Here is a 46,918-nt window from a genome sequence, read left to right as displayed (position 1 = left end):
CCTCACTCAGATGGGTAACTAAAGGCAAAGACTTCACCTTGTCATTTCGAACGCAGAGAGAAATCTCTAAGTCAAAGTGGTTAGATTTCTCCTCCTAGTTCCTCGTCGTCGAAATGACAAAGACAGGCTTATTTAAGTAGCTGTCCTTTTGCTGGTGGATGGCTTCATATTCAAATTTCTTTGAGAAAAGTTGTCCTCACTCAGATGGGTAACTAAAGGCAAAGACTTCACCTTGTCATTTCGAACGCAGAGAGAAATCTCTAAGTCAAAGTGGTTAGATTTCTCCTCCTCGTTCCTCGTCGTCGAAATGACAAGGACAGGCTTATTTGAGTAGCTGTCCTTTTGCTGGTGGATGGCTTATTGAATAATTTTTGGAAATTGAGGTACCCACTCAAAACATTCTCACCCCAAACCCTGTTTTTATATCGCGTGCGATATAAATTCAACTCCTATGCAAAAATTATTTGAAACAGCCGCCTATGCGGTTGGCGGAAGAAACGGAAAGGTAAAATCCATAGATGGCGTACTGGATCTAGAAATACGGTTGCCCAAAGTATTTGGAGGAGTGGGCGGTGCTTACACCAATCCCGAACAACTGTTTGCTGCAGGATATGCAGCCTGCTTTGACAATGCCCTGAATTACCTCGCCAAGAGCCAAAGATTGGCCATTTCCTCCAAAGTAACTGCCCATGTGGCCTTGATACAGGGAACGCCTACAGCTTGGGACCTGGATGTGACTTTAGATGTGGAGATCAACGGCTTGGAAGAAGCTGAAGCCAAGAAATTGCTTGATCTAGCCCATGAAAGTTGTCCTTACTCAAGGGCCATTAAAGGAAATGTGGATGTTAAAATCAACTTGATCTGATTATGGGAACGACCTTTTATGATTTCAAAGCCAAGAACCTTCAGGGCAAAGAGATATCCATGGAGGAGTTCAAAGGAAAAACCATCCTTGTGGTCAATACGGCCAGCCAATGTGGATTGACTCCCCAATATGAGGGCCTGGAAAAGCTTTACGAAAAATACAAAGACAAAGGGCTGGTGATTTTGGGTTTTCCTTGCAATCAGTTTGGTAATCAGGAACCCGGAGATGAAAAATCCATTTCGGAAGGTTGTGTCCTCAACTATGGCGTGACCTTTCCCATGTTTGCCAAGGTGGATGTAAATGGAGGGACTGCCCATCCCATTTTCAAATACCTGAAAGGTAAGTTGGGAGGTATTTTGGGTTCAAGGATCAAATGGAACTTTACCAAGTTTTTGATCGATGACAAAGGAAGGCCAATCAAGCGTTTCTCCCCGATTACCAAGCCTGAAGCCATTGATGCTTATTTAAGTAAAAAATTAGGCTAAGGGAATGCTTTTTATACATCCCATCTTTCAAAACCATGGATCAGCTCAAGCTTGAAAACCAGATTTGTTTTCCCTTTTATGCCATCTCCAGGTTGATCACCCGGGCGTATCAACCTTATCTGGAAAAATTGGGGATTACCTATCCCCAGTATCTTGTCCTGCTGGTGCTTTGGGAAAAAGATGGATTGGCTGTTCAGGATATTTCCGAAAAGCTCATCCTGAATACCAATACGCTTACGCCATTGTTGAAAAGAATGGAAACCATGGGCCTGATCAAAAGAGAAAAGGCGAAGGATGATGAAAGAAAAGTGATGATCCACCTGACCCTGGAAGGGAAAGCATTACAAGCTGTGGCGGCAACAGTCCCATTAAAACTGCTGGAAAATATGGGAGATATGGCTGTTGATTTGGGTGAATTGGTTGGTATGAGGGATAAAATTCAAGAGTGGATAGGATGTATGGGGAATAAATGAAATACAAGAAACAGTTCTTTGCAATATTCATTTTCTAACTGGGTCTGATATTTATGGATATTGGATATTGTTAGATATTGGAGCCATGTAAAATGGTACGCTAGCTCCTTCCAGACAAAGTTTATTTTAAAGTTTTAATCAAATATCTTTACCTCCAAACCACACAAAATCTATGAATCCTCTGGGTCAATCCCTCACACTTCCCTGCGGCGCGGTCATCAAAAACAGAATTTTCAAATCAGCCATGAGTGAGGGCTTGGGGGAGAAAGGAGGTTCCCCCAAACCTGCCCTCTCCAGACTTTACCGGATCTGGGCGGAAGGAGGGATAGGTTTATCAGTCACCGGCAATGTCATGGTCGATGGCAGGGCCCTTGGGGAACCTGGTAACGTGGTCATTGAGGATGAGCGCAACCTTGAAGCCTTGCGAACTTGGGCAGCAGCCGCCAAGATCAATGGTGCTCATTGTTGGGTGCAATTGAATCATCCCGGAAAGCAGGCACCCAAAGGGCTGAACAAAGAAAATGTGTCACCATCTGCCATTCCCTTTCGCAAGGACATGCAGGCTTTCTTTGATACACCAAGGGAACTGGAAGAAGCCGAAATTTGGGATATTGTACAACGGTTTGGAAGGGCAGCTGGAATTGTTAAAAAAGCGGGCTTTTCAGGTGTACAGATTCATGGGGCACATGGCTATTTGGTCAGTCAGTTTTTATCTCCCAAGCACAACCAAAGATCAGATGATTGGGGTGGGAATCCCGAAAAACGTAGGAAATTTGTCGCCGAGGTTTACAAAGCCATTAGGAAAGCTGTAGGAAAGGATTTTCCAGTGGGAATCAAACTGAACTCTGCTGACTTCCAAAGGGGTGGCTTTACAGAAGAAGAATCCCTAGAGACCATACAGTTGTTGACGGAATTGGGGATTGACCTGATTGAAATTTCGGGAGGAACCTATGAAGCCCCGGCCATGGTGGGCAGTAAGGCCAATAAGAGCACCTTGGAAAGAGAGGCCTACTTCATGGATTTTGCGGTCAAGGTACGCAAAGCAGTCGATGTTCCTTTGGTCCTGACCGGAGGTTTTAAAAGCTATCAGGGGATGAAAGCGGCTATTGAATCTAGGGATGTGGATATGGTGGGTCTGGCCCGCTTATTGGCCATTGAGCCGGATTCGGCACATCAACTATTGGAGGGTAAAGACCCCCTGCATAAGATAGAAAAAGTCAAGACCGGTTTTGCTCCTATTGACCGGATGAGTGTGATGGAGACAGTTTGGTACAGGGAACAATTGGAGCGGATCGGGGAAGGTAAGGGCCCTAAGCCCAATTTATCTGCTTTTTGGGTATTTTTGAAGTATGTGTTCAGGTTTGTGTTTAAAAGGAAAGGGGTTTGGAAGGAGAGGGCTAGTTAGAGTCACTTGTCAAAAAAAATCATACAAAATGTGCTAACTCGGATATTTATAGATATTGAGATATGGATTGATATTAATTGTCCCGGATTCCTAATTGATCATGAATCTTTTTTTGGAGGCGTTGGGCGATCACATGCTTGGGGTCTAGGCTTAGGGTTTTGTCGATGAGCATGGCAGCTACCTCATATTCAGACTTTTCAAATGCAATATACCCATAAATAAAAGGAATGATGGGTAAATCGGGATTGTCGAGGCGTTTTTCCAGTTGAAGGGTAGTTTTGAGGGCTTGTTCAAATTCCTTGGTTTCTGACAATAATTGGGCTTGGTAACTCATAAGAAAAGGTATCAATTCCAGTCCTTCTTTTTGGTGTTTTTCCAAACTGTCCAAGCCTCCTTGAGCGCCGTAAATTCCATGGATCACTTCAATGTATTCTGCATGTACGTACCGTTCATGAGGATAATGCTTGAGGAATTCCGAAAAATGCTGCTCTGAGATCCCGTAAAAACTTTGGACTTTTTCGGGTGTAATCGGAATGCCTCTGTCCTTGGCATCGATAATTTCCAAACTGGTGAGATACACCTCCAACAAAGCTTTTTCCCAGCCCTTCAATTTTTCTTTTTGTTGTTGGAGCTTGGTGAAAATGGCAGCCCTTTCTTCCGGATCATGACTGATCCTGCCCACTTGGCTCCAGCCCAAAAGGAATTCCGGATCTTTGGCTACCGCCGATCTGAATGCATCTTCCGCTTTTTGCCATTCCCCATTGTCCAGAATGTATTCCCAGCCTTTTTCATAATACCTCAAAGCTCCCACATTGCTGGTGCCATAACCGAAACTTTTTTCCTGACTATAGCTGAACTGGATTAGGAAGGTTAATATGAAAAAACTGAATAATCTCTTTGTCATTTCTGGTAAATTTAAACCGAATTCTAAAATTTTTGAAAGCATTAGCATAAGCTTAGTTTAGTTATGGATCTTTATATAGGTATTTATATTTTTTACCACCTAGCGACAAAGAAAACATGGTTTGACGCGCTTTAAAGCAGTTGAGTTTAGTCAAGAGCATTCGCTTGTGCTATTTGTCCTATGATTCTATGTGGAAAATTGAAATTGTTTTCAGTAGATGTTGGAGTTAGTTTTTTAACCACATAGTAACATAGCTAACATAGTTTTTCCATCTCGGATATCGTTTTTGGTTTTGGGCCGGCCTGGTTTTGATGACCGTATTTTATGCTGGGTCCTTGCTATGTGTTCTATGTTTCAATGTGGCAAAATTAATGGCGTTTCGGTGGAATTTTGGGTAAATTTTTGGACCACATAGTAACATAGCTAACATAGTTTGTCTATCGCTGATGTGGTTTTAGGTTTTGTACCGGCCTGGTTTTGATGACCGTATTTTATGCTGGGTTCTTGCATTGAGTTCTATGTTTCTATGTGGCAAAATTAATGGCTTTCCGGTGGAATTTTGGGTAAATTTTTGGACCATATAGTAACATAGCTTGTCTATCGCTGATGTGGTTTTAGGTTTTGGATCGGCCTGGTTTTGATGACCGTATTTGATGTTGGGTTCTTGTTATGTGTTCTATGTTTCTATGTGGCAAAATTAATGGCTTTCCAGTGGAATTTTGGGTAAATTTTAGGACCACATAGTAACATAGCTAACATAGTTTTTCCATCTCGGATATCGTTTTTGGTTTTGTATCGGTCTGGTTTTGATGACCGTATTTGATGTTGGGTTCTTGCTATGTGTTCTATGTTTCTATGTGGCAAAATTAATGGCGTTTCGGTGGAATTTGGGTAAATTTTAGGACCACATAGTAACATAGCTAACATAGTTTTTCCATCTCGGATATCGTTTTTGGTTTTGGGCCGGCCTGGTTTTGATGACCGGATTTGATGCTGGGTTCTTGCAATGTGTTCTATGTTTCAATGTGGCAAAATTAATGGCTTTCCGGTGGAATTTTGGGTAAATTTTTGGACCACATAGTAACATAGCTAACATAGTTTGTCTATCGCTGATGTGGTTTTAGGTTTTGTACCGGCCTGGTTTTATTGACCGTATTTGATGCTGGGTTCTTGCAATGAGTTCTATGTTTCTATGTGGCAAAATTAATGGCGTTCCGGTGGAATTTTGGGTAAATTTTTGGACCATATAGTAACATAGCTAACATAGTTTTCACCTTCGCTTACCTCGACTTAAATTATGGACCGGCCTGGTTTTGATGACCGTATTTGATGCTGGGTTCTTGCTAAGTGTTCTATGTTTCTATGTGGCAAAATTAATGGCGTTTCGGTGGAATTTGGGTAAATTTTAGGACCACATAGTAACATAGCTAACATAGTTTTTCCATCTCGGATATCGTTTTTGGTTTTGGGCCGGCCTGGTTTTGATGACCGGATTTGATGCTGGGTTCTTGCAATGTGTTCTATGTTTCAATGTGGCAAAATTAATGGCTTTCCGGTGGAATTTTGGGTAAATTTTTGGACCACATAGTAACATAGCTAACATAGTTTTTCCATCTCGGATATCGTTTTTGGTTTTGGGCCGGCCTGGTTTTATTGACCGTATTTGATGCTGGGTTCTTGCTATGTGTTCTATGTTTCTATGTGGCAAAATTAATGGCTTTCCGGTGGAATTTTGGGTAAATTTTTGGACCATATAGTAATATAGCTAACATAGTTTTTCCATCTCTGATATCGTTTTTGGTTTTGGACCGGCCTGGTTTTGATGACCGTATTTGATGCTGGGTTCTTGCTATGTGTTCTATGTTTCTATGTGGCAAAATTAATGGCGTTCCGGTGGAATTTTGGGTAAATTTTTGGACCACATAGTAACATAGCTAACATAGTTTGTCTATCGCTGATGTGGTTTTAGGTTTTGGACCGGCCTGGTTTTGATGACCGTATTTTATGCTGGGTCCTTGCTATGTGTTCTATGTTTCAATGTGGCAAAATTAATGGCGTTTCGGTGGAATTTTGGGTAAATTTTTGGACCACATAGTAACATAGCTAACATAGTTTGTCTATCGCTGATGTGGTTTTAGGTTTTGTACCGGCCTGGTTTTGATGACCGTATTTGATGTTGGGTTCTTGCTATGTGTTCTATGTTTCTATGTGGTTTAAATTAATTTGAAAATTAAGCGAGCTCCAATTGACGGGCCTGATCTTCCAGCCTTTTATTCATCACAAAAAACCAAAGCGGAGGTGCCAAGGCCATCAGCATGCTGCCGGGATATCCGGTAGGCAATTGCGGACTTTCCTCCATGTGCCGGAGAATTTGGTATTTTCTGGAGGCCAAATAGTGGTGATCTGAGTGTCTGGTCAGTTCAAAAAGCACAATCCTGCCCATTTCATGGTCAGAATTCCAGGAATGCTTGGGGAGCACCCGTTCAGGCCTTCCGCTGGGCAGCATTTTCCTTCTTAAACCATAGTGCTCGATGTAATTGATGGTTTCCAATAGCAGCACCCCGATCAAGGCAATGGCCAAGGCATAAGGAAGCATAGTCCAACCAAAAAGTATCACCACTGCCGATAAGTACATGGTCTGGTACACAGAGAAGCGGATCATTTCATTTTCCCAGGAAAAAAGAGAAAGCCCTTTTTTGCGCAGGCGATCATTTTCCAATTGCCAGGCGCTGATGTATTGTCCAATAATAGAACGGAAGAAAAAGGCATAAACCCATTCATTTTTTCTGGCGGTGGCTGGGTCCTTATCTGTAGAGACATGTTTGTGGTGACCCCTGTTGTGTTCGATGAAAAAGTGTTGGTAAAGCACGGTCAGTAAACCGGCCTTTGCCAAAAACTGCTCCCATTTATTGGCCCGATGTCCCAATTCGTGGGCCACGTTGATACCCAGTGCGCCTAAGACTACACCTATACTGAAAGTCAGTCCCAACCATTCGTAAGTGGCCAAACCACCGGTTTGTATGGTTTTAAAATAGAAATAAACCAATACAAAGCAGGTAGGTGCACATATGTACAGGAGCATATCGAAAAAGCGGTTAGATAACCTGCTTTTTTCTTCACTTTCGGAGTAGTTGGCCGTGGATGCTGGAAAGATAGCATCGAGTAAAGGGAATATCCCGAAAGCCAAAATCACCGTGGCCCAGGACCACCATCCCTGCCATAGCAGGGCCAGTACTGCAGAGAGCGGTATGGTGTAGGCAAGTAGGTATTTGAGGTCTTTCATTTTGGGTTATTCATCAAATGATCAACGTATTGAAAACTTCAACACAATATACAAAAAACCATTTAGCCGATTAATTAAACGGATAAGTTGGGCCAAAAATTCAGATATTTTTTGTTGTCTCCAAAACCAATAACGATCATTTAAGGATTTATGTGAGGGTATCTGAAAAATGATTTTTTTAAACCGCAAAAGAAACAAAAGGAAACAAAAGTCAATATACCTTTAAACGGCAGACTACCATTCTTTTGTGACTATTGTGTCCTTTTGTGGTTAATTTTTGGCTTATTTTAAATTTAGGATCAGTCTGTATTTCCCTAGGTTTAAAACTAATCCTAGACTTTATAAAAGTAAGGTTAAGTGGCTAACTTAAGGTGAGCAAAAAAAGTTAAAGATAAAAATCGTAATACATTGACAACAGAATCGTCTAAGTAGGGAGGGGAGGAATGAATTTCGTCCGGGCCGGCGTTGGCCTTGCGGGGAGAAGGATTCGAAATTCTTGATTTTTTTGGTTACTTTTTTTATCAAGAAAAAAAGTGACAAGAAGAAAATGTTAAAAATCTACTCAGTCAGGTTAAATCATAATTTATGGTTTGAACTCAATTACGGGTAAGTTAGATGGAAATATCCATTATAATTCTTGTCTAAAGTCGCACAAGTTATAACGAGTCTATCTGTCGCAGCGGACATAATCAATCGTTTCACTGCCTTTAACTCACTCACCATCCCGTAAATCCGGTAAGCTTCATTCGCTAAATGTTTGATTTTTTTGTGTTTTGTACTCTCCCTATATTCACCTGGATAGGCTAAAAACGAACTTTTTTATGAATAATCCGGATTTAATCCTTTCAATTTTTATTACGGTAAAATTTCTTAAGCACCTCGATTTTAGCTGGTTCCTGGGCAATGGACTCCGCAGAAAACATCATGATTCCTAAAGCGGGGCTTTTGGAACCCTCCATTAACACCTGATGGAATTCCTCCGGGCTGACCGTTCCGGGACTGTTATGGGCCTGTACTATGGGCCAGATAAGGGCGGAAGGGAATTGGTTCAAGTCTGTTTGGACGGGCAGGTCTGATGTTTCTTTCAAGGAAAGGGTCCAAGTCTGAAGACTTGAACCACCGACAACAAAATCCCCCAACCAACTCACATATTCCCCCACCCAGGATGATGGCCTTTTCTTCATGCTGTGAAAAAGCATAGGAGATAGCACATCCGCCCTTTGCGCAAAAGCCATAGGGTCAATGCCTAAGGTTTTGTACAAAGCCGAATCATAATCAGCGGGGTACCAAGAACAATAAAAAACACCCAACTTGGCCTGAGGCTGTTCTGCTTTGACAATCTTGCCCATATCTTCCACCCAACCATTTAAAATATCCACCCGCCATTTTCTCCAGGCATTGTCTTCATGGCTAAGGATCCAATCTGCTTTTTCAGTAATATTTTCACCTGGAATTTCCTTGTTGATTTCCTCTCCAAAAATAGCAGTACAGCGATCGCAGAAACAGGTTTCGGGTAAGATCGGGTCCTTGGTTTCAAACTGTGCGTGCCAATGCACATAATCCAGGAAAATACCGTCAACGGCATACTCTTTCAAAATCTCCCGAAGCTGTAGGGAACGGAATTCCCTGAAACCGGGATGGGTGGGGCATACCCCCATAAACCAGTCTGCCGGAGGAGAAGGTTGGCCTTTTTCATCAATGGGCCAGGCATCGGGATGTGCTTCGACATAGCCCTTGCCATTGAGTGTGGGGAATTCCACGTACACCGCTACGCCCTGTTCTTTGGCAGTAGTATAAAAACTGGGGTTGAGTGAAATGCTTCTGACAAAAACCGCATTGACCCCAAGAGAATCAAACCGGTAACCCTTATCCAGTAAGGCGGCTGGATGGCCATATACACCTTTGATAAAGGTTTTTTCAGGTTCATTTTCAGCTTTTTTGGAACAGGAATTAAAAAGGAAGGCAGCTAGTATCAACAGATAGATTCTCATAGTCTTTATGGCAGAGGTGAACATTAAGATAAGACTGTTTTTTCAAAAGCCTGTGCAAAATCATTTGTTATTTATCCGATTAATTAAACGGATAAGTTAAGAGGAAAACTCAGGAATTATTTTGCCCATTTTTATATTTAGCTAAAGTTTAAGTTTGATCTATAATTTTTTATAAGATGAGTGTTAAGATATTTCCTTCTGCCATTACCCAGCAAACTGTCGAGGTATATGATTCCCGGATAAGTGTCAGGTCCAAGGTGATATATCTGATTTTGTTGGGGATGCTAATTGCTGCTGTCGCTGCTTTGCCATTGATCTACGTGGATGTTGCAGTTCAGTCTAGGGGCACTTTTCAATCAGCGCTTCAGCGCAACTCCCTGATGAGTTCTGTTGGAGGGCGCTTAGAAAAATGGAGCCTTGCTGAAAACCAAAAGGTCAAAAAAGGGGATGTTTTAGCCATTGTAAGGGCTGAAGTGGTTCAATTGGAGATAAATGGAGTAGCCGAAAGATTGACGCTTTTGGATGATTTTATTTCCGATTTAGGGAGCTTACTCAATTTGAATTTAGAAGGTCAATTGATTTCTTTATTACCCCTCAAATCCAAATATTATCAGTCATCACTTTTAGAGTTTCAGACCAAAATCCACAATCAGGCCGCTTTGCTGGAAAAGTTGGAACGGGATTTTGATCGGGCTCAATTGCTTTTAGACAGCAAATCCATTGCGTTTGCTGACTATGATAACACCGAGGTCCAGTACAAGCAAGCAATCACTCAGATGGAATTGCTCAAAAAGCAGCAGGTCAACCAATGGGAACAGGAGCTGATCAACCACCAAAACGAGAAAATACGCCTGAAAAATCAGATGGATGTTTACTCCGAACAGATGGACCAATATAAAATCATCGCCGGGACCAATGGTACTTTGATCAATGTTCTCAACTTAAATGTGGGGGATTTTATCCATCCACAGCAGAAGTTGGCTGAACTCTCACCGGATACTACCGTGATAGCTGTCACCTACATTTCGCCAGTGGATATTGCTTTTTTGGAAATTGGGCAGGAAGTGGTTTTTCAAGTGGATGCCTATAACTACAATCAATGGGGAGTGGCCATGGGTAAAGTCATAGACATTGCGGATGACCTCACTTTGATAAACGAAAGGGAGGCAGGTTTTTTGGTCACTTGCGCTTTAGATACTCCTTTTTTGACTTTGTCCAGCGGACAGGAAGGGCATATAAAAAAGGGGATGACTTTCAATGCACGCTTTGTAGTCGCAAGAAGGTCCCTATTCCAGTTGCTTTATGATAAAGTGGACAACTGGCTCAATCCTCAGGTTCAACAACCATCTTAATTTTTATCATCATGGGTATTAAAATCAAACAAAGGGACATTACCGATTGTGGGGCAGCATGCCTGGCCTCGGTGGCTGCACATTACAAATTAGAAATGCCTGTGGCCAAAATCAGGCAAATGGCCTCTACAGATCAAAAAGGAACGAATATTCTGGGGCTTATCGAAGCGGCTACAAAAATGGGTTTTTCTGCAAAAGGGGTCAGGGGGGAGTTTGACGCATTAAAAGAGGTGCCCATGCCGGTAATCGCCCATGTCATTGTGAAGAAGGTACTGCACCACTTTGTGGTACTGTATAAAGTCACAGACAAAGTGGTAGCATACATGGATCCGGGAGATGGGCAAATCCATAAAGTCAGTCCTGATGCATTCAAAGAAATGTGGACGGGTGTATTGGTGCTGTTGATGCCGAATGATGAGTTTAAGGCCATTAACCAAAAAGTGAGTACCTGGAGTAGGTTTTGGTACTTGGTCCGCCCTCACCGAGGCGTCATGTTTCAGTCTTTGATTGGTGCAGTTATCTACACCATTTTGGGTTTATCCACTTCTATTTATGTGCAAAAAATCATCGACCATGTATTTATAGGCAGGAATGTGAACCTCCTTAACCTGCTTTCGGTGGCCATGATCGTTTTGCTGATTTTACAGATTATCATTGGGGTTTTTAAAACCTTGTTTATTATTAAGGTTGGCCAGCGGATCGATGCACGTTTGATTTTGGGCTATTACAAGCACCTACTTACTTTACCCCAGCGCTTCTTTGATACCATGAGGGTGGGTGAAATTATTTCAAGGATCAATGATGCCGTAAAAATCAGGGCATTTATCAATGATGTGTCCATAGGGTTCTTGGTGAATATTTTCATAGTGCTTTTCTCATTTGCTTTGATGTTTACTTTTTATTGGAAACTGGCTCTGGTAATGCTATTGGTAGTCCCTTTATATGCATTGATCTATTGGATCACCAATCGCCTGAATAAAAAGATTGAAAGGAAGTTGATGGAAGAATCTGCCGAATTGGAATCCCAATTGGTGGAATCCATTACCGCAGCAGGTACCATCAAGCGCTTTGGTGCAGAGGATCACGCCAATATCAAAACCGAAATCAGGTTCGTGTCCTTGTTGAGGACAGTTTATCAGTCTGGCATGAATAATATATTTTCAGGAACTTCCTCCGAAACAGTCTCCAGGTTGTTCACTATCATCCTTTTGTGGGTAGGTGCGGGCTACGTATTAAAAAATGAAATCACACCAGGAGAACTGATGTCATTTTATGCTTTAACAGGTTACCTCACGGGGCCGGTTTCCAGCTTGATAGGGATGAACAAAACCATTCAGAATGCCTTGATTGCTGCAGACAGGTTATTTGAGATTATGGATTTGGAAGTGGAAAGTGCGGACGAAACATTTCCTCTGAAGAAGGAGGCTGTGGGTGATGTACAATTCAAAAATGTAAGCTTTCGATATGGTTCCAGGGCAAATGTCTTTGATAACCTGAGTTTGGTTTTCCCAAAAGGGAAGATATCTGGCGTAGTGGGAGAAAGCGGTTCGGGAAAAAGCACCTTGGTCTCTTTGCTTCAAAACTTATATCCCTTGCAGTCTGGGAACATTTACATTGGAGAGCATGATATCAAGTTTATCAACAATGCCAGTTTGAGGCAAATCGTATCGGTAGTTCCCCAGCGCATAGATCTTTTTGCGGGGAATGTATTGGAGAATATTGCTTTGGGGGATTACCAACCGGATATGCAGAAGATTGTAAGTATCTGCAACAAATTGGGCATGATGGGTTTTATTGAAAGCCTTCCCAATGGTTTTGGGACCTACTTGGGAGAAAATGGGGCCTCTCTCTCCGGTGGCCAAAAACAGCGGATAGCCATAGCTAGGGCACTTTACCGTGATCCGGAAATCCTGATTTTGGATGAGGCCACGGCTTCTTTGGATCCTGACTCGGAGCATTTTGTGCAGCAGACCATCAGGATATTGGCGAGCGAAGGAAAAACGATCATTTTTATTACACACAGGTTAGCGGCTGTACAGGATTTTGACAGACTCTATGTTTTGGATAAAGGTAAGCTGATCGAGGAAGGTACCCATGCGGAGTTATTGATGCAGGAAGGAAAATATTTTGAGATGATCAGGAAGCAGTTGGTGGTGCTTTGAAATTGTACCAAGTACCAATTATAAAGTACAATGTACCAAGTACGATGTACCATGTATTTCAGTACAAAGAATGATACATACAACAGCTAACTCAATCAACCAATTACTAATGAACTAATAAACAATCACTAGTAAACTTAATTAACCATTAACTTATAACTAATACTACTATGGAATTTATCAGACAAATTGAAAGGCTACAGTTAATGAACAAACTTATAAGGGAACAAAGGACAGGAAGTCCTGAAGATCTTGCAGAAAGGCTAGGGGTGAGCAGAAGACAATTGTATGTGTATTTGGAGTACCTTAAGGATATGGGGGTAGAAATTCAATTTTCCAGACGATTAAACAGCTTTGTATTTGCTTGTGAAAAGCAGGTATACATTGATTGGAGATTTGAAAATTTTGAACCTGCTGAAATGAGGAAGGCAATGGGAGGGGCTAGGCTTTTGACGGCTATTCCTGTTTTGTTTTTTTCAAAATGCTGATGTTAGATGGGTTTTTACAATGTATCGAATTTTAACTATTATGTATATCCGCAATTAGACCAGTAACCAATTTAAATTGGGTCTTAAATCAACCTGATATTAATAGATATTGGATCCGCCTCGGCGGACTAGTTATTTATTGATATTGGTTTGAATTTTTAGGTTTATTCTATTGTGATTATTCTACTGGCATGAAAGCGGGCAATCATATTAACTATTTTGCTAATACTTAAATTTTAAAACATGAAGACACTTGAAAAACTTTTATCCTTCTTAAAAGCACCTTACCGTGCGAAATCATATACTAATCTGAAGGCCATTGATTTGTTTTATCTTTTAGGCATAAAGGGCCTTCTATAAAAATGAAAAACGAAATTATTTTATACCATCCCAATGAAGTTGCCGAGCATATAGAAGTAAGAATTGATGAAGATAAGGAAACACTTTGGCTAACCCAAGATCAGATTGCTCAACTGTTTGGAAGGGATAGAAGCGTTATCACCAAACACCTAAAAAATATTTTTAAAGAAGAGGAATTGGATGAAAAAGTGGTCAGTGCATTTTTTGCACAAACCACTCAACATGGCGCTATAAAGGGGAAAACGCAGACAAAAAAGGTGAAGTTTTATAATCTTGACGCTATTTTATCTGTTGGCTATCGTGTCAATTCCAAGCAGGGTACCCAGTTCCGAATTTGGGCGACCCGTGTTTTAAATGATTATCTCCTAAAAGGTTATGCCATCAATAACCGGATGAATCGATTAGAGGATAATTTTGAAAACTTGAAAAGCAAGGTTGATCAAATTGAACTTCAAATAAATACCCACCTTATCCCCGCCCAAGGGGTCTTCTTTGACGGACAAATTTTTGATGCCTACGAATTAGCATCCCGAATTATCCGATCAGCAAAGGAAAGCATTGTGCTTATAGATAATTATATAGACGAAACCACCCTGACTCATGTAGCCAAAAAAGGCAGTAAGGTAAAAGCCCTTTTACTTACGAAAACAATTAGTAAACAATTGGAACTGGATTTACGAAAAGCCAACCAGCAATATGGCAATTTTACGGCAAAGGGATTTAACCAAAGCCATGACCGTTTTTTGATCATTGATGAAAAAGATGTGTACCACTTGGGAGCTTCGTTAAAGGACTTAGGTAAAAGGTGGTTCGCGTTTTCTAAATTGGAGAAAACATCGGTACAGAATATTATGGACTCTATTTTAGAATTTATATGAGTTTCGATAAATTCACCTACCACAAAGGCGATGTCCTAAGCCTGTAGAAGGGTTGGAAGATGAAGAAATTTTGGGAGACGTGTCGAACCTAACCAGACTGTTTATAGAATTTCATGAACACCTTTATAGTCAGAAAGTAGCATAAATACAGAGCCTTTGGGATATGTTTTAATTATTTCGAATTTTAACTATTTTGCTAATACTTAAATTTTAAAACATGAGGACACTTGAAAATCTTTTAACCTTCTTAAAAGCACCTTATCGTGCTGAATCTTACAGCAACCTTAAGGTGGGGGATTTGCTTTACCTATTAGTGATCACACTGATTGTGGTGATACCCTATGCTTTTATTTTAGAATGGGCGGGAATGGATCAGTTTGATCATAAATTGATGGAGATTTTGGAAAAGAATAAATGGTTGGTTGCGGTGCTTGCCATATTTTTTGCTCCAATTCTGGAAGAGCCGGTGTACAGGTTACATTTGGATCTGAAAAAATCTTCTATTCTCTGGAGTTTGGGTTTATCGCTTTTGTTGATAAACAGTGTATGGTACCCATTGGCCCTATTTTGGATTTACTTGATTTACCTTTATGTGAAAGTCAATCAAGGACAGACGCCTAATCTTAAGTTTGTGGTGTACTTTTCATCGGCAATGTTTGCCTTGGTCCATATGGCCAATTTCACTGATTTTGATTATGGGAAGTATTTTTACTGGGTGCCTTTGTTGGTGGCCGCACAGTTTGTCATAGGTTTGGTTTTAAGCTACATCCGGTTGAATCATGGTATGAAATGGGCGATTATTTTTCATGCGGTTTACAATGCGGTATTGATTATTCCTGCCATCTATTTCTATGAGCCCGAAAAATATCTGTAATTTTTTTCAGCGTGCTGTTTTTATGCACGGAGCGAGGGTAATTTAGGACTATGATCAGTTGACGGGAAGTATGCTAGCTAAGAATCCGGCAGGCTGAGATTGGGAAAACCCAACGCCCGGTAAAGGTTGGGGAAAAAATGAAAATTGTTTAAATTATGGAAAAGTTTGAAGAATTGAGTTTTGAGGAATTGAAAGAAATGAATGGAGGAGGCCTTGTTTTCTGGCTTGTCTGCGCTGTTGTTACTCATGTAATAACAGAAATTGTATTTAACCCAAAAGAACATTTGGAGGCTTTTAAAGAAGGATATAATTCAACTGCCGAAAGACCACTATAACTATATTTATTATGAAAAATTTAAGAATACTTTCAAATAAAGAGCTGGTTCAAATAAATGGAGGAAGTGAATTTTCCATTTGGTTGGTAAATACGGTGGGATCTTATTTAGGCTCTTTCTCTAAACAAGGATTGGGTTCCGAACCTTGGAAAGCTATGGAAGAAAGGTATGGTACAAATTATATGCTATGGCCTTAACTTAAACTAAAAAGGATCAAATTGAAAAACTTTTATTTGATCCTTTTTAGTTTTATTCCTTACTACTAAAATTTATTTTAATAATATTTCTAATTTTTAATAATTATTCGAAAATTAAAGGGATAATACAAACAGAAAAGATCATGAAAAGAAAATATTCGTTTTTAATTGTATTATTTTTGATTTTTGTGGGGTACTTGTCTTCATATTTTTATGTGACTTTTATCCAGGATGATACATATACTGTCGGAATATATCAATTGTTTTATTACTTTTTTTGGGTTCCAATTTTTTATTTTTTGATGCTTTTTTTCTTAAAAAAAACTGTATTTGGACCATTTAAAGATGTTTTGATTTATTTTTTTTTAGGGCTGTTATTTATCACTTATAATTACATAAAAAATGAAACCCCTTTTTTAAATGATGTTCTTTTTTTGATATTAGGTACATTCTTTTTGATTGGAATTGTTGCGATAGTTTCAAAGATATGGTCTAAAAATCGTGTGTGAGTATAAGGAGTTTCTGATATTCAAAAATTAAACAAAATTTCGCTGTTTGGGATTTCGAATGAAAGCCAGAGTCCTTTGCAGAAAGCTTACGATAAATTTTGGGCCTTCAAATTTCTTCAATAAACGTGTCCATCCGATACCCTCTGTCTTACTAGATAGGGTATTACTTAATAAAATTGCCTTATGAAAATGATTACCAATGTTTCAGTGCTTCGATCTGATTTGCAGGCTATGGATATCTAGGGAAGTAGTGCCAGCGTTGAATTTAAAAAGATAATCATGTCTTTTTACAGGGTCCCATTTGGCAACCAAAATTTCTGCGAATCTGTACTCCTCCATGGCAAGCTACAAAAAGGTCTTTATCAACTTATGCCATCCAAATGGGAAGAATACCGATCTAAATAAAAATCCATCGCATACAAGATGGATTTGGCCGGATGGATGATGAAAAAGAAAGCCATTTTGTTTTTCATCCTAGTTGTTTCGTTGATTATTTCAATAGCGATATTCAAGGATTGGGGAAATTTTAAAAGAGGGTTAAAGGTGAGCCATTGATCGAAAAAAAGGACTCAGTAATTAGTGCTGATTTAATTGATTCGTAGGAATTACTTGCTTTTAAATAGAATGAAAAAGGCTGAGAATTAATGAAGTAAATTCAACTGTCTTGATATTATTCAAATTTTAAAAATTATAAAAAGTCTTTTATTTTTCGCACAATCAGGAGCATTTAAAGAAGAAGATAAGGAATTAGGGCCAGCCTTTTTTGCCAGGCTTTATTTTTTGAAATTTGGGGTATTTATTTTATATTTTTTGACAGTGGCATTCCTTTATGGCTTTGAGATTTTTCAGGCTATGGAAAGCAAGGCCAGCGATAGTATTTTTCTGACATTTTTAAATTTTGTGATAATGGCTCCTGTTTTAGAGGAATTGATTTTCAGAAATCATTTAAAACTGAAACCGGTTAATCTGATCCTGTCTGTTTTAATTATGTTGTTTGTGTATTGGGGAGATGGTTTTACCTTTGTCATGTTGGGGTATTTTGCACTTGTTTGGTTAGTGAAAAACAATAAGGGTCCAAAATTCAAACTTATCTTGATCTATCTTTCCAGCATTCTGTTTGGTTTTGGTCATTACTATCAAATCATAGATTGGTCAAACATGGAAACCCTCTCTATGTTTTTTTTAAGGTCCTTTCCCCATGTTTTTGCTGGATTAATTTACGCCTATCTGTATTTCCGAAGTTGAGGGATCTTGGCAGCTATTTTTTTCCATGCCTTATGGAATTTAGTGCCATTTTTTAAGGTATGGATGGATATGGTTTTTTAGTCTTTTTGTATTTTAAAGGTCTGGCAAAGTGAATACTATTTCTAAAATTTGAGACCTTAAGAAATATGATCGAATTGATTTTTGGCCTCAGTATTTTGGTGGGCTTAGTTTTTAGTATCCATGGGATTTCGGTGCTTGTTGCCAATAGGAACAACCTTATGGGGTCTGTTGGCTTGCTTATCGACAAAAATCACCTGAAGGTCATTGCGGCCTTTTTGATCCTTGTTTTTGTTCTTTTTACAGGATTGACCTTGTTGAATGTCAAATCGAATCTGATTTCAATTGAAAGGGCTTTTGATCTCAGCGCTTTGCTGAAAACTGTTTCATCTAAATTGTCAGCGGTAATATTTGAGGAATTTGTTTTCAGGGTTTTTATTTTTTCCAGTCTATTGTATTTTACTAATAAACAAACAGCTGCTTTAGTACTGACTGCATTGTTGTTCTCCATTGCCCATTTTCCTAAAAATACATTAGAAGTAATCAGCTACTTTCTTGGAGGGATCATGTATGGCTATGCTTTTTTGAAATTCCAGACGGTATGGGTACCCATAGCCATCCATTTTTTCTGGAACTTCATCCAAGGACCTGTATTGGGATTCCCCGTTTCCGGAATGGAACAGGAGGGGCTACTTAAGCTTGAGATTGTTCCCGATATGTTTTTTAATGGAGGTGATCAAGGTCCGGAAGGAAGTGTTTTGGGGATTTTACTACGCTTGGTGATTATTTTGATGATCTATTTAATTCCGAAGGGTTCTGAAAATCATGGGTTTTTAAAGTTTAAAGAATATATTCCGTAATAAAAAACTTGGTGAACAAACTTGTTGTATGATGAAAAAGAAAACCATTTTGTTTTTAATACTTATTGTTTCCTTAATTATTTCAATAGCGATATTCAAGGATTGGGGAAATTTTAAAAGAGGGTTAAAGGTGAGCCACTGATCGAAAAAAAGGATTTAGGAAATAGTGCTGATTTAATTGATTCGTAGGAATTACTTGCTTTTTAATAGAATGAAAAAGTCTGATGGGTTTTGTAGTCAAGTTGCATCCAGACTTTTTATATATTCTTTAGCTGTCAAAATAGGTATTTCAGCTTTTTGGAAATCTCTTTTGTTCCTTGTAATAATAATTCCAATGTGATTTTGTAGGGCAGTGTGGTATTGTATGGCATCTTCATAGTCATTAAACTTTCTCTTTTTGAGCTGATCAAGGACCTTGTTGGTGTCCAAAAAATAAACTTATCTATCAATCATATTTTTTGCGGAGGTATGCTTCATACTCACTTTTTACTTCAGCATCAGTTTTACTTGGAATTACTCCAGTTATGCTTTCAACTAAGGGGTTAACTATGATTTCTTTCAAATCCTCCTCCGAAATAATCTTATTTTCATTAGAATCTTTCAGACCTCTTTCAACTTTCTGAATAAGTATTAATTTTTCCAGGAGTTCATCTAATGAAAACTCTTCAGGAAGTTTTTCAAGTATCCTCTTTACCTGTGATTTTGTCAACATGAACCTAGTTTTTACACAATTTAACTGATTTTCAAAACCTCAACAAATCCTCATCCACCATCTCAGGTAAGGTCACCTTCAATCCGGGAGTTCTTTCCATTTCCCTTTTGATCGCAAACAAAGCCTCCTCATTTCTGGCCCAGGCCCTGCGGGAAATACCGTTATTGACATCATAGAACAACATGGATTGTAATCTTCTATTGGCTTCTTCGGTACCATCGAGCAGCATGCCAAATCCCCCATTAATTACTTCTCCCCAGCCTACGCCACCTCCATTGTGGATGGAAACCCAAGTGGCCCCACGGAAACTGTCTCCGATCACATTGTGAATGGCCATATCAGCAGTAAACTTGCTTCCATCGTAGATATTGCTGGTTTCCCGGAAAGGGGAGTCGGTTCCGCTGACATCGTGATGGTCCCTGCCCAAAACAACCGGTGCGGAGAGCTCTCCTGACGCAACAGCCTTGTTGAAGGTTTCTGCGATTTTGATCCTACCTTCCGCATCGGCGTAGAGGATTCGGGCCTGCGAACCCACCACCAGCCTATTTTTACCAGCTTCCTCTATCCATTTGATATTGTCCTGCATCTGTTGTTGGATTTCTTTTGGAGCAGATGCTTTGATTTCCTTCATGACTTCCATAGCGATGCGGTCTGTTTTCTCTAAGTCTTCTGGTTTACCAGAAGTACAGACCCATCTGAAAGGTCCGAAGCCATAGTCAAAACACATAGGGCCTAAAATATCCTGTACGTAGGATGGATATCGGAAATCAATACCATTTTCAGCCATCACTTCAGCCCCAGCACGGGAGGCTTCCAAGAGGAAAGCATTACCATAATCAAAAAAGTAGGTACCTTTGGCCACATGTTTATTTACAGCTGCAGCGTGTCGTCGGAGTGAATCTTGAACTTTTGATTTAAAAATATCTGGGTCATTGGCCATCATGGTATTGGCTTCCTCGAAACTCAAATCTACAGGATAATACCCGCCTGCCCAGGGATTGTGCAGGGAAGTCTGATCAGAACCTAGTTCAACTGTGATATTTTCCTCATCAAACTTCTCCCATACATCCACTATATTGCCCAGATAGGCGATGGAGATTACCTCCTGTTTTTCCTGAGCTTTTCTGACCCGAACGGTCAACTCATCCAAATCTTCCACCAATTCATCAACCCAGCCTTGCTCGTGTCTTTTGTAAGCGGCCTTTGGGTTGACTTCGGCACAGACGGTGATGCAGCCTGCGATATTTCCGGCTTTTGGTTGAGCGCCTGACATGCCTCCCAAACCTGCGGTCAGGAAAACCTTTCCTTTAGGGTTGATGGCTGCTCCCAATTTTTTTCTAAAAGCATTCATTACGGTGATGGTCGTGCCATGTACGATCCCCTGAGGTCCAATGTACATATACGAACCTGCGGTCATCTGCCCATATTGGGTGACACCGAGTGCATTGTATTTCTCCCAATCATCCGGTTTGGAGTAGTTGGGGATCATCATGCCATTGGTGACCACAACTCGGGGCGCATCCTTGGAGGAAGGGAAAAGACCCATGGGATGACCGGAATACATGTGGAGGGTTTGTTCGTCCGTCATTTCGGATAAGTATTGCATGGTAAGCAGGTACTGGGCCCAGTTTTGGAACACAGCTCCGTTTCCACCGTAGGTAATCAGTTCCTGCGGATGTTGTGCCACTGCTGGGTCCAGGTTGTTTTGGATCATCAACATAATAGCAGCTGCCTGTTGGCTTTTGGAGGGGTATTCGGAAATCGGTCTGGCATACATGGGATAATCAGGCATAAACCGGTACATGTAGATTCTGCCGTATTCCTGTAATTCTTCAAAAAACTCCTTCGCCAATTCCACATGCCAAGCCTTCGGAAAATACCGTAGCGCATTCCTAACTGCCAACTTTTTTTCCTCCACATTCAAAATATCTTTGCGCTTGGGCGCATGTGAAAAATCAGGGTTAGGCTGTTTTTTTGAAGGTAGGGTGGAGGGGATGCCTTGGGTTATTTGGTCTTGGAAGGTCATGTTTGATTTTTTTTGTTTTGGATTCTAAAATGCTGAATTAAGAATTAATGAATGCTACTGAATTGGGCTTCACCTTGTCATTTCGAACGTAGAGAGAAATCTTTTCCGATTTGGACTTTTAGACATCTCCTGCCGTCGAAGTGACAAGGCTAACTGCTGGCTATAGCTAACCTTGATTTGATGGATAACTATTGGTACTGGCCTCTCCTTTGTCATTTCGAACGTAGAGAGAAATCTTTTCCGTTTTGGGGTTTAAAAGACCTCTCCTACGTCGAGGTGGCAAGGAGAAGCTATTACCACTTTATTTCGTCGAAGGAATGGCTTGGTCTTGGCGAATTTCTACTTATTCCCGAATAGTTTCACTTTCGGGATCTTCGCTTTACTTCGATTTCAAATGTATTTCTAATATATTTCGCGGAGCATATTTCCACCATATTTCAATTAAACCTCAACCCCCTTCTTATAAATTTTAAACGGCTTCAACCTCCCCTGCATATACGTAATTTCCCGATAATCGGCTGTGGTGAAAAGAATGATATCGGCCAACATGCCAGGATTCAATTGTCCCCGGTCATGGAGATTCAGGGCGGCTGCGGCTCTTGTGGTGATGCCTGCCAAGACTTCTGCATTGCTGAGTTTCTCGAATGCTCCCAATATGGATGCCTGCATCAATAGATCACCCATTGGTGCCGAGCCGGGATTCCAGTCAGAGGCGATGGCCAGGGAAGCACCTGCATCGAGTAGTTTTCGAGCGGGAGTGTAGGCTACGCCCAAACCCATGGATGCACCGGGCAAGGCCACAGCTATAGTGTCGGACTCTGCTAACAATTCAATTTCCTTTTCCGTACTGGCTTCTAGGTGGTCTGCTGAGATGGCTCCGAAGTCTACAGCTACCTGCGAACCACCAGTATGAAACTGGTCTGCATGGACTGTGATGTCGAAGCCCATTTCTTTTGCTTTTTGGAAGTAGGATTGTATATCTTCTGGTGTGAAAGCCGTATCCTCAATAAAAGCATCGATGCGATTGGCTAAACCTTCCGCCTTTAAAACAGGAAAAACTTCATCACTTATGCTTTTCAAATAGTCCCTTTGTGTTCCCTGAAAGTTTTTGGGGGGGATATGCGCTGCCAGACATGTTGGGATAAGGTCTGCATAGGTGCTCTCATTGGCTTCATGGATGGCTCGGAGCATTTTGAGTTCTTCGGCTACGGAGAGCCCATAACCGCTTTTGACTTCAATGGTGGTGATACCATCTTTGAGGTTCCTGTTGGCTCGCTGAACAGTCAATTGAACCAGTTTCTCCTGATTGGCTTTTCGGGTTTGGGTGACGGTATCCCAGATGCCTCCGCCTGCTTTGGCGATTTCCAGATAAGACTTTCCGGCATTCCGCATGGCATAGTCTTGGGCACGGCTACCGCCGAAACAGATATGCGTATGGCAATCAATCAGGCCGGGTAATGCCACAAAGTCTCCTTTTAAACTGACCATTTCTGCCCCTATAGACTGTGCTTCGGGATATAGGTCCCAGTAGTTGCCGATCTGATGGATTTTATCATTTTTGATCAGGATACCTGCTTCAGAAATAACCTCCAGCTGTTCATCTTTCAATGCACCTTTTAAGGGGAGGTTTGACATGGTGACCACTTGGCGGATAGGGCCGATAAGGGTATGTTTGATGGTTTGCATATTTATATTTTAATTTGCCACAAAGGTTTGGTTTTTGGCTCGCAAAGCCGCAAAGGCTGGCGCAAGGCAGGGTATGTGATTTGCTCAACTCGCTTCTTGTCTCTCTTTTCTCATTTGCCACGAAGGCACAAAGACACAAAGCTTTGGTTTTTGCCTCGCAAAGCAGCAAAGTTGCAAAGGTTTTTATTGGGTAACGAAAACAGTCTTGTCTCTTGCCTCTTGGTTCTTGTTTCTCGTCTTTCGCATCTTACTTCAATGTAATATTTCCTTTGTGTCTTAGCGCCCCTGTCTGACGACAGGCAGGTTTGTGGCTCTATTACAAAGTTACCCAAATCCCTTCATAATCTTCCATACCAATTTATTCAATAATTGATAACCTGGAGTAATTTTTAAAAATCAGTGATGGAATGCAAATGGTTATTTTGATTTGGAATTTTACGCTATCGGATAATTGGGATGGATGTCGGGATTGGACTTTTTTTATTTATTTGATCAAGTTTTAGTCCAGCCTGCTTTGGATGAACTTATTTTTCAATAAAATTCTGGTTTAACCGAATTGCACTCCAACTTTTTTTAAAAAACTATAAAAAAGTTCAATCTATCGAAAAAATGGTTTTTACTTATATTTTAGTTTGAATTCAGGGAGGGGGTAAACTAATTTTTAAAAGATTGTTTTGAAATTGACTATTTGATTAGTACAATTTAGGGCAAGTAAATAGTTATTAGGGGGTAGTGATTTTGGATCAAAACAATTATTTTCTTAGTTTAGATTATACATTTTAATTATTAATTCACTTAAAAACACATTATTATGAAACATTTAAAAACATTTCTATTAATGACTGCTTTTTGTTTTTCCTTTTCAATCGGATCTTCCTTTGGTCATGGAGAAAATGGTGACGCAGTTGATGGCTTCAAAATGGAATCCGAAACTTGTTCTGACGGGAGTGAATGGAAGGTTTGTAGACCTGACCCTAATGAAACGTGCTCTGTGTCAGATCAAACTGTATGCTAGAAGTTATATTTTAATGAGGGAAGGGGCATCCCTTTCTTTTTAAATCATTGATAATCCCCAAATATGGATAGAGTTCTTTTTTTGCTCTTTTTTTCAATCTTTTCTTTTCAAGGATGTAAAGGGAAACTACCGAATAATGAAACCCAAAAAATAAAAATAGATCTTTCGAAATCAGAAGTTAGGCCCATTTCCGACATTGTTCATAATATCAACTACATCCTTTTGGACCCTCCTGATGAAACTCCTTTAGTTAGGCCTTATAAAATAGTTTTCCATAATGATGAAATTTACGTTGAAGATCGGTCCCTTAGTAATCTAATGATCTTTGATAGATCAGGGAAATTAATCAAATCGATTTTTTCCACAGGGAAAGGCCCATTTGAGTTTTACCTGCTTGAGGATTTCTCTTTCAATAATGACAAATTATATATCAAGGATAGGATACTTGGTAAAATTTTAACGTATGATTTGAAAGGTAATTTCATTGAGGAAATAAGGCAATATGTTGATGGTCCTAAATTTTTTAGAGGAGAAACCTTTATACTTGAGTATATGAACAATAAAACGAGTTGGGGAAACTATAACTTTATACGTACAGAAAACTCTGATATTCAAGGTTTTGTTGATATTAAGAAAGGGTTCGAAGATCTTAGATCTGGGGACAGAACTGGTTTTGTCAAGAATATAACTAATAATCAAATTTTTTATAATATTCCATTTTCATATAATATAGCTATTTTTGACAGTCTTGGAATTTTTAATAAGATAATAGAATTTGACCTAGCGAAAGACAGGTTAGACGATGCGAAAAGGGTTGAGTTTTTCAATAATCATCAGAAAAGGCTTTCTTATGTTTCAGAAAATGAAATAGTTGAGAATATAGGATTAATTGCTCCTTTTATGGATTCTTATTTGGTTACTTTCAAACAAGGGGGAAAAGATAATCATTTTTTTATTTTAAATGACTCATCATCAATAATTTATCAAGCAAAAAATTTCATTAATGATTTAGATGGCTTACAACTGGATTATTATCCTTGGACTTATTCTGAAGTTGGCTTTGTTTGTTTGTTTTCATCTAGCCACTTGTATAATAGCTACATAAAAATTTTTCAAGGAAAAAGTGTAACACCCTTGCCTGGGAATATTCATGGTTTTTTCCAGGAAAATAAAGAAAAATTAAAAGGTGATTATCATGTCTTGGTGGAGTTCGAATTGAAATAAGAAAAATCTCTATTGGTTCAATACTTACTCCTTCCTGATAAAGGCAAGTTTGTCTGCCTACAATTGCAGATTTGAACTTTTTCCATCTATCAAACTCCCCCGATCCTACTGGTTCAAGACTTTATCTTGGACCACAATCCTACCAGTCTTCAGACTGTATAGATGCAGTCTGAAGACTGCTGTTAATTTAGTCCAAGTCTAAAGACTTGAACTAACTAAAACTAAAATCTATCAAAATCCCCCGACCATTGTGTCTCCAATTCCAATCCTTCTTTCTCAGCCACTTCTCTGGCTAAGATAAGCAATTTCCCGCTTCGGATCATCTCAATGGCAATTTCCATATCCTCGTACATGATCTGATCTTCGGTGACATGCTTGATTTTGGTACGGAAATGTTCGTAGAGGGCGGTCATGATCTTTCCTGATTTCAATGGTGCATGGAAATCCACCGCCTGGGCGGCACAGAAGAGTTCTACGCCTAGTATTTTTTCTACATTCTCTATTACCTGTAGGGCTTTTCTTGCCCCGATAGAACCCATACTCACATGGTCTTCCTGCCCCAGAGAAGTTGGGATGCTGTCGGCGGAAGAGGGAAAACAAAGTCCTTTGTTCTCACTGGCCAAAGCTGCAGTGGTGTATTGGGGAATCATGAAGCCGGAATTCAAGCCTGTTTCTTTCAAAAGGAGTTTGGGCACTCCGGGAGTATCTCCTTCCAAGGAGAGGTAAATCCTACGATCGGAGATATTGCCGATTTCGGATGCTGCCAAACAAGCATAATCCAATGGCATAGCAATGGGTTGACCATGGAAGTTGCCCCCGCTGATGGTATGGGTTTCATCAAAAACCACTGGATTGTCCGTCACGGAATTGATTTCGGTTTCCAGCATGTGCTTCAAATGCAACCAAGCATTGCGGGAAGCTCCGTGCACCTGAGGCATACATCGTAAGGAATAAGGATCCTGTACCCGTGCACAAGTAGCATGGGAATGTACGATCTCAGATTCGTACAAGAGGTTGAGGATGCTCTGGGCTACGTGCTGATTTCCTGCATAAGGGCGAAGTTGGTGAAGTTCAGATGAAAAAGGCTTGATAGAACCTAGCAAACCTTCTAGCATCATGGCTCCCGTGATGTCCGCATGGGCGAGGATATTGTAAAAGCGCTCTAGAACTTTCACTCCAAAGGCTGCAATAAACTGCGTACCATTGATCAGTCCAAGACCTTCTTTGGGGCCAAGGTGGATGGGGGATAGGTGATGCTCTTGGAGGACTTCTGCGGTGGGTAATATTTTTCCATTCACATGCACCTTTCCCAAACCTATCAACGGCAAAAACAAATGGGAGAGGGGAGCGAGGTCACCCGATGCACCCACTGAACCTTGTTTGGGTACTACTGGAATGATATCATTTTCAATATGCCAAAGTATCCTATCCAATGTTTGTTCTTGTATGCCCGAGAAGCCCTTTGCTAGCGCATGTAACTTCAGGATTAGCATCAGTTTGGAAATCTCCACAGGAATAGGTTCGCCTACACCCACTGCATGGCTTTTGAGCAGGTTTTCTTGGAGTTTACGGGTTTGATCGGGAGAGATCAGCGTGGTGCACAAAGGTCCAAAACCAGTATTGATGCCATAGACAGGTTGGCCCTTGGCTACGATTTTTTCGACCGCAGTAGCACTGGCTTTTACTTTTTCTCGTGTTTCAGAGCTGAGGATTCCTTTTATGTTCCCATTGGCGATGCCGAGGGCGATGGAGGCGGTGAGGTGTTGTTGGGCGTATTGGAAGGTTTTCATGGGGTTTCTTGTTTTCTCGCAAAGACGCAAAGGCGCTAAGTATTTTATTTAAAGAGCCTGCTTTTCAGTAGAGGGAGGCACGTTGACGCCATTGTTTTTTAGGGCGAATTAAGGTTTTTATGAGTTCTCGCAAAGACCCGAAGGTAAATTTTTGATCTCATTAAGCTGGTTGTCGGCGGACATTGGCGCTAAGACGCAGGTTAAAGATAGACAAAGAAGCAAAGAGATATTTATTGAGCCCAATGATTTAAACACATTAGGCTTTTTCAAAAGTATAGGTTTTTGATGATAATTATAAATACCAATTTATGATGTTTCTTATAACTTTTGGTTATTTAATTTATCCGATTAATTTAAATTAACCATGAGTGTTTCAGTTTTGAAAGTACTAAATTTAAGATACAGAGAGATTGAAATCTTCAGTTAAAATCAAATTAGGTATGAATAGGTAAACATTGAAAATGATGTCTGAAAATGAGCTTTCAAAAATTATTGTAAACACTTCTTTCGAGATTCATAAAACATTAGGTCCTGGTTTATTGGAGTCCATTTATGAGGATATTTTGAGTTATGAATTAAGGCAACAAGGATTAGTGGTCTCTAGACAACAATCATTACCTGTGTTTTGGAAGGGAAGAAAAATGGATCAGGGATTTAGGGCAGATTTGATAGTCGAAAATAAAGTGCTTATAGAAATTAAATCAGTTGAAGCCTTAACACCAGTTTTCTATAAACAAGTATTAACCTATTTAAAAATCACTGAAATGAAATTAGGTTTGCTAATCAATTTTAATGATCCCTTACTTAAAGGAGGAATCAGAAGAATCGTTAATGGATTATAGCAATTCTAAATTTTGATTCTTGATCCCAATATTCTATGAATAATGCCTAAATGAAATATCAATCTCTATAATTATTTATTTTTCAGAGTATTTTAACTTGCGCCTTAGCGCCTTTGCGAGAAAAACTTCCAGTCCTTCGCGTCTTTGCGAGAAGCCCATGACAATAGAACTCCGCCACCTCGAATACTTCCGTGCCGTTGCCGAAGAACTGAACTTTGGACGGGCAGCCGACAGATTATTTATCTCCCAGCCAGGTCTTAGCCGACAGATCAAGCAGATGGAGGAGATCCTTGAAGTTCAGTTGTTTGAGAGGACCAAAAGAAAAGTCCAGCTCACTCCTGCCGGGCATTTTCTCAAAGCAGAGGTGGATTATATCTTCAACCACCTCGAGCTCACCAAAACCCAACTCAAGGAAATCGCCGCAGGAAATATAGGGGAGTTGCGGATAGGCTTCCTGGGTTCGGCAGCACATACGGTGATTCCTGAACTTCTCGTCAAAATTTCCCAAACCTTTCCCGGCATTCAAACAACTTTGGAAGAACTCAGCAATGCCATACAGATTGAAATGTTGGAAAAAGACAAATTGGACTTGGGTTTTGTCCGACTGGCACGTGTTCCAGAAGCTCTAGAGATGAGATTGGTCCATCTGGATACTTTCTCGTTGGTATTGCCTAAGGACCATCCTTTGTCGGCGGATGACTTTAAGCATATTGGGCAATTGAAGGAGGAAAATTTTATCCTCTTTTCTCAGGATTATTCTTCCATTTACTACGATAAGATCATGTCTATCTGTGAGGATAGGGGATTTACTCCAAAGATCACCCATAAGTCTGTTCATGCCCTGACCATTTTCAAATTGGTAGAGGCTGGCTTGGGAGTGGCTATTGTGCCTACATCTTTGAAGCAGGGGTATGATTTGAAAGTGAAGTTTATTGAACTGGACAAAATCAAACAAAAAACGGAGCTGTATGCCGTTTGGAAAAAGGGAAATAGGAATGCTGCATTATCAAAGGTTCTTCGTTTGATTCAAAACTCTTGATAAATTTAGCTTTTCCGTATAATATAAGTGTCATAGAAATAAGATAGAAATAAGATAGAAATAGAGTTGAAATAAGGTGGAAATAGAGCGGAAATTTTTAATGAAATAGAATTGAATTTGTATGGGGTAACAGTTCAAATCGAAACGTCTTGAAGCTGACTTATAAGATAGAAAAGGGATAGAAGTATGAGCTTTTGCAGGGATATTTAAGATAAAGTTATCACTAAAAAATGGAGAGGGGGTTGAACTAATGTTACTAAAAGCGGAAAGTTAAACTTTAGAATATTAGGAACTATTGTTATAACATGTTATTACTTTTTTCGTATATTTGGGTATGGAAACCAAAATTCGAAAAATAGGCAATAGTAGTGGGGTTATTTTGCCTAAAGCATTGATTGACAAATATGAGCTTGCCGAGGTAGTAATTGAAGATCATGGGGATGGTATCATGATCAGACCTGCTACTAAATCCATATTTCAATTGAAAATGGAGGAAGCCCGAAAAAACAAAAAGGCAATCTACATAACAATGGAAAAAGAGGCCTCTGATCTTGAGACTAAAACATATTATGAGCAAGAAGTTGAGGAATGGGGTGATATTGATACTGAAATCATTGAATGATGAAAAATGGAGAAGTGTGGCTGGTGAATTTTGAACCGCAAGTCGGTCAAGAAATAAAAAAAACTAGGCCAGCAATCATCGTAAATGCTGATTCCCTTGGCATATTGCCTTTAAAGATTGTTGTTCCGTTGACGGATGGGACTAAGGAACCAAAAAGTTGGATGGTTCTCATAAACCCTAATCATCTCAATAGATTATCAAAAGCCTCTTTTGCTGATTGTTTTCAAGTAAAGCGCTTGTCTGAGAGAAGGTTTGTGAAGAAAATTGGAGTACTTACAGAACTTGAATTAGCTGAAGTCAAGGTTTGTTTGGCGAAAGTGTTGGGGTTGATTTAGAGTTTTGCTTGTGAAGCTAAAATAGATGAAAAAGCAAAATATATATCATCAAAAACTTGCCTCTATACGATACACTATCGTATTTTTGTAAAAACTTAATACTATGAAAGTTACAGCGATAATTTCCCGAGAATTGATTGAAGAAGCTATGGCGCTTTCTAAGGCTGATACGATCACAGAGGCTTTGAAGGTGGCCTTGATTTCTTACATCCGCTCTCAAAAAGTCAAGCAAATAGGGGCTTCTATTGTAAGTGAGCCCTTAGAGTTTAAGTATTCTGCTCAGGAATTAAGAGATTTGAACCGTCGATGAGAGGTGTCGTTTTTGATACCTCTATCTGGATTGAATACCTGAGAGGTAATCCAGATGTTTTTTTGACATGTCAAGAACTGCTGGAGGATAATCGGGTGTTTGGGCTAGAGTTGATTTTTGCTGAATTACTTCAAGGGGCTAAGGGCAAACGAGAAGTGGAGACAATTATACAATTGGCCAATCTTATTCCAAGTTTGGATGAACCTTATCTTATTATTGAATCAGGTTTACTGTCACAAAAAGAAAATTTGGTGAATCAGGGTGTAGGACTGATTGAAACCGTGATTTTTCATGCAGTTGCCAAAAATGAGTTGAAGCTTTGGACTTTGGACAAAAAACTTAGGGAAGTCATCGGATATGATCGGTTGTTCAAGCCAGAGCTTTCATGATTTTGGAAAGTCATTATTTTCATATATCCTCTTAAATTTCTTGCATCATTATAAGTTTTACCTGCTAAAGTCATTAAGAGCCGCGGTTCACGCAACTAGCACTACGATGTTAAACAACAAACATGATGAGGGAGTGATTGTTATTGGTTAATTGTGTGAAAAGTGACCAGTTGAAAAATCTTCCTCCTACTTTGCTCTTACTGAATCTACTTAATCCTTTTATAAGGATGATATTCATCTCAAAACGCCATCAAAATATCGCCGAAGGAATATATCTACTATATATCGCAAAGCATATATCAATCCCAATCCTCATTATGCGCAGTTTTGTGTCTAAAGTCTTACATCTTGCGTCTTTCAAACAAATGCCGTCCAAATGTCGGGTGAAATCCTCCCATTTTTCGGGCTATATTTGAAAGAATCCAACCAACTTGCCATGGTCAAACAAAATTTATACAACATGAAACAACCGTTATTAGGCCAGAAAATCCTGGAATGGAGAAAGGCCAAAGGATTGACCCAGGAAGAATTGGTGGAGCGCTGCAACATCAATGTCCGAACTATACAAAGGATTGAGGCAGGGGAAGTAACGCCCAGGTTTTATACTGTAAAAGCCATATTGGAAGTATTGGAAGTCAAACCAGAAGAGATGAGATCATTTCAATTTGAGAAGCAAGAAGATACAGGATCAGGCAAGCTTTATCCCTGGCTTAGATTTTCTTTTATTGCGGGGATTCTTTATTTGGTTTTGGCAGTTATCGAATCTGTAATTGATGTGCAGCTTTTTATAGAAAAGACCTCATTCTCTGCAGGATTCGGTTATGTGTATACCTTTTTGAAAATGTCAGTTCTGGTTCTTTTTATCCTATTTACGGGTGCATTTTATAAATTAGGTGAAACGTTTTCCAATCTTTTTTTAAAAATAATGACTGTCATGCTGATCATCATGATCAGCACATTTATACTTGAAGATGTAGTAAGCTATTGGTCAGGAAAGGATTTAATCACAGGGCTTATATTCAGATCCTTGATTTCTGGAATGGTTTATGTCCTGTTTGCTTCGAGCCTTTTGCATCTTTCCAAGAACCAAGGTGCGACTTATATCATTGCAGGAACTTTGGGTATTTTGACAGGAGTAAGTTTTCTTACAGTGGTATTTGCTTTGCCTGGTTTGATTTTACTTACTTTATTTGAGATCTCGTTGGCAGTTTTACTTTTTAAGGAGTACAAAAAAGGTGCTGAGTCCATAATTTCCCCCCCAATTACTAAAGAGCAGCTTATTCTTTGAAAGCGGTATTTGGACAGAAAATGAATTGATTTGCTTATTTGGAAACTAGGCAACTCATAGACACTCTGCTACCTTTCCTTTTACCCACTTCAGTATTTCTGCATTTTGTAGGCTGCTGGTTTCTATTTCAAGGATTTTTGGATGGATGGATTTGCACCAAAAATCCTTCAGCCCCATTTCCAAGCTTCTTTCATCATTGGCCAAATGGTATTCAAAACCAAAGTCTTTGGCCAGATTTTCCGCACTCAAGCGCTGACGTGTTTCAAAAAACTCCTCCAGTTCAGGTTGCTTAGCCGGACCATCTATTAATCTGAAAATTCCCCCTGCATGATTATTGAGCAAGACGATTCTCAGATTGGTCATGGGATAATTGTGCCAGAAGGCATTTCTGTCATAAAAGAATGCCAGGTCACCGGTTATAAGTACCACAGGTTCTTTGGTGGTGAAAGTACATCCTACGGCTGTGCTGTTGCTCCCGTCTATCCCGCTTGTGCCCCTGTTACAGATGATCTCCTGAGGCCTTTCGCCTAAGAAATTTACATACCTTACGGCCATGCTGTTGGCAAGATGGAGTTTGGACTGGGCAGGAATATTGCGCATCAGGGTCGCGAGGGATTTGTATTCCCCAAATTCAGCTTGATCTAAAATAGCATCTAATTTTTTTCTTACTGCATAATCTAATCCTTTCCATTTTTCTACAAAACTCAGATCGGATTGTCCCTCTTTAAGGAGAAACTGGAGCAAGGAAATCGGAGCGCAATGTATAAGCTTGGACAGGGATTGATAGGTGTCAGGGATGTAACCTTCTGTTTGTATGTGCCAATGGACAGCTTTACTTTTTCTGAGAAAAAGTTTAAGGCTTTTTGAAATGATGGATTTTCCAAACGAAATAATCAATTCTGGGTCAAGCTCATCTGCCAATTCCTGATTGCCAATAAAATGATCGTGTAAGTTTACTGTGTAGGAAGACTGTAAATTCGAAAGGGTATCAGTTACGACCACAGCTTTGTTACCAATAGACAGCTCATCTAAGATTTGTTGGATTTTGGGGTTTGGCCTCTGCTGTCCTGGAACAATCAAAATCTTTTTGAACTTTGTAAGAGAGGCGATCAGTTTTTGTTTGGATTCTTCGGAAAGCTGAGGATTTCCCATTATGGGGTCTATACATCTGATTTCTCTGGAAAATTCAAACTTTTCCCAAGCTTCTGGATAAAAGGGTTCCCTCAGTGGGATATTGATATGTACAGGTCCATATGGATATTGGTTGGCCAGGTTGATGGCTTCATTTGTAATCCTGTTGGCGTGCCAAACCATATCAGGATGTCCAAAATTATCGGGAAACTGAAAAAATCCTTTGACATGTTTGCCATAAATTTCTGTTTGACGAATAGTCTGACCATCCCATTGGTCAATCCATTCAGGCGGGCGATCTGCGGTGATTACGATCAATGGGATTTGTTGAAAATAGGCCTCCGCTATGGCAGGGGCATAATTATAAGCAGCGGATCCTGAAGTGCAGACCAATACTACAGGTTTATCGAGTTGTTGGGCCATCCCCAAACCAATGAAGGCTGCGGACCTTTCATCTGAAATGCTCCGGCTATGAATTTCAGGGTGTCTTGCAAATGCAAGAGTAATCGGAGCACAACGTGAGCCGGGTGATAAAATGGCATGTTTGATGCCTTTTTTGGCACATAAGGCCACCATATCGGCAATGGGTTGTAAGATCAATTTTGGCTTAATTTAAATGTTTACCGATGATTTCGCACTTCATTTCTGTCTCCTCCCATTCTTTTTCCGGGATGGAATCTTCGGTTACTCCTGCACCTGCATATAAGAGTGCTTCTTTTTCCGTCAATCTTGCAGTCCTTAAATTGACAAAAATGGAAGTTTCCTCTTCCACATTCACTGGCCCAATGAATCCGGCAAATAATGAGCGGTCCAGTTTTTCGTATTCTCTTAAAAATTCAAATGCTTTTTCCCTCGGCATGCCACAAACCGCTGAAGTTGGGTGGAGCAATTTGAGCATTACCGAACCCAATTGAGGGAAATTAGTGGCCTGCATGTCCACAAAGAAATCTGACCTAAGGTGCAATAAATTACCCGCAATCACTGTTTTTGGTCCCTGCTCATCATATTCTCTCAGCCTGATTTTTTTGAAACAATCTACGATATACCTACTTACCAATGCCTGCTCCTCAATTTCTTTTTGGGTCCAGGCTGCATTCTTCATCGGGTTATCACCTTTTGCTTTTTGGGTACCCGCCAAAGACATGGTATAAAAGGTATTGCCCTTGGTCTGGATCAAAATTTCTGGAGAAGCTCCCAGCCAAGAACCCAGATCAGGAATATGGAAGAAGTTGATAAAGGCATTTGGATAAGACTTGGTAAGGCTGATAATGGATTGGACAAGGTCAAATTTATCAGACAATTGCTTCTTTTTCAGCCTTGCCGGTACGATTTTGTTAAGTTTTCCCTCCCTGATGGCTTGTTTTCCATTTTCAACAAGGGCAATAAAATCTTTTTTGGAACAAGCATTTAAATTGCCTGAATGTTGATTTTCCAAGGACTTAGCAAAATATTGCCTTATCAGTTGCGCGTTTTCTGAAGAAGACCTTATGGGCGCATTCAGTTCAAGCTGTTCTTGCTGTTCCACCAAGGAAAGGTTAAGATCAATTTTGAAATAGGAGTCAGCCTCTAAGAAAAAAGCTTTTTGATCTTCTTGGTCCTCAAAAGGGTGGACTATAAAACCCGTAGGTAATTCTTCTAAGTTGAGATCTGCCCTCTTGGTTATTCCGCTTTTGTCCAATAATACCTGAAGGAAGTTGGATTTCGGCTTTCGCCAAATAGCCACCTGATTTCCCTCTTGCATGGCATTTGCAATAATACATCCCAGGTATTGGTCCAGACTTTCTAATTTGATAATATCAGTAGCGTGTTGCATGTCACTTCTTATCGATAATGGCCATGGTGATGCGGCTAATACAGCTCAGCTCGCCATTTTCGGTGTAAATTTTTATTTCCCAAACCTGTGTTTTTTTACCCAAGTGAATGGGTTTGGTAATTCCCCTTACTAAACCATCCTTTACGGATTTTAGATGGTTAGCGTTTATTTCCAAACCTACACAGAATTGTTTTTGCTGATCCACAGTCAAGGCAGCGGCTACACTCCCCAATGTTTCGGCCAAAACTACATTTGCACCCCCATGTAACAGCCCCAATGGCTGTTTGGTTTTATCAGATACAGGCATAGTGGCTTCCAGGAAATCTTCCCCGATCTGGGTAAACTTGATGTCCAAAAAATCCGTCATGGTGTTTTTGCCCCAGTTATTGAGGGTGTTGAGATCAAGGTTTGGAGGAAATATCATGTAATTTGGAATAAAAGCCTTTTCTTTGAAATCGGAAACAAAAATAAAGAATCTTGTTAAGTAAAAAAATCTACCTTGTCCGGCATGGTCAGACGGATTATAACCTTAGGGGAGTTGTTCAAGGGAGTGGGATTGATGCCCCTTTGAATAGAAATGGACAGCGCCAGGCAGAAGCTTTTTTTGACTATTACAAAGATATTGCCTTTGAAAAAGTTTTTTATACCGGACTGCAAAGGACAAAACAGTCGATTCAAGGTTTTATAGATTTAGGCATTCCCCATGAAGCAGTACCTGATTTGAATGAAATCTCCTGGGGGAGGTATGAAGGAGTGCCTATGACGAGGGAAGAAAACAAGTATTATGAACACATGTTGGAAAGATGGGCTTCAGGGGATCTGGAATATGCTATCGAAGGAGGAGAGAGCCCAATTATAGTGGCCAAAAGACTTAAAAGAGGTATTGATTATATTTTGTCACAGCCAGGAAAATGTATTTTGATCTGCATGCATGGCCGTGCCATGAGGATTTTGCTGAGTTTGTTAATGGGATATGACCTTAGATATATGGATGTTTTTAAGCACCAAAACCTTGGGCTTTATGTTTTAAATCAAAATGATTTGGGGATTTTTAGAATAGAAAAATACAATTGCGGAGAGCACCTCAAGGACTTGGTGCTGTTTTGAGCATTTTTGCGTTCTTTTTGGTTTTGTTGTTTTTGTCCTCCAAAGAAGCCAAGAGGTATTGGTAGGTGTTTTTTGTCTGATCTAAATCGATAATTTTAAGAGCCACGTCTTGGAGGGGCAATACCGTTTTGTTATTAATTCTTACAAATAAATAACCTATCTGACATTCGTCTAAGTTTTCATATGGAACTTTCACAAGAATTGCCGCATCAGAATTGCCAGAATATGCCTTGGTTTTAAAGATATTCATAAGGCTCATTTCAATGTATTGAGGACTTGATTTGAGTTCTTTCAGTTCAGACTTGTCAAAAAGAATCAAATAAGTCTTTTCTCCCGGGTTTTCTGCGAAGACACCCAGGTAAATAAAAAAGCACGATATGGACAGGAAAAACCTTTTCATGATTGAAATCTATGAAATTAAAACGTGAGATACAATCATTTGTTTTAAATCTGTCCCTGAAGGTATTAAAACAAAAAAACCCGGAATTTCCGGGTTTTGGTATTTTTTAAGCTCTGCTTCTTTTTTTCTTGCTGCTTTCTTCCTCGATTTCATCTTCTACTCCGGCAAAGATTCTTCCGCAATGCTCACATACAATCAGTTTTTTCTTTTCTCGGATATCTGCCTGCCTTTGCGGTGGTACCACATTGAAACAGCCACCACAAGCACCTCTTTTTACCATTACCACAGCTAGGCCATTTTTAGCATTGCTTCTGATTTTGGAGTAGGACTTGTAAAGTCTGTCCTCAATTTTCTTTACGGCCTTCTCTCTGTCAGCTTCCAGCTTGCCTTCTTCGTTTTCGCTTTCAGATACGATGGTCTTCAATTCATCCTGCTTGTTGGAGAGGTCTTTCTGTCTTTCTTTAAGGTGATCCCTTAACTCCTCAACATCTTTGTTTTTGTTCTCGATTTTAGCTTGGGCTTCGCCGATTTTCTTTTTTGAAACCTGTATTTCAAGATCTTGCAATTCCAGCTCCTTTGTGATAGCGTCGTACTCCCTGTTGTTTCGGACATTCATTTGCTGTTCCTGATATTTTTTTATCAGCTTCTCAGATTCTTTGATGTTCTCTTTGAATCTCTTGATGTCCTCCTCTAAGCTTTGTATGTCCTGATTGAATTTGTCCAATCTGGTTTCATATCCTGCTATCTCGTCTTCAAGGTCTTGGACTTCTTCTGGAAGGGCTCCTCTAACTTTAAAAATTGCGTCGAGTCTGGAATCTATTTTTTGAAGGTTCAGTAAAGCTTCGAGTTTTTGTGCAACTGTACTTTCCATGTACTATAGGTAAGTTATGGGATTCGTAACTACTTTTGTCAAATAGAGTGCAATATTAGTAAAATTTTGCGACAATAACTCTCCCAATAATTCTTTTGTGTAAATTTCACTTTCGTAATGCCCAATATCGCATACAACTATCTGATTTTCAGCATCAAAGAATTCATGGTATTTCACATCCGCAGTAATGAAAATGTCTGCTCCGGATTTTTTGGATTCTTTTAGCAAGAATATCCCAGCACCTCCACATATTGCTACTTTTTGAATGGGCCTGTTTAATAGGCTTGTATGTTTGATAACCTTAAGGTTCATGTTTTTTTTGAGGTGAAGGAGAAATTCCATTTCATCCATTGGAAACGAAAGTTCACCGATCATTCCTGCTCCTACCAATTGGTTTTCATTTTCTAATTTGTGAAGAAAGTAAGCTACTTCCTCATAGGGATGGGCATTTTTCATTGATGCAAGTACTCTTTTTTCCAGATAGCTAGGCAAAAGAACTTCAATTCTTACTTCAGCTTCTTCGTGCACTTTTCCCCGGACTCCTTTGGTGGGATTGGCATTTTCAGATGGTATAAAAGTTCCATTGCCTTCTGCTATGAAGCTACAACCGGAATATTCTCCTATTTGGCCTGCCCCTGCTTCAAACAAAGCCGACAGTACCTTTTCTTTGGCTTCTAGTGGAACAAAAGTGGTGAGCTTGGACAGAAGCTCTTTTTTGGGCTGAAGGATGGATGTATTTGTCAGGCCGATTTTATCAGCGATTTTTTTATTCACCCCATGTGCTACATGGTCGAGATTGGTATGGATGGCGTAGATAGCAATATCATTTTTGATGGCTTTGATAATGGTTCTTTCCACATAGTTTTTTCCTGTCAGGCTCTTTAAGCCTTTAAAAATAATCGGATGGTGAGCAATGACAAGATTACAGCCTAATGAAATTGCTTCCTCAATCACTGCCTCAGTGGCATCTAGGCTGCAAAGGATTCCTTTGACCTGGTTTTTAGAATCCCCTGTTATCAGTTGGGCATTGTCATAGGATTCCTGATAGGCCGGTGGTGCAATTTTCTCTAAGTAAGAAACTATGTCCTGAATCGTGTAAACCATATTTTTTATTTTACTTTGTCCAAAATTAAGAAAATTAGCGAATGCGCTGGTACGATCCACTTTTATATCCCTTTGCTTTACTTTACGGAGGAGTGACTGCTCTGCGCAACAGATTATTTGACAAGGGTCTAAAAAAGAGTATTTCTTTTTCCGTCCCTACCATAGTGGTTGGCAATCTCAATGTAGGAGGTTCTGGTAAGACGCCTATGGTAGAACTCCTGATTGAGTACTTGAAAGATGATTTTCAACTTGCTACATTAAGCAGAGGTTATGGAAGGAAATCAAGAGGTTTCTTAATCGGAGAGGTCCATATGGGACCCGATGAGCTTGGAGATGAGCCTTTCCAGATTTTTTCAAAATATGGGAAATGCCTAACTGTGGCTGTAGGTGAGGACAGGGTGAAGGCGATTTCTAAAATAATTTCCTTGCGGCCTGAAACCAATTTGATCCTTTTGGATGATGCCTTTCAACACCGATATGTCAAAGGAGATATCAATATTTTGCTCACTACCTATCAAAAACCTTTTTTTGAAGACAGTATATTGCCATTAGGTACCTTAAGGGAAGATCCCAAAGGTGCTGACAGGGCAGACTTGGTAATCGTAACCAAAACCCCTGCCGGGGTTTCGGAGGAAGTAAAAAACCGGTATCGTGAAACCATTTGTAAATACACTAAAGGGAAAATTGCATTCGCTGGAATAAGATATGGAAAGCCGTTTCCACTATTTGGTGAATCCTTTGAAGAAAATAAAAATGTAATTTTGGTTTCGGGAATAGCAAATGACAGATTACTTTACCAAGAAGTATCTAAAAGTTATAAGGTAGTTGAAAGATTAAGTTTTGGCGATCATTACTACTATAAAGTTTCAGACGTTTTAAGAATCCAACAACTAGCCAAATCAAGGGAGAATTGTATGGTCTTGACTACCGAAAAGGATGCGGCAAAACTTAAAAATGAAGCATTCCAAAAATATTTGTCAGAAATTCCGATTTTTGTCCTGCCCATTCAGGTTCAGCTTGATAGTGAGATTTTGGATTGGCTGAAAGATAAATTGAATCAAATTGTAGCCAATAAAGCATAGCTCAGTGAGATTAAAAGTTTCTATTTTATTTCTTTTTTTGATTTGGGTGGGGCTTATTGATGTCCTGGCCCAATTTCCCAATAGGCCTCTACCCAATCAAGGACAGCAGGTTCCTCCGGGTGCGCCACGAGAAAGGCAGCTGGTCGATCCGGGACAGGAGGGGCAAGGCGAGCAAGGAGGCAGGAAGAAGCTGATTGATGATTCTACCAAAATGGTTTTTGGTCCAAAGACTTCCCTGTATTTTTTTGAAAAAGATGTCAAAAGGAATCGGGTCAAAAAATATGAGATTGATACAGTTCTAAATAATTTCCATTACTATGAACCAGTAGCAAAATCAGGCTGGCTGTATCAGGATCTTGGAAATGTTGGTAGTGCGGCTATCCCAATATTTTATGAGGTTCCCCGAATGATAGGTGTCACTTCAGGTTTTCATGTCTATGACCTATATTATAATTCATCTGATAGTATTAAGTACTATGACACTAAGTCTCCTTTCAGTCAGATGAACGCTTTTTGGGGAGGAGGAAACAGGAATCTTCTGGATTTGGTATTTGCTAGAAATGTGAATCCCCGTTGGAATGTCGGCTTTAACCTCAGCACCATAAGGGCAAGGAAAACCCTCAATCCCAATGCTAGGGATGATAATTTTGCGGAACAAAACAGCTACTCATTTCACACCAATTACCGTTCCGAAAACGAGAAATATTTCCTTTTGGCAAATTTTTCCAGGATGAAGCATAAGGTAAGGGAACAGGGAGGGATTGTTCCACCTGAAATAGACGAAAATTCTATTCTCTTTGCCTATGAAGATGCGAAGGTCTGGCTGAGGAATTCCAGGGTGAATGATCTGAGGCAAGAATTACACTTATACCATGAATTTGAACTGGTCAAAGGGTGGCAGGTTTATCATATTCTTGATAGAAAGAAGCAAGAAGTGTTCTTTTTTTCAAATCTTAATACAGCAGATTCTGTGTTCTTCAATTTATTCAACCCGGAGCGGTTTAATGACAATGATACAACATTGAACCTCAATGCGTTTAGGGAATGGAGAAATGAAGCAGGATTTAAGGGTGATATTGGCCCACTTTATTATAATGCATACTTAAGGTTCAGGAGCGGAAATATGGCAAGTCCTGCTTTTGATTCGCCCAACCGGTTCAATGAACTTTTTCTAGGTGGTGCTTTAAGGGGGCAAATCAATGACCAATGGAGCTTTGAGGCAGAAGGGGAATACTTGATACCTGGCGCATTCCGAATCAAAGGACTTTTTGTTTCACCATGGTTGGAAGCATCTTATACCAAGGCCTTATACAAACCCACTTCGATGCAGATGATGTATGCAGGCAATCACCATCAATGGGAGAATGATTTCAGTAATATTGGTGTAGATCAGATAAAAGGAGTAATGAAGTTGGACTTTTCAAGCTGGGCATTTAGACCAAATCTGGCCATCAACAGGGTCAACAATTTTGTTTATTTTAATGAGGAGCAACAGGCAAGTCAGGCAAGTGGAGAGGCTTTTATGTTGATTCCGGGTGTTAAATCCATGTTCAATTTCCGTAAGAAGCTATTTTGGGAATCCGAGGCATACTATACGCTCCTGTCTGGTGATGGGGCTGATAATTTTAGGATCCCAGAACTTGTTCTTAATACAAGGATTTATTTTGACAGTCCAATGTTCAATGAAAATCTATTTGTGCAAATTGGCTTAGAGGGAAGGTATAGAAGTGATTATTTTGCTTTCAATTATAATCCTTCTATGCAGCAGTTTTTTTTGCAGAATGATTTCAATGTCTTTGCCTACCCGGTTTTAGACTTTTTTTTAAATGCCAGAATACAAAGAACAAGGATTTTGCTAAGGATGAATCATTTGAATATAAATATGATGAACCAGCCGGGTTATTTCGTTACGCCTTACTTTACCGGATTGAGGAGAAGTTTGGATATTGGAATAAGTTGGCCTTTGTTTGATTGACTTATGAGTTGGGAAGAAAGTACGAGGCAGAAAATGTTACATCTGCAGTTACCCACTGATCCTAGGTGGGTGAATATAGCGGGAATGAATATTGAGGATATATTGGTAGATCATGCCTATTGTGAGCAGAAGGCGGCCTCTTCATGTATTTCACTTATTGTTAACTTCTTTGATTTTGAAGAGGTTGTAAATACCCTGACGCCAGTTGTAGCTGAAGAATGGGGTCATTTTGAGAGGGTAATGGAGCATCTAAAGAAAAGGGGTTATCCATTGGGGAAGCCACGCAAAGATGAATATGTAGTTAAACTTTCCCAGTTTGTGAAAAAGGGAGGCAGTAGGGAACAACAACTTACTGAATATCTTTTGATGAATGCTTTGATTGAGGCAAGGAGCTGTGAAAGGTTTAAATTACTTTCCCTGCATATTCAGGATGAGGAACTTAAAAAATTCTATTATGAATTGATGGTTTCAGAAGCAGGACATTATGTTAATTTCATTGAGTTGGCGAGAAATTTATATGATAAGGAGAAAGTAAATGCGCGTTGGAAGGAGTGGTTGGCATATGAGGCAGAAGTTTTGGAAGGCCTGGAGTTGAGGGGTGATAGAATGCACTGAAAAAGCCGGGAGTAGAAAAATTTAAGTATTCCCTTATTTTTTCAGAATACTTGAGTAATATTAATGTCGTTTAGGTTGATTTTTAAATTAAACCGTTCTATTTCGTACAGTTTATGAATTTGGTCGAAAATATTAAGGAGGCGCTCAAGTCAGTAAAGGTGAATTTGTTGAGAACCATCCTTACGGGAACCATTATTGCAATTGGCATTACTTCACTTGTTGGTATGCTTACAGCTATTGATGGCATCAAGGCTCAGATAGAAGAGAGTTTTTCGGGTTTGGGTGCAAGTAATTTTGATGTAAGATCCCGTGGGACATCTGGTGGAGCGGCAGTACAGGAAGGGAAATCAGAAAAGATTTATCCCAATTTAAAATATAGAGAGGCAGTAAAATTTCAGGAAGAATTTAATTCTATAGCACCATCCACTATTTTTTCCACTGTCACCGGAGCTGCAGAAGTAAAGAGAGGTTCCAAAAAGACCAATCCCAATGTGAGGATTACAGGTGCTGATGACCTATATTTTAATATCAAAGGTATCAAAATAGAAAAAGGAAGGAATTTTAGTGCAACTGAGGTCCAATATGGAAACGGTGTATGTGTAATAGGTACGGATGTCATTGAATCCTTGTTTGGAAAGGATGAAGATCCTCTCAATGACTATATAACTGTATTTGGAAGAAGGTATACTATTGTGGGAATTCTAGAAAAACAGGGAAGTGTGGGTGGAGGTCCTGGACCGGACCGGGCGATTTTTATCCCTATTGAAAATGCAAGCCGATTGGATAGCAGAGGTACATTTCGATATACCGTCACAGTGAGTGGTTCTGATCCTCTTAAATTAGATTATGAAATGGGTCAGGCTACAGGTATTATGCGCAAAATCAGACAAGATAGGGTGGGTGAAGAAGATTCTTTTGAGATAGTAAAAAGCCGATCGGTAGGAGAGAGTCTTGAGGAGGTGGCAGGATACCTTAGGATAGGCGGTTTCACTATTGGATTTATCACTTTATTGGGTGCGGCTATTGGATTGATGAATATCATGATGGTATCAGTAACAGAGAGAACCAGGGAGATCGGAATTAGAAAAGCTTTGGGGGCCACTCCTTTAAGGATCAGGCAACAATTCTTGATAGAAGCGATTGTTATCTGCATCATAGGAGGAATTTTAGGTGTATTATTGGGGATCGGAATTGGAAATATCGTAGCGAATGCCATAGGCCCGGGTGGGTTTTTAATTCCCTGGATTTGGATTATGGTAGCATTTGTCATTTGTATTTTTGTTGGGCTTGCATCAGGGTATTTTCCAGCGAGAAAGGCAAGCAAATTAGATCCAATAGAATCACTTAGATACGAATAAAATGGATACCCGTAATTTTGATGCCATAGTAATAGGTTCAGGGATTAGCGGGGGCTGGGCTGCAAAGGAATTGTGTGAGAAGGGTTTGAAGACCCTTGTTTTGGAGCGCGGCAGAAATGTTGAGCATAAAGCAGATTACCCTACTATGCTTTCTGACCCTTGGGAAATGCCGCATCGGAATAGGATACCATTGACCGATAAGCTTGAGAATCCTGTAGTAAACAGGTGTTATGCTTACAAAGAAGATACTGCTCATTTTTTCGTTCGGGATAAGGAACATCCCTATATTCAGGAAAAACCCTTTGATTGGGTAAGAGGATATCAGGTTGGGGGTAAGTCATTGATTTGGGCCCGGCAGACGCAGCGTTGGAGCAAATATGATTTTGAAGGCCCAGGAAGAGATGGTTTTGCAGTAGATTGGCCCATCAGGTATGAAGATTTAGCTCCTTGGTATAGTTATGTTGAAAGATTTGTAGGGATAAGTGGAAACAAGGATGGTGTGGAGACCCTTCCGGATGGGGAATTTTTGCCTGCATGGGAAATGAACTGTGTGGAGAAAGTGATCCGTGACAGAATTATTTCAGAATTCAAAGACAGGCATGTGATGATTGGCAGATGTGCGCATCTTACCCAGCCCCAAGACCATCATCTACAACAGGGCAGAGGCCAGTGTATGGCTAGAAATCAGTGTTATAGGGGTTGTCCATTTGGTGCGTATTTTAGTTCAAATTCATCTACCCTTCCTGCTGCTGCCGCAACTGGTAACCTAATTGTCAGGCCTGATTCTGTAGTCCATTCTATTATTTATGACGATAAAAAAGAAAAAGTTACAGGAGTAAGGGTCATTGATAGGGTCACCAAAGAGGCCAAAGAATATTATGCAAAAGTCATTTTTCTAAATGCTGCGGCACTCAATTCCAATTTAATTCTTTTGAACAGTCAATCCCAAAGATTTCCCTATGGCCTAGGTAATGATAATGGTCTTTTGGGCAAATACATTGCTTTTCATAATTATAGAGGAAATATATATGCCGATTTTGAAGGCTATGAGGACAATTATTATTTCGGCAGGAGACCCACAGCTGTGATGATGCCCAATTTTAGGAATGTCAAAAAACAAGAAATGGATTTTTTAAGGGGATATATGACTTTTTACTCTGCTGGAAGAAGTGGTTGGGGGGCAAAGCCCCAGGAATCCTTTGGGCCAGGGTTTAAAGAGAGGAATTCCCTTCCTGGACCTTGGCATGTTTTTATGATGATGCAGGGAGAGACTATTCCAAAAATTGACAATTATGTTAGCCTGAGTGAGTCTGAGAAGGATGAGTGGGGTATGCCTCTTCTTAAGATAAAGGTGGACTATGATGAAAATGATGAAAAGATAATAAATGATTTTTTTGAGCAAGGAACTGCGATGCTTGAAAAGGCTGGCTGTTCAAATATCCGTAAATCAGACAGCAAACAGGCACCTGGGCTGGATATTCATGAAATGGGCGGAGTGAGAATGGGACGAGATCCAGAAACTTCCTTGCTGAATGGATGGAACCAAATGCACCATTGTAAAAATGTTTTTGTAACGGATGGATCCTGTATGACCTCGACAGGTACCCAAAACCCTTCCATTACCTATATGGCTTTGACCGCAAGAGCGGTTGATTTTGCTGTAAAGGCATTGAAAAAAGGAGATATTTAAGCCCTTCAGGCTAATTTTTGTAACAATCAAAAGAATTATTTTCAATTTATCTCTCAAATCCTTTCCTGTTGGGATAAAGGCATTATTACAATTCGCGCATGCTCCAAAAAGTGCGTTTTTAATGAGTTTCCATTAATTAGAACCTCAGATAAATAAGTGTGTTTTTATTAAAATTACAAATCCTCATTCTGTTTTTTAAAAAAATAGCTTAAGAATATTACAAGTAGAAAATAAATTGTAAAAATTGGTGTAGTTAGTAAAAAAAATGAACATTGTTTTATCTTGATATTTTTTTTATTTAAATTGGAGGACTTATCTATTTGGATAATAAAATTCTTTGATTGTTTAATTTGAAGATTTTAGATTGAATTAAATATAATTATTTGCAGTATGAATTAGATTTGAAAGCCTGCCGTGACTTATTTAAGAGAAACCAGTTAAATTAAATCCCAATAAATTCTATGAACAGAGTTCTACAACTAATGCTAGCACTGATTCTGTCAATTGTTTTTCAATTTCAAGCAAATGCACAGACCAGGGTTTTGTCCGGAAAGGTTTCTGACCCTTCCGGTGAGCCGATTCCAGGGGTGAATATCCTGGATAAGCAGACTAATACAGGTACTACCACTGATTTGGATGGTAGGTATTCAATTCAAGTAACCAATTCCACTACTTTGGTCTTTTCATTTATAGGTTTTCAGACCCAGGAATTAGTAGTTGGCAACAGAACAGAACTGAATCTGACTTTACAGGAAGATGCAACGGCTCTGGGTGAAGTTGTTGTAACTGCACTTGGATTGACAAAGGACAAGGAAAGGATTGGTTATGCTGTCACTACTGTAGGTGGTGATCAAATGAATCTTGCCCGTGAACCCAATGTGGCCAACTCCCTTACTGGTCAGGTAGCCGGTCTTGTAGTCAGAGGAACGAATAGTGGTCCACAAGGTACGGCAAACATAGTTCTAAGGGGGCTTCCCAGTATTTCTGGTACAGGATCTCCTTTGTTTGTCATTAATGGTGTACCTATGGACAATACCCAGCTTGGGTCTGCTGGTCAATGGGGTGGAAGTGATAACGGTGACGGGATAGGTAATTTAAGCCCTGATGATATTGAATCCATGACTGTCCTGAAAGGGCAGGCTGCCTCTGCATTGTATGGTGCAAGAGCATCCAATGGTGTGATTATGATCACCACAAAAGGGGCTAAAAGAGGCAGTGACTGGACACTGACATATAATTTCAACTTAATGACAGAGCAGGCTATGGACTTCACCAATTTCCAGAAGCAGTATGGTCAGGGTACCGGTGGACGACGTCCTCAGACTGCCACAGACGCACAAACCACAGGCAGATTTGCATGGGGAGAAAGAATGGGTGGCAATGTGATAGGTTTTGATGGCAATCAATATCCGTATGAGCCTGCCAGCGATAACTGGTTGGATTTTTACCGTACCGGGACACTGGTTACCAATACTTTGGCAGTTTCAAAAGGGATTGGTAATGATGGTTCATTTAGGTTGTCAGTTTCTGATTTAAGATCAAATTCTATTGTTCCAAATAGTGGTATGGACAGGTTAAGTGTCAACCTAAATGTGGATCAGAACATCACCGATAAATTGAATATTTCAGCAATGGTCAATTATTTGGATCAAAAGAATACCAATATTCCATTTTTGAGTGATGGACCAAGAAATCCTAATAACTTTTTATTCCTAGCTCCAAATATCCGTCCTAGTATTTTTTCTCCCGGATTCAACGAAAATGGAAGAGAAATTGTATTCAGTGATGATATTTTCGTGACTAACCCATA

Annotated in this window: 42 protein-coding genes (1 of these 42 only partly in view); 29 read left to right on the top strand and 13 right to left on the bottom strand. The window is 39.8% G+C overall.

Annotated elements, in window-relative coordinates; translation table 11 throughout:
- Nucleotides 1-451: 451 nt before the first annotated feature.
- The 4 genes from CLV48_RS09410 (at nucleotide 452) to CLV48_RS09395 (ending at nucleotide 3,228) form a co-directional block, all read left to right on the top strand.
- Entirely contained in the window at nucleotides 452-865 is a 414-nt protein-coding gene (locus CLV48_RS09410; protein ID WP_106567021.1) for an organic hydroperoxide resistance protein, read from the top strand.
- A gap of 2 nt (nucleotides 866-867) precedes the next feature.
- On the top strand, nucleotides 868-1,350 hold the full coding sequence (locus tag CLV48_RS09405; protein WP_106567020.1) for a glutathione peroxidase: 483 nt from the start codon (nucleotides 868-870) through the stop codon (nucleotides 1,348-1,350).
- Between the two features lie 35 nt (nucleotides 1,351-1,385).
- Entirely contained in the window at nucleotides 1,386-1,823 is a 438-nt protein-coding gene (locus CLV48_RS09400) for a MarR family winged helix-turn-helix transcriptional regulator (RefSeq protein WP_106567019.1), read from the top strand.
- 172 nt (nucleotides 1,824-1,995) lie between these two features.
- Nucleotides 1,996-3,228, top strand: coding sequence for an NADH:flavin oxidoreductase/NADH oxidase family protein (locus tag CLV48_RS09395; RefSeq protein ID WP_106567018.1), 1,233 nt, complete (start codon nucleotides 1,996-1,998; stop codon nucleotides 3,226-3,228).
- Between the two features lie 73 nt (nucleotides 3,229-3,301).
- On the opposite strand, the gene CLV48_RS09390 is transcribed toward CLV48_RS09395, so the two are convergent.
- From CLV48_RS09390 to CLV48_RS09375, 3 genes are all read right to left on the bottom strand, one after another.
- On the bottom strand, nucleotides 3,302-4,132 hold the full coding sequence (locus CLV48_RS09390) for a tetratricopeptide repeat protein (protein WP_106567166.1): 831 nt from the start codon (nucleotides 4,130-4,132) through the stop codon (nucleotides 3,302-3,304).
- 2,230 nt (nucleotides 4,133-6,362) lie between these two features.
- Nucleotides 6,363-7,415: an alkane 1-monooxygenase gene (locus CLV48_RS09380; RefSeq protein WP_106567016.1), complete on the bottom strand. Its 1,053-nt coding sequence runs from the start codon at nucleotides 7,413-7,415 to the stop codon at nucleotides 6,363-6,365.
- An 845-nt stretch (nucleotides 7,416-8,260) separates the two neighbouring features.
- Nucleotides 8,261-9,406 (bottom strand): alpha-amylase family protein, encoded by a 1,146-nt coding sequence (locus CLV48_RS09375; protein WP_211299923.1) that lies wholly within the window; start codon nucleotides 9,404-9,406, stop codon nucleotides 8,261-8,263.
- Between the two features lie 176 nt (nucleotides 9,407-9,582).
- Here CLV48_RS09375 and CLV48_RS09370 point away from each other — a divergent pair, with 176 nt between their 5' ends.
- From CLV48_RS09370 to CLV48_RS09320, 10 genes are all read left to right on the top strand, one after another.
- Nucleotides 9,583-10,758: an HlyD family secretion protein gene (locus CLV48_RS09370; protein ID WP_106567014.1), complete on the top strand. Its 1,176-nt coding sequence runs from the start codon at nucleotides 9,583-9,585 to the stop codon at nucleotides 10,756-10,758.
- Between the two features lie 11 nt (nucleotides 10,759-10,769).
- Nucleotides 10,770-12,920 (top strand): peptidase domain-containing ABC transporter, encoded by a 2,151-nt coding sequence (locus CLV48_RS09365; RefSeq protein ID WP_106567013.1) that lies wholly within the window; start codon nucleotides 10,770-10,772, stop codon nucleotides 12,918-12,920.
- A gap of 170 nt (nucleotides 12,921-13,090) precedes the next feature.
- The gene (locus CLV48_RS09360) at nucleotides 13,091-13,408 is read left to right on the top strand and encodes an HTH domain-containing protein (RefSeq protein ID WP_106567012.1); all 318 of its coding nucleotides are present in this window, start codon (nucleotides 13,091-13,093) and stop codon (nucleotides 13,406-13,408) included.
- A 362-nt stretch (nucleotides 13,409-13,770) separates the two neighbouring features.
- Nucleotides 13,771-14,646 carry a virulence RhuM family protein gene (locus tag CLV48_RS09350; protein WP_170069007.1) on the top strand — a complete coding sequence of 292 codons (876 nt, stop codon included), beginning with the start codon at nucleotides 13,771-13,773 and terminating at the stop codon, nucleotides 14,644-14,646.
- 217 nt (nucleotides 14,647-14,863) lie between these two features.
- Nucleotides 14,864-15,520 carry a CPBP family glutamic-type intramembrane protease gene (locus CLV48_RS09345; RefSeq protein ID WP_106567010.1) on the top strand — a complete coding sequence of 219 codons (657 nt, stop codon included), beginning with the start codon at nucleotides 14,864-14,866 and terminating at the stop codon, nucleotides 15,518-15,520.
- 155 nt (nucleotides 15,521-15,675) lie between these two features.
- A complete protein-coding gene (locus CLV48_RS09340; RefSeq protein ID WP_106567009.1) occupies nucleotides 15,676-15,855 on the top strand; it encodes a bacteriocin class II family protein in 180 nt (59 codons plus the stop codon).
- A gap of 11 nt (nucleotides 15,856-15,866) precedes the next feature.
- Nucleotides 15,867-16,052, top strand: coding sequence for a hypothetical protein (locus CLV48_RS09335; RefSeq protein ID WP_010610034.1), 186 nt, complete (start codon nucleotides 15,867-15,869; stop codon nucleotides 16,050-16,052).
- Between the two features lie 143 nt (nucleotides 16,053-16,195).
- Nucleotides 16,196-16,561: a hypothetical protein gene (locus CLV48_RS09330; RefSeq protein WP_010610035.1), complete on the top strand. Its 366-nt coding sequence runs from the start codon at nucleotides 16,196-16,198 to the stop codon at nucleotides 16,559-16,561.
- A gap of 906 nt (nucleotides 16,562-17,467) precedes the next feature.
- Nucleotides 17,468-17,806 (top strand): CPBP family glutamic-type intramembrane protease, encoded by a 339-nt coding sequence (locus CLV48_RS09325; RefSeq protein ID WP_170069006.1) that lies wholly within the window; start codon nucleotides 17,468-17,470, stop codon nucleotides 17,804-17,806.
- 146 nt (nucleotides 17,807-17,952) lie between these two features.
- Nucleotides 17,953-18,684 (top strand): CPBP family intramembrane glutamic endopeptidase, encoded by a 732-nt coding sequence (locus tag CLV48_RS09320; RefSeq protein WP_106567007.1) that lies wholly within the window; start codon nucleotides 17,953-17,955, stop codon nucleotides 18,682-18,684.
- A 445-nt stretch (nucleotides 18,685-19,129) separates the two neighbouring features.
- Here the strand turns inward: CLV48_RS09320 and CLV48_RS09310 are convergent, their stop codons facing one another.
- From CLV48_RS09310 to hutI, 3 genes are all read right to left on the bottom strand, one after another.
- Complete coding sequence (locus CLV48_RS09310; RefSeq protein WP_106567006.1) at nucleotides 19,130-19,396, bottom strand: hypothetical protein; 267 nt, start codon at nucleotides 19,394-19,396, stop codon at nucleotides 19,130-19,132.
- A gap of 31 nt (nucleotides 19,397-19,427) precedes the next feature.
- Entirely contained in the window at nucleotides 19,428-21,422 is a 1,995-nt protein-coding gene (locus CLV48_RS09305; RefSeq protein ID WP_106567005.1) for a urocanate hydratase, read from the bottom strand.
- Between the two features lie 441 nt (nucleotides 21,423-21,863).
- Complete coding sequence (gene hutI, locus CLV48_RS09300) at nucleotides 21,864-23,108, bottom strand: imidazolonepropionase (protein WP_106567004.1); 1,245 nt, start codon at nucleotides 23,106-23,108, stop codon at nucleotides 21,864-21,866.
- A gap of 1,078 nt (nucleotides 23,109-24,186) precedes the next feature.
- Between hutI and CLV48_RS09295 the strand changes: the two genes are divergently transcribed.
- Entirely contained in the window at nucleotides 24,187-25,347 is a 1,161-nt protein-coding gene (locus CLV48_RS09295; RefSeq protein WP_106567003.1) for a 6-bladed beta-propeller, read from the top strand.
- Between the two features lie 221 nt (nucleotides 25,348-25,568).
- Here the strand turns inward: CLV48_RS09295 and hutH are convergent, their stop codons facing one another.
- Complete coding sequence (gene hutH / locus CLV48_RS09290) at nucleotides 25,569-27,137, bottom strand: histidine ammonia-lyase (RefSeq protein WP_106567002.1); 1,569 nt, start codon at nucleotides 27,135-27,137, stop codon at nucleotides 25,569-25,571.
- A 464-nt stretch (nucleotides 27,138-27,601) separates the two neighbouring features.
- Between hutH and CLV48_RS09285 the strand changes: the two genes are divergently transcribed.
- The 7 genes from CLV48_RS09285 (at nucleotide 27,602) to CLV48_RS09255 (ending at nucleotide 31,962) form a co-directional block, all read left to right on the top strand.
- Nucleotides 27,602-27,979, top strand: coding sequence for a GxxExxY protein (locus tag CLV48_RS09285; RefSeq protein WP_010610044.1), 378 nt, complete (start codon nucleotides 27,602-27,604; stop codon nucleotides 27,977-27,979).
- A gap of 157 nt (nucleotides 27,980-28,136) precedes the next feature.
- Complete coding sequence (locus CLV48_RS09280; protein WP_106567001.1) at nucleotides 28,137-29,018, top strand: LysR family transcriptional regulator; 882 nt, start codon at nucleotides 28,137-28,139, stop codon at nucleotides 29,016-29,018.
- A gap of 334 nt (nucleotides 29,019-29,352) precedes the next feature.
- A complete protein-coding gene (locus CLV48_RS09275) occupies nucleotides 29,353-29,640 on the top strand; it encodes an AbrB/MazE/SpoVT family DNA-binding domain-containing protein (protein ID WP_106567000.1) in 288 nt (95 codons plus the stop codon).
- Nucleotides 29,640-29,975 carry a type II toxin-antitoxin system PemK/MazF family toxin gene (locus tag CLV48_RS09270; protein WP_106566999.1) on the top strand — a complete coding sequence of 112 codons (336 nt, stop codon included), beginning with the start codon at nucleotides 29,640-29,642 and terminating at the stop codon, nucleotides 29,973-29,975. Before CLV48_RS09275 ends, CLV48_RS09270 begins: the two co-directional genes overlap by 1 nt.
- Nucleotides 29,976-30,078: 103 nt before the next feature.
- The gene (locus tag CLV48_RS09265) at nucleotides 30,079-30,285 is read left to right on the top strand and encodes a type II toxin-antitoxin system VapB family antitoxin (protein ID WP_106566998.1); all 207 of its coding nucleotides are present in this window, start codon (nucleotides 30,079-30,081) and stop codon (nucleotides 30,283-30,285) included.
- Nucleotides 30,282-30,674 (top strand): PIN domain-containing protein, encoded by a 393-nt coding sequence (locus CLV48_RS09260; protein ID WP_106566997.1) that lies wholly within the window; start codon nucleotides 30,282-30,284, stop codon nucleotides 30,672-30,674. Before CLV48_RS09265 ends, CLV48_RS09260 begins: the two co-directional genes overlap by 4 nt.
- 460 nt (nucleotides 30,675-31,134) lie before the next feature.
- The gene (locus tag CLV48_RS09255) at nucleotides 31,135-31,962 is read left to right on the top strand and encodes a helix-turn-helix domain-containing protein (RefSeq protein WP_106567165.1); all 828 of its coding nucleotides are present in this window, start codon (nucleotides 31,135-31,137) and stop codon (nucleotides 31,960-31,962) included.
- 54 nt (nucleotides 31,963-32,016) lie between these two features.
- Here the strand turns inward: CLV48_RS09255 and menD are convergent, their stop codons facing one another.
- The 3 genes from menD to CLV48_RS09240 are packed head-to-tail and all read right to left on the bottom strand — an operon-like array spanning nucleotide 32,017 to nucleotide 35,330.
- Entirely contained in the window at nucleotides 32,017-33,693 is a 1,677-nt protein-coding gene (gene menD, locus CLV48_RS09250) for a 2-succinyl-5-enolpyruvyl-6-hydroxy-3-cyclohexene-1-carboxylic-acid synthase (protein ID WP_106566996.1), read from the bottom strand.
- 7 nt (nucleotides 33,694-33,700) lie between these two features.
- Entirely contained in the window at nucleotides 33,701-34,906 is a 1,206-nt protein-coding gene (locus CLV48_RS09245) for a chorismate-binding protein (RefSeq protein WP_106566995.1), read from the bottom strand.
- Between the two features lies 1 nt (nucleotide 34,907).
- A complete protein-coding gene (locus CLV48_RS09240; RefSeq protein WP_106566994.1) occupies nucleotides 34,908-35,330 on the bottom strand; it encodes a hotdog fold thioesterase in 423 nt (140 codons plus the stop codon).
- A gap of 53 nt (nucleotides 35,331-35,383) precedes the next feature.
- Here CLV48_RS09240 and CLV48_RS09235 point away from each other — a divergent pair, with 53 nt between their 5' ends.
- Nucleotides 35,384-36,013: a histidine phosphatase family protein gene (locus tag CLV48_RS09235; RefSeq protein ID WP_106566993.1), complete on the top strand. Its 630-nt coding sequence runs from the start codon at nucleotides 35,384-35,386 to the stop codon at nucleotides 36,011-36,013.
- Here CLV48_RS09235 and CLV48_RS09230 read toward each other — a convergent pair.
- From CLV48_RS09230 to CLV48_RS09220, 3 genes are all read right to left on the bottom strand, one after another.
- On the bottom strand, nucleotides 35,991-36,413 hold the full coding sequence (locus CLV48_RS09230) for a hypothetical protein (protein WP_106566992.1): 423 nt from the start codon (nucleotides 36,411-36,413) through the stop codon (nucleotides 35,991-35,993). The two genes, CLV48_RS09235 and CLV48_RS09230, sit on opposite strands and share 23 nt — an antisense overlap.
- A gap of 106 nt (nucleotides 36,414-36,519) precedes the next feature.
- Nucleotides 36,520-37,284 (bottom strand): zinc ribbon domain-containing protein, encoded by a 765-nt coding sequence (locus tag CLV48_RS09225; protein ID WP_106566991.1) that lies wholly within the window; start codon nucleotides 37,282-37,284, stop codon nucleotides 36,520-36,522.
- Between the two features lie 3 nt (nucleotides 37,285-37,287).
- Nucleotides 37,288-38,388 carry a Nif3-like dinuclear metal center hexameric protein gene (locus CLV48_RS09220; RefSeq protein WP_106566990.1) on the bottom strand — a complete coding sequence of 367 codons (1,101 nt, stop codon included), beginning with the start codon at nucleotides 38,386-38,388 and terminating at the stop codon, nucleotides 37,288-37,290.
- Between the two features lie 41 nt (nucleotides 38,389-38,429).
- Between CLV48_RS09220 and lpxK the strand changes: the two genes are divergently transcribed.
- The 6 genes from lpxK to CLV48_RS09190 all read left to right on the top strand — a co-directional run.
- Nucleotides 38,430-39,470 carry a tetraacyldisaccharide 4'-kinase gene (lpxK, locus tag CLV48_RS09215; protein ID WP_106566989.1) on the top strand — a complete coding sequence of 347 codons (1,041 nt, stop codon included), beginning with the start codon at nucleotides 38,430-38,432 and terminating at the stop codon, nucleotides 39,468-39,470.
- Between the two features lie 4 nt (nucleotides 39,471-39,474).
- Nucleotides 39,475-41,445: a putative porin gene (locus tag CLV48_RS09210; protein WP_106566988.1), complete on the top strand. Its 1,971-nt coding sequence runs from the start codon at nucleotides 39,475-39,477 to the stop codon at nucleotides 41,443-41,445.
- 33 nt (nucleotides 41,446-41,478) lie between these two features.
- On the top strand, nucleotides 41,479-42,060 hold the full coding sequence (locus tag CLV48_RS09205) for a MiaE family protein (protein ID WP_106567164.1): 582 nt from the start codon (nucleotides 41,479-41,481) through the stop codon (nucleotides 42,058-42,060).
- A gap of 113 nt (nucleotides 42,061-42,173) precedes the next feature.
- Nucleotides 42,174-43,418, top strand: a complete 1,245-nt coding sequence (locus CLV48_RS09200; protein WP_106566987.1) for an ABC transporter permease — start codon at nucleotides 42,174-42,176, stop codon at nucleotides 43,416-43,418.
- A 1-nt stretch (nucleotide 43,419) separates the two neighbouring features.
- The gene (locus tag CLV48_RS09195; RefSeq protein ID WP_106566986.1) at nucleotides 43,420-45,108 is read left to right on the top strand and encodes a GMC oxidoreductase; all 1,689 of its coding nucleotides are present in this window, start codon (nucleotides 43,420-43,422) and stop codon (nucleotides 45,106-45,108) included.
- A 461-nt stretch (nucleotides 45,109-45,569) separates the two neighbouring features.
- Nucleotides 45,570-46,918: the start of a SusC/RagA family TonB-linked outer membrane protein gene (locus tag CLV48_RS09190; protein WP_211299921.1), read on the top strand. Its footprint extends 1,708 nt past the window's final position; 1,349 of the gene's 3,057 nt are visible here — the first part of the coding sequence; it begins with the start codon at nucleotides 45,570-45,572; the stop codon falls past the right edge of the window.

This window comes from Cecembia rubra (genome assembly GCF_003014575.1).
In the GTDB taxonomy this organism is placed as follows: domain Bacteria; phylum Bacteroidota; class Bacteroidia; order Cytophagales; family Cyclobacteriaceae; genus Cecembia_A; species Cecembia_A rubra.
This window is presented reverse-complemented; position numbering and strand designations above follow the sequence as displayed.

What these genes read in the sequence shown, in the direction of transcription:
- CLV48_RS09410 (WP_106567021.1), top strand. Translation starts at nt 452, where the DNA reads ATGCAAAAATTATTTGAAACAGCCGCCTATGCGGTTGGCGGAAGAAAC.
- CLV48_RS09405 (WP_106567020.1), top strand. Translation starts at nt 868, where the DNA reads ATGGGAACGACCTTTTATGATTTCAAAGCCAAGAACCTTCAGGGCAAA.
- CLV48_RS09400 (WP_106567019.1), top strand. Translation starts at nt 1,386, where the DNA reads ATGGATCAGCTCAAGCTTGAAAACCAGATTTGTTTTCCCTTTTATGCC.
- CLV48_RS09395 (WP_106567018.1), top strand. Translation starts at nt 1,996, where the DNA reads ATGAATCCTCTGGGTCAATCCCTCACACTTCCCTGCGGCGCGGTCATC.
- CLV48_RS09390 (WP_106567166.1), bottom strand. Translation starts at nt 4,132, where the DNA reads ATGACAAAGAGATTATTCAGTTTTTTCATATTAACCTTCCTAATCCAG.
- CLV48_RS09380 (WP_106567016.1), bottom strand. Translation starts at nt 7,415, where the DNA reads ATGAAAGACCTCAAATACCTACTTGCCTACACCATACCGCTCTCTGCA.
- CLV48_RS09375 (WP_211299923.1), bottom strand. Translation starts at nt 9,406, where the DNA reads ATGAGAATCTATCTGTTGATACTAGCTGCCTTCCTTTTTAATTCCTGT.
- CLV48_RS09370 (WP_106567014.1), top strand. Translation starts at nt 9,583, where the DNA reads ATGAGTGTTAAGATATTTCCTTCTGCCATTACCCAGCAAACTGTCGAG.
- CLV48_RS09365 (WP_106567013.1), top strand. Translation starts at nt 10,770, where the DNA reads ATGGGTATTAAAATCAAACAAAGGGACATTACCGATTGTGGGGCAGCA.
- CLV48_RS09360 (WP_106567012.1), top strand. Translation starts at nt 13,091, where the DNA reads ATGGAATTTATCAGACAAATTGAAAGGCTACAGTTAATGAACAAACTT.
- CLV48_RS09350 (WP_170069007.1), top strand. Translation starts at nt 13,771, where the DNA reads ATGAAAAACGAAATTATTTTATACCATCCCAATGAAGTTGCCGAGCAT.
- CLV48_RS09345 (WP_106567010.1), top strand. Translation starts at nt 14,864, where the DNA reads ATGAGGACACTTGAAAATCTTTTAACCTTCTTAAAAGCACCTTATCGT.
- CLV48_RS09340 (WP_106567009.1), top strand. Translation starts at nt 15,676, where the DNA reads ATGGAAAAGTTTGAAGAATTGAGTTTTGAGGAATTGAAAGAAATGAAT.
- CLV48_RS09335 (WP_010610034.1), top strand. Translation starts at nt 15,867, where the DNA reads ATGAAAAATTTAAGAATACTTTCAAATAAAGAGCTGGTTCAAATAAAT.
- CLV48_RS09330 (WP_010610035.1), top strand. Translation starts at nt 16,196, where the DNA reads ATGAAAAGAAAATATTCGTTTTTAATTGTATTATTTTTGATTTTTGTG.
- CLV48_RS09325 (WP_170069006.1), top strand. Translation starts at nt 17,468, where the DNA reads ATGGCTCCTGTTTTAGAGGAATTGATTTTCAGAAATCATTTAAAACTG.
- CLV48_RS09320 (WP_106567007.1), top strand. Translation starts at nt 17,953, where the DNA reads ATGATCGAATTGATTTTTGGCCTCAGTATTTTGGTGGGCTTAGTTTTT.
- CLV48_RS09310 (WP_106567006.1), bottom strand. Translation starts at nt 19,396, where the DNA reads ATGTTGACAAAATCACAGGTAAAGAGGATACTTGAAAAACTTCCTGAA.
- CLV48_RS09305 (WP_106567005.1), bottom strand. Translation starts at nt 21,422, where the DNA reads ATGACCTTCCAAGACCAAATAACCCAAGGCATCCCCTCCACCCTACCT.
- hutI (WP_106567004.1), bottom strand. Translation starts at nt 23,108, where the DNA reads ATGCAAACCATCAAACATACCCTTATCGGCCCTATCCGCCAAGTGGTC.
- CLV48_RS09295 (WP_106567003.1), top strand. Translation starts at nt 24,187, where the DNA reads ATGGATAGAGTTCTTTTTTTGCTCTTTTTTTCAATCTTTTCTTTTCAA.
- hutH (WP_106567002.1), bottom strand. Translation starts at nt 27,137, where the DNA reads ATGAAAACCTTCCAATACGCCCAACAACACCTCACCGCCTCCATCGCC.
- CLV48_RS09285 (WP_010610044.1), top strand. Translation starts at nt 27,602, where the DNA reads ATGTCTGAAAATGAGCTTTCAAAAATTATTGTAAACACTTCTTTCGAG.
- CLV48_RS09280 (WP_106567001.1), top strand. Translation starts at nt 28,137, where the DNA reads ATGACAATAGAACTCCGCCACCTCGAATACTTCCGTGCCGTTGCCGAA.
- CLV48_RS09275 (WP_106567000.1), top strand. Translation starts at nt 29,353, where the DNA reads ATGGAAACCAAAATTCGAAAAATAGGCAATAGTAGTGGGGTTATTTTG.
- CLV48_RS09270 (WP_106566999.1), top strand. Translation starts at nt 29,640, where the DNA reads ATGAAAAATGGAGAAGTGTGGCTGGTGAATTTTGAACCGCAAGTCGGT.
- CLV48_RS09265 (WP_106566998.1), top strand. Translation starts at nt 30,079, where the DNA reads ATGAAAGTTACAGCGATAATTTCCCGAGAATTGATTGAAGAAGCTATG.
- CLV48_RS09260 (WP_106566997.1), top strand. Translation starts at nt 30,282, where the DNA reads ATGAGAGGTGTCGTTTTTGATACCTCTATCTGGATTGAATACCTGAGA.
- CLV48_RS09255 (WP_106567165.1), top strand. Translation starts at nt 31,135, where the DNA reads ATGAAACAACCGTTATTAGGCCAGAAAATCCTGGAATGGAGAAAGGCC.
- CLV48_RS09245 (WP_106566995.1), bottom strand. Translation starts at nt 34,906, where the DNA reads ATGCAACACGCTACTGATATTATCAAATTAGAAAGTCTGGACCAATAC.
- CLV48_RS09240 (WP_106566994.1), bottom strand. Translation starts at nt 35,330, where the DNA reads ATGATATTTCCTCCAAACCTTGATCTCAACACCCTCAATAACTGGGGC.
- CLV48_RS09230 (WP_106566992.1), bottom strand. Translation starts at nt 36,413, where the DNA reads ATGAAAAGGTTTTTCCTGTCCATATCGTGCTTTTTTATTTACCTGGGT.
- CLV48_RS09225 (WP_106566991.1), bottom strand. Translation starts at nt 37,284, where the DNA reads ATGGAAAGTACAGTTGCACAAAAACTCGAAGCTTTACTGAACCTTCAA.
- CLV48_RS09220 (WP_106566990.1), bottom strand. Translation starts at nt 38,388, where the DNA reads ATGGTTTACACGATTCAGGACATAGTTTCTTACTTAGAGAAAATTGCA.
- lpxK (WP_106566989.1), top strand. Translation starts at nt 38,430, where the DNA reads ATGCGCTGGTACGATCCACTTTTATATCCCTTTGCTTTACTTTACGGA.
- CLV48_RS09205 (WP_106567164.1), top strand. Translation starts at nt 41,479, where the DNA reads ATGTTACATCTGCAGTTACCCACTGATCCTAGGTGGGTGAATATAGCG.
- CLV48_RS09200 (WP_106566987.1), top strand. Translation starts at nt 42,174, where the DNA reads ATGAATTTGGTCGAAAATATTAAGGAGGCGCTCAAGTCAGTAAAGGTG.
- CLV48_RS09195 (WP_106566986.1), top strand. Translation starts at nt 43,420, where the DNA reads ATGGATACCCGTAATTTTGATGCCATAGTAATAGGTTCAGGGATTAGC.